We start from the raw sequence: 54,661 nt of genomic DNA, 5'->3' as shown, positions 1-54,661 counted from the left end.
CAGCGTCTCAGTGCCGGAGATGAAGGGGGCCTCCTCGGTGAAGCGGTTGCAGCCGATGGAGTGGCCGTGATGGCCCCGCTTGAAGCCGGGGATGTCCTTCTTGATGGTGGCCTGAACGGCATTGAACACGTCGCACAGCTTCACGCCCGGGCCCAGCATGTTCTGGGCCACCCGGTTGCCCTTCCAGAGGATCTCGTAGATCTCCTCCCGGCGCTTGTCGGTGGAGTTGCCCAGCACGAAGGTACGGGCCAGGTCGGAGCCGTAGCCGCAATAGATGGGGCCGCCGTCCAACCGGATCACGTCGCCCAGGCGCAGACGGTTGTGGCGGGGCACGATGGCGGGGGCGAAGTCGCCGGCCACGGTGTGGGCCTGAAGAATATCCATCACGTCGGAGGACTGGGCCTGGCAGTTCATCTTGAACAGGCGCATCACGTCAGCCTCAGTCATGCCCGGGGTGATCTCGTGGGCGGTCTTGTACATGGCCACCTCAGAGATCTCGGCGCCCCGGCGCAGCACGCTGATCTCCCAAGGGGTCTTGATCATACGGGACTCCACCAGAACGGCGGCGCAGTCAGACAGCTTGCCGGGGAACTGGGTCTGGAGGAACTCCCACTTGGTATGGGAGATCCGCTCCTCCTCCGCGCCCACCTTGGCGTTGGGGAACTTGTCCTTGATGACCTCAGCCGCCATACGGAAGGTCTGGTTCAGGTCGGGCTGGGCGGGCTTCTCCGCCGCATCGTCGGTGGCATAGTCCTCAATATAGATCCACATGGGGTAGGAGATAATATCAATGTCCTTGCAGCTGGAGACAGCGGTCTGCTTCTCAAACTCGTTGCAGATCAGGCTGATCTTGCCCGTCTTGGGCACAACGGCGGCAGTGAGGCCGATGTTGTTGGACTGGTACAAAAACTGGCTGGCAAAGCCGGTGGCATAGAAAATGACTTCCGGCGTGGTGAGGATCATAGCGTCCAAGCCGGCCTTCTCCATACAGCTTTGCAGGCGGTTCTGAATGGCAATTTGGTCACGCAGCTCTAACATAGTAAAACCTCCCAGAAATGATTTCTTTTCCGCAGGCTCTTATTCGGTGCGGATTTAGCCGACCAGATTGGGCAGGAACATGATAACGTCAGGGCAATAGGTAATAACGGCCAGGGCCGCCAGGTTCATACCCAGGAACGGCCACACGCCCGGCAGCATTTCCACCAGATCCTGTTTGGTAATGTCGCTGGTGACGAACAGGTTCATGCCGAAGGGCGGGGTATACATGCCGATGGCCAGGTTGGAGATCATGATGAGGCACAGGTGGACGGGATTGACGCCCATGGCAGTGGCCAGAGGGAACACCAGAGGCGCCACGATGAGGATGGAGGCAGAGCCGTCCATGAACATACCGAACACCAGCAGGATCAGGTTGATGATGAGCAGGAACAGGAACTTGTTGGTCACGTTGCCCAGCAGGGCGGTGGTCAGGGTGTTGGACAGCTGGCTCACCGTGAGCACCCAGCCCAGCACCGTGGCGGAGGTCATGAGTACCAGCACCTGGGATACGCCCACGGCGGAGTCCACCAGAACCTTCCACACGTCCTTGAGCTTCATCTCACGGTAGATGAACAGGCCCACGATCATAGCGTACACCGCGGACAGAGCTGCGGCGTCGGTGGGGGAGCACAGGCCGGAGTAGATGCCGCCCAGGATGATCACGGGCACCATCAACGCGGCGAAGGCGTCCTTGGTCGCTTTCCACAGCTCACCCTTGGTGGCCTTCTCGTCCTTGGGCAGGTTGTGCTTTTTGGAGTAGAAGTAGATATACACCAGGCTGCTCACGCCGAAGATGAGACCTGCGGTGATGCCCGCGATGAAGCACTTACCCACCGAGGCGCCAGTCACCGTGCAGTAGATGATGATGGTGACGCTGGGGGGGATAATGAGGGCCACGGAACCAGAGGAAGCCAGCAGGCCGCCGATGAAGCTCTTAGGGTACTTCTTCTCTATTAGGTCGGGGTACATCAGTTTGCCGATGGCGATGATGGTGGCGGGGCTGGAGCCGGACAGGGCGCCGAAGAACATGCTGGCCACCTCCGTGGCCATGGCAATACCGCCGCAGACATGGCCGACGAGGGCACGGCACCAATTAAGCAGACGCTTGGACAGGCCGCCGGTGGCCATCAGGTTGGCGGCCAGGATGAAGAAGGGCAGAGCCATCAGGGGAAAGGAGTCGATGCCTCCCACCATGCGCTGGATGACCACCATGGGTTCAATGTCAGAACCCAGCAGAAGGGACGCAAAGCCGGAAAGGCCCAGCGCCACTGTGATAGGCGCGCTGCTGACAAAAAGCACCAGCAGGCAAATGAGCAAAATAGGTACCATCAGTTTCTCTCCTCCTTATTCCTCGATGGTGTAAATGCCCAGAACCTCGCTGCAAAACACCTCGATCAGATGCAGGATCACGAGGACGCCGCCGATGGGAACCGAGATATACACGATCCAGATCGGCCAGCCCAGGGCGGCGGTCTTCTGCCCGGAGGACATGGCGAACATGGTGTACTTTCCGCCGAAAACCACCAGGAGCGCGGCAAAGACCATGGAAACCAGGATCACAAAGGAACCGATAAACTTCTGGAAACCGGGGTTGTTTACTCTGCGGATCACGTCTACGCCGTAGTGGGCGCCCCGGCGGAAGCACACGCCGCTGCCGATAAAGGTGATCCAGATGATCAGGTAGCGCACCACCTCCTCCGCCCAGGGCGGGGCGGAGCCGATACGCCGGCCAATGACGCTGATCATAATGACGATGACCGCCAGGCCCAGGCATGCACCGATAATGGTCTTCTCCAGGGCGACCAGCAGCTTCATAAGTTTAGACATGCTTTTTCCTCCCTTTTAGCAAGTGCCAGGAGGCGGCAAGCGCCTCCTGGCACTCCAAAAAAGTGCTTGGGTCAGTAATTTCTCAGCCCTTGGCGGCCACAGCGGCGTCAAAAGCGGCCTGCAGGCGGGGCACGAAGTCCTTGCGCCAGTCAGTGGTCATGAACTTGTCGTACACAGAGGCGGTAGCGGCCTTGAACTCGGCGATCTGCTCGTCGGTGAACTTGTGGTACTCGCAGCCGGAGGCCACCATGCCGTCGATGCACTCCTGGGTGTAGTCGGGCAGCTCAGCGTCCAGAACGGCGCGGCCGGCCTTCTCGGCCTCAATGACGATCTCCTGGGTGGCGGCGTCCAGGCCGTCGAACCAGGCCTTGTTGGCCATGAGCACGTGGACCTGGGCGTCGTGGTAGGTCTCAACGACGTACTTCTGCACCTCGTGGAAGTTCATGGTGTAGGTGGACTGAGCGGGGTTCTCCTGAGCGTCAACGGTGCCGTTGGACAGAGCGTTGTAGGTATCGGCGTAAGCCACCACGATGGGCTGAGCGCCCAGGGCGTTGTAGGTATCGGTGAGGATGTTGGACTCCATAATGCGCATCTTCAGACCCTTCATGTCGGCCACGCTGTTGATGTCGCGGTTGGAGGTCATCTGACGGAAGCCGGCGAACCACACGCCCAGGCCGTGGATGCCCACGTCGCCCAGGCGGCCCATGAACTCCTGGCCGATCTCGTCGTTCATGACCTCACTGATGATGCTGGTGTCCTGGGGCAGCAGGTAGGGCAGGTCGACCATGGCGGCGTCCTCGCAGTAGGAGGCGATGATGGCGCAGGGGCCCATGGCCAGCTGCGTCACGCCCATCTGCACGCTCTGGATGGACTCAGGGATGGAGCCGATCTGGCCGGCGGGATAGTACTCCACGGTGATGTTGCCGCCGGAGAGCTCCTCCAGCTTCGCCTTGACCTCAAGGCAGGCCAGATCCTCGGGGGTGCCGATGGGCTGGGGCTGGGTGAGCTTAATGGTCATCTTGGGGATCTCAGTGGTAGGCGTGCCGGGCTCGGCAGCCTTGGACTCCACGGGAGCAGGCGTGTTAGCGCTGCCGCCGCCGCAGGCGGCCAGAGACAGAGCCATCGTTGCAGCAAGGATCAGCGAAAATACTCTCTTTTTCATTTTTGATTTCTCCTTCACTTGATTGTTTTATATTTCCCGCCGAAGCGGCAAACACCAAAATGAAACGCCTTAACTATTTCATTGTATGAAATTTGGTTTTATTTTCTTTCTATTTTTATGATATTCGATTTCGACCTTTCTGTCAATAGGCAAGAACAGGAAGGCCATTTCAATATCATTTGAAATTATAAGCCGTTACAATGGGCGTCCGGCCCTGGGTCTGATCATTGTAGTACTCATAGAGGCACACGCCCAGGAAGGAGCCGCTGATGTTCTTCACGTTCCGGTATCCGTTGCCCCGCAGCTGGCACAGGGCGTAATAGCTTCTCTGGGAGGTGCGGCAGTGGAGATAGACCGGCACGTCCCTGGGCACCTCGGCCAGGCGCTCCCGGAATTGAGACAGGGGGATATTCACCGCGTTTTTCAGGTGTCCGGCGTCATACTCCGCCTTCTCCCGCACATCTACGATATAGGCCCCGCTCTCCACCAGAGCTCTGACCTGATCCAAGCGCACTTGCTCATACTCGCCGTTGAGCAGATTCAGGCCCACCAGAGCCGCCATATTCACCACGTCCTTGGCGGTGCCATAGACCGGGGAATAGCACAGCTCCAGCTCCTTGAGATCCTCCAGGGTGCCGTTCATGGTGATGAGGGTGGCGATCACGTCGATCCTGCGCACCGCGTCGCCTTTTCCAATGGCCTGGGCGCCCAGGATGCGGCCTGTGGGAACTTCAAAGATCAGTTTGAAGGCCATATAGTGGCTCTCTGGCATAATACCCACTTTATCCGCAGGCAAAACATAGGCCACCTCGCAGGGGATCCCGGCGGCCTTCGCCGCCTTTTCGTTCATGCCGGTGCAGGCGGCGTTCTGGGCGAAGACCCGCAGGCAGGAGGAGCCGATATAGCCCCTGTTGCCGCTGAACTTTCCACAGATATGATCCGCCGCCGCCCGGGCCTGCCGCTGGGCGGGCCCCGCCAGGGCCAGGGCGCCGGAGCGCCGGTTCATCCGGTCGAAGTACTCCACCGCGTCGCCCACGGCGTAGATGTCCGGGTCGGTGGTGCGGTAGTTGTGATCCACCTTGATCCCCCGGCTGCCCAGCTCCAGGCCGGCCTTGGAGGCAAGCTCTGTCTCCGGCGCCACGCCCACAGCCAGCACCACCGCCTGCGCCGGGAGGGTGAGCGTCTCCTCTCCCCGGCGCAGCTCTACGCTGTCGCCGTTGATGGCGGTGAGCATACTGCTCAAATAGAGGCCCACACCGTTGTCGATCAGCTCCTTGTGGAGGATCTGAACCATATCGTAGTCAAAGGGAGCCATGATCTGCTCCGCTCCCTCCACCAGGCTGACCTCCAACCCGGCGCTGCGGAGGTTCTCCGCCACCTCGATGCCCACGAAGCCGCCGCCGGCCACCACGACATTCCTGACCTTATGAAGCGTCACATGATCCTTCAGTCTGCGCACATCCCCCACGTTCCGCACTGTGAACACATGGGGGGCGTCCGCACCCCGGATGCTCCGGGGCACCACCGGCCTTGCGCCGGGGGCCAGCACCAGCTTATCGTAGCTCTCCTTATATTCTCTTCCCCCCGCCTCACGGACGAGAACGGCCTTTTCCTCCCGCAGGATCTCCACGGCCTCGCTGTTGACTCTGACCTCAATGTTATGCCGCTCCTGGAACGCCTTGGGGGTCATCATCACCAGCGCCTCGCTGGTGGGCACGGTTCCGCTCAAATAATAAGGTAAGCAGCAGTTGGAGAAGGACACGTGCTCTCCCCGCTCCAGCACGACGATCTGCGCCTGTTCATCCAGTCGGCGGAGCCGGGCGGCGGCAGACGCGCCGCCCGCAACGCCTCCAATCACAACGATTTTCCTCATAACTCAACCTTTCTACCGCGATGTTTTTCTGATATTACGCACCTCAAAATTGTTGGTATACCAAGCTACCAAAGCCTGATAATAGGATAAACGCTTCCGTCGAAAGTGTCAATATCATTTTGTTCAGAAACTCAAAAATATCATTTTTGACCAAAAATGCAGTCGAATTTTTGTACATATCAACATTTTTTCTCTTGTGGTATACCAGCCGTATTGACACGCCACTTCTTTTGTCCTATACTTGACGATATCCGTGATGTTTTTCGATCATTTTTGCAGAATTTTTAGGTATACCGCAAAAGTTTATTCCATCAGCCACCAATTTGAAGAAGGATGTGTCAATTATGGAAACACCTGCCACCAATCTGAGAGAGCTTTGCGGCAATCTGGCCGTGGAGAACTTCAAGGGCGGCCTCAACTGCTGTGAGAGCGTGTATAACGCCCTGCTCCGTTCCGGCGTTCTGTCCGGCGTGGATCCCAAGACCCAGGCCATGTGCATCGGCTTTGGCGGCGGCATCGGCCTGTCCGGCCACACCTGCGGCGCCCTGTCCGCCATTGTGATGGCCTGCGGCGCGGTCTATGGCCGCCCCGATCCCTGGGCGGTGAGCGAGGACAGCCGTATGTCCGAGATCGCCCAGAAGTATTACCGCCGCTATAACCGGCTGACCCACGACTTCGAGGAGCAGTTCGGCTCTACCGACTGCGCCGAGCTGTGCAGCCGTTTCGAGGACTTCCACTGTGTGGAGCGGCGCAAGTCCTGTCTGAAGATGATCGCCGCCAGCGCCAAGCTGGCCTATGATTACCTCCAGATGTCTCAGGAGGAGGCCTTCGCCCTCCCCTACGGAGAAAACCTCGGCGGCAACGCCTGAGAGATTTATATTAAAGAAAAGGAGCTGCAATGCGCCATGAATAAGATCATTACGACGCAGCAGGCGGCCGCGCTGGTCACAGACGGCGCCACCATCATGGTCGGTGATTTTCTTGGCTCCTCCACCCCTGAGTGCGTCATCGACGCGTTGGTGGCGAAGGGCGTCAAAGATCTGACCCTGATCTCCTGCACCACCGGCAACCCCCAGCACGGCTGCGGCAAGCTGGTGGTGAACCGTCAGGTCAGGAAGGTCATCACCTCCCACATCGGCACCAACAAGGAGACCGGCCGGCAGATGAATGCCGGGGAGCTTCAGGTGGAGTTCTCTCCCCAGGGCACTTTGGCCGAGCGCATCCGCTGCGGCGGCGCGGGCCTGGGCGGCGCCCTGACCCAGGCCGGCATGCACACCCCCGTGGAGGAGGGCAAGCGGAAGATCGAGATCGACGGCAAGGAGTACCTGCTGGAGCTGCCCCTGCGGGCCAATGTGGCCATTATCAAGGCCTATCAGGCGGACGAGAAGGGCAACCTGGTCTACCGGCTGACCTCTCACAACATGAACACCGTCATGGCCATGGCCGCGGATATCGTCATCGCCGAGGTGGAGCAGATCGTCCCCGTGGGCGAGATCGCCCCTGACCAGGTGGTCACCCCCGGCCCCCTGGTGGATTACATCGTCCTGGCAGAGGAAGGAGCGGATTACCAATGAGCGAAGGAAGAGAGCTGATCGCCCGCCGCATCGCCCGGTTCCTGAAAAACGGCGATCTGGTCAACCTGGGCATCGGCATGCCCACGCTGGTGGCCAACTACCTGCCCGAGGGCGCGGAGATCGATTTCCACGCCGAGAACGGCGTTATCGGCCTGGGCGGAGCCCCGGAGGAGGGGCAGGCGGACAAGGACGTCTACAACGCCGGCGCCCAGAAGGCCACCATCCTCCCCGGCGCGGCCTGCTTCGACAGCGCCATGTCCTTTGCCATGATCCGCGGCGGCCATGTGGACGTCACCGTCCTGGGCGCCCTGGAGGTGGATCAGCAGGGCAATCTGGCCAACTGGATCGTCCCCGGCAAGATGGTGCCCGGCATGGGCGGCGCCATGGATCTGGTGGCCGGCGCCAAGACCGTCATCGTGGCCATGGAACATTGCACCAAGGACGGCGCTTCCAAGGTGCTGAAAAAGTGTTCTCTGCCCTTGACAGCGTACAAAAAAGTGCGGTATATTGTTACCGAACTGTGCGTTTTGGAGGTAACACCCCAGGGCCTGACTCTGCTGGAGACCGCCCCGGGTGTCACCGTGGAGGACGTGGTGGCGAAGACCGACGCGGACTTGGTCATCCCCGCGGCGGTCGGCTGCATGGAATGACCGCCTGACGCAGCGGAAAACAAAACAATGGAGTTTTGATGAGACGTGTTTAGTCCAATCACAAAAGAGAATGCCCCCTATCCCAACAAATTTTATGAGAAGATCATTCTTTCCATCAGCGATCTGGTGGCCTCCGGCGAGCTGAAGCCGGGGGATGTGCTGCCCTCTGAGCGGGAGCTGGCGGAGCATTTCGGCACCAGCCGCGTTCCCGTGCGGGAGGCGCTGAAGATCCTGGAGTTCCTCGGCCTGGTGCGCTATGTACCCGGCCGGGGCATGGAGATCAGCTCCATCGAGATATCCCCCCTGCTCAGCAAGGTATTTTTCGGCATGAGCGTCTCGGAGGATACCGTTGACCAGCTGATGGATATTCGCTGTCTCATTGAGCCTTACGCCGCCGCGCAGGCCGCCGTTCTGGCCACCGAGGAGGATCTGGAGCTGATCCGGCGCTCCCTCCAGGAGGAGGAGACTCTGCCCGCCCGGGATCGCTCCGTGGAGTTCCACTTTACCATCGTCCACGCCTCCCACAACACGCTTTTGGAGGAGATCTACAAGTTCCTCTCCGCCGTTCTGCTGCAATTCCGGGCGGAGAATCTGGACGAGCGGTATGAAGAGGGCCCCCTGCTGTTCCATGGCAAGATCTACAACGCCATCGAAAGTCACGACGGCGTCATCGCCCAGCATCTCATGCGCGCCCATCTGGAGGAGGAGAAATCCCTCTCCCGCCACCGCCAAAAGCTGGCGGCTGACTCCGTGTAAAGCAGACCTCTGTTTCCCCTCAGGCCCCGGAACGCCCCTGTGCGCGCCGGGGCCTTTTTTCGCCCCGATGGATTTTGTGCGATTTTCTCAAATTTCTTGTTGTCATACCGCCCACTTTGCGTTATAATGGACAAGAACAGTGAAATTTTCAGCCAGCCACCCCACTGTAAACCCACAATAAGGAGAGGATCCACATGAGCTATTCCGCGCAAAACATCCGCAACATCTGTCTGTTGGGCCACGCCGGAAACGGCAAGACCAGCCTGGCGGAAAGCATGCTTTACCTCACCGGCGGCGCCCTGCGTCTGGGTTCCATCCCCGACGGAAACACCGTGTGTGACTACGATCCCGAGGAAGTCAAGCGCCAGATCTCCATCTCTTTGGCTGTGGCTCCGGTGGAATACAACGGCTGTAAGATCAACGTGCTGGACACCCCGGGCGGCTTTGACTTTGCCGGAGAGGCTCTGGAGGCCCTCCAGGCCTCCGACGCCGCCATCATCGTCTGCTCGGCCAAGTCGGGCATGAGCGTGGGCGCGGAGAAGGCGTGGAAATACTGCGAGCGGCGCAATCTGCCCCGGCTGCTCTACATCTCCAAGACCGACGAGGATAACTCCGACTATAACGCCGCCTTCGCCACCCTGCGGGAGCGGTTCGGCAAAAATATCGCCCCTCTGGTGGCCCCCATCTGGGACGCGGACAAGAAGGTCATCGGCATCATCGACGTGCTCCAGAAGCGGGCCTTTGAGGTCGGCAACAAGGGTGAGCGCGTGGAGATCGAGGTACCCGAGGACAAAAAGAGCGTGCTGGATGAGCTCTACGAGGCGCTGAAGGAGTCCGTGGCCGAGACCAGCGAGGAGTTCATGGACAAGTACTTCGGCGGCGAGGACTTCACCTACGCCGAGATGGTCAAGGGCCTGCGGCAGGGCGTGAAGGATCTCTCCCTCTTCCCCGTGGTCTGCGGCTCTGCCATCTCCGGTCTGGGCACCCGTATGCTGCTGGACACCATCGTGGAGCTGCTGCCCAGCCCCCTGGAGGGCCAGCCCCTTCTGGGCGAGAACGCCGAGGGCGAAGCCGACGAGTTCGTGGTGGCCCCCGGCGCCCTGCCCGCCGCCGTGGTCTTCAAGACGGTCTCTGACCAGTACGGCAAGTACAGCTATGTAAAAGTCCTCTCCGGCTCCATCAAGCCGGATATGGCCATGGTCAACGCCCGCACCGGCCTGACCGAGAAGCTGGGCCGGCTCTACATCATGCGGGGCAAGAAGGCCGAGGAGGTCAAGGAGCTCCAGTGCGGCGACATCGGCGCCATCGCCAAGATGGATAAGCTGAAGACCGGCGACACTCTGTGCGAGCCGCGCAAGGTGGTCAAGATCGAGCCCATCCCCTTCCTGGAGCCCTGCTACTCCGTGGCCATCCTCCCCAAGGCCCGGGGCCAGGAGGACAAAGTGGCCCAGGGCCTTGCCCGGATGAACGAGGAGGATCCCTCCTTCTATGTGGTCAACAATTCCGAGACCCATCAAATGGTCATCTACGCCGCCGGTGACATCCAGGTGGATGTGCTGGTGAGCAAACTCAAAAGCCGCTTTAACGTGGACACCGAGCTGGAGACCCCCCGGGTCCCCTACCGGGAGAAGATCCGCAAGCCGGTGGAGAAACAGGGCCGGCACAAGAAGCAGACCGGCGGCTCCGGCCAGTTCGGCGACGTGTGGATCCGCTTCGAGCCCAACCCCGGTGAGGACGAGCTGGTCTTTGCCGAGGAGGTCTTCGGCGGCAGCGTGCCCAAGAACTTCTTCCCCGCAGTGGAGAAGGGCCTGCGGGAGGCCGTGCTCCACGGCCCCCTGGCGGGCTATCCCGTGGTGAATTTGAAGGCCACCCTCTACGACGGAAGCTACCACCCGGTGGACTCCTCCGAGATCGCCTTCAAGACCGCCGCCCAGCTCAGCTATAAGGCGGCCATGCCCGAGGGCAGCCCTGTGCTGCTGGAGCCCATCGGCGAGCTGAAGGTCACCGTGCCCGACAGCTACATGGGCGACATCATGGGCGACCTCAACAAGCGCCGGGGCCGCATCATGGGTATGGATCCCACCGGGGACGGCGACCAGGTCATCTCCGCCGAGGTGCCCATGGCCGAGATGATGAGCTACGCCATCGACCTGCGCAGCATGACCCAGTCCCGGGGCTCCTTCACCTTCCACTTCGTCCGCTACGAGGACGCGCCCCCCGCCGTCCAGGATAAGGCGGTGGAGGCCGCCAAGGCCCTGGCCGCGGAGGAGTAAAGCTCCCAGCTGATAAACAAAAATACCGCCTCTGCCGGATCGGTCCGGCAGAGGCGGTATTTTTGTTTCGCGATTCAGCTGTTTCCAGGCTGGAAGATGATGTTCAGGTTCGTCAGCTCCATGCCATAGACCTTCATCCCCTCGCCGGGCTCCCCGAGGGCATAGAAGGCGCATATGACCTGGGCCATGGACTCGCCCGTCCCAAAGCCTTCCAGCCAGTTTTCCGGTACCGGGAGCGCCCCATTCCAGTAGGAGTCCTGACCGCTCGGCAGCGGTGTCACCCAGCCAGTGCCCATGTAGAAGGCCACCCTCACCTGCTCATAGACGCCGGTGGGAACGGGATCCGGATCCGTCTTATCCTGAAACGTCCCGGTGGAGCCGTTGATCACCAGCTGAAGGCTTTTGGGCGGGCCCTGCCAGGGTTCGTCGGCAGATCCGCTGCCGGTGGAGAAAACGTGGAAGACTCCCTTCCCGGTCATGTCCAGCTTCCTCTCCCCCACCTTATCGGCCACCTCAGCATTTTGCAGCGCAGGCCGTACTGTCACCGTGACCTCGCCCAGCTCGATATCATAACACAGTCCTGCCCTGAGCATAGTGAAAACATACTCGCTCACAAAGTCGACCAGGTCCAGTCCCACGCTCACCGCCCCGTTTTCCGGGATGGTATCGGAGTCGATGTACACAACGGTCACGCTGCCCCCGAGCTCTGTGCCGTCCTTCTTCTGTACCTTTGCATTGACCTCCACCGAATAGCTCACGTCCTTGTGGCACATCAGCTCTCCCAGTTCCACCGTCATCCGTCTTCCGCTCTCATCCACTGTCAGCTCGCTGCCCACGGTGGGAATCGGGATGGTATCGGCGTCCAATATGTCCCGGATCTCCACCGCCTTCACAGCAGAGGGACAGGTCTTCCCCCCGGCGGTAACGTCACAGCAGTAGTAGAGTATCCCCTCGGTCCGGGTGTCTTCGGCGGGGACAGTATATTCTCTGGCCGTCGCTCCGGTGATAGGGGTCTTCCCCCCGCCCTCAGCGTTATCACACCGATACCACTGGTAGGAAAAGGTCTCCGGATCCACCAGAAAGTTGTTCCAATAGGAAACCTCAAGCTTTGCCGTCGTCCCCGGGCTCACCGCCGCCGGGGCCACGACAGTCACTCCGCTCACCGGCTCCCGGTGCTCGGTTTTTTCATAGACCATGGTCACCACCCAGTCGTTCCCGCTCTTTTCCGACTTGGCGGGGACAAACTCGTTGCCGTTGCCGTCGGTGACGTTCACCTTCACACTGTCGGCAAAAACATAGTTGGTAACAGGGCTCAGCTTCACCACCGCCTGGTAGGCCTGGTCGGCGGTAAAGGTGTCCTTGGCGGTACTGTCCGCCTTCCAGCGGTAGCTGGGCTCGGAGCCGTCGGCGTTGAACCACTCCGTTTTGGCGGAATAGCCCACGCCCAGCGCGTCGGCCTCGTCGGGAATATTGCCGAAGGCGGGGGCCAGGAGCTGGAGCTTCACCTCCGAAACGGTCTTGGGCGCGGCGGTGCTCCCGCCGGAGGAGCTTCCCCCCGAACTGGAGCCGCCCGAGGAGCTGCCGCCGGAAGAGCTTCCTCCCACGCTGCCGCCGTTCTGCTTGTCCACCTTCACCCCGGCGTCGTTGGTCAGCTTGGAGACCCGGCCCTCCACCGTCACCTGGGCGTCCTTGGCGGTCTCGGCCAGCTCCAGGCTGGATACGATGGAGCCCTTGTTCACGGTGAGCTTGGCGTCCTTGGTCACCGACAGGGTCTTCACGCTCTTGGCGGCGATGGTCACAGGGGCGTCGCAGGCGATGACCACCTCGCCCAGCTCGTCGCCGTCCAAAGTCACCCCGGCCTTGCCGTCGTTGACGAAGATCATGGGGATGGTCTCGCCGGACTCATTGACCAGCCGGATCATGCCCCCGGTGGTCTTGGTGACGATGATGTTCTTCACATTGCACCCCGGAAGGATGTGGAAGGAGTTCTCCCCACAGCCCCGGAGGATGATATTTCCCTTCACCGTGACCCCCTCGATGTACACATCTCCCTCGCCCACGCCGTCGGCCACGATGAGGTCGCCGTCAACAGTCATATCCTTCAGGCGCACGTCCTGGGCATTGACCACAAGATTGCCCCCGCAGTCCTCGGTGTACTCGCCGTCGGCGTTAATAAAGCCGGAAACCATCCGATCCAAAATGGTGACCAGTTCGGCCCGGGTGATGGGGTCGTCGGGGCGGACATTCCCGTTTTTGTCCCCCTGGATGTACCCGGCCGCCTTCATGGCGGCCAGATCGCCCATGGCCCAGGAGGAGACAGCCCCATCGTCGGCAAAGCCGGGGGCCTCCCCACTCTCCTCCACAGCCATGGCCCGGGCCAGGGCGGCAAGGGCCTCCTGCCGGGTAATGGGGGCGTTGGGCATCATCTGGCCCGCCTTACGGCCCTGGAAGATGCCCTCAGCCACCAGATGGAGGACACTCTGGGCATACCAGGCCCGGTCGGGCACGTCGGAGAAGGTGTTCTCCGCTGTGGCCTGATAGCCCATGACCCGGTCCAGCACCACAGCCATCTCCGCCCGGGTGACGGGATCGTTGGGCTTAAAGCTGCCGTCGGGGTAGCCCTTGAGCACGTCATAGCCGCTCCAGGTCTCCACCGCCGCCTTGGCATAGTGGGCCTCCAGATCGGTATACCCGGCATTCTCTGCCGCGCTGGCAGGCACGGCAAGACCCAGGCACAGGGTAAGGGCCAGGAACAAGGACGAGATCCGTTTCATATCACGTCACTCCTTAAAAATAAGCAGATCTTTACATTTGCGGGGTAAATCCCCACATTTGGCAACATTATATCACCGAGATTTTTTCTTTGCAACAGCAAAAATTTTCATTTACGAAGGGAAATTTGCACCCTTGTGTCTATGGGAAACCGCCCGCACAAAATATGGAACTTTTTTGGAAAACCCTTGCTTTCTATGGCATGATATGGTATACTTGCCACAATAGTAAGGGTAGTAATGGTGAGAGTGAGGATTCTTCCTCACTCTTTTTCATGGAAAAGGGGTTGAGGACGCCTATGGCGAAGGTGACCGACATTGTAGAGGCTCTGGCCCGCCCCATTGCGGAGGAGAAGGGCTGTACCCTCTGGGACGTGGAATATGTAAAGGAGGCGGGGGTCTGGTATCTCCGGCTCTACATCGACAAGCCCGGCGGAGTATCCATTGACGACTGCGAGGCGGTCTCCCGCCCGGTGAGCGACGCACTGGATCAGGCCGACCCCATCGAGGGCAGCTACACCTTTGAGGTCTCCTCCGCCGGAGCCGACCGGACCCTGAAAAAGCCCGAGCACTTCGCCGCCTTTGTTGGCAGCGAGGTGGAGGTAAAACTCTACCGGGCCCAGGACGGACGCAAGGACTGGGTGGGCGTTTTGGAGGCCTACTCACAGGGTGACGTGACCATCGCCGCTCCCGCTGGGAGCGTGACGTTCGCAAAAAAAGACGTGGCGCAGGTCAGATTGTACGTGCGCGTTTGACGGATAAAGGAGAGTATCATTATGCCGAAGAAAAATCAGAATGTGCAAAATCCCCATGAGCTGGACGCGGCCGAGTTCTTCACCGCCATCGACCTGATCGAGAAGGAGAAGGGGATCCCCAAGGGATATATGCTGGAGAAGATCACTCTGGCCCTGGTCTCCGCCTATAAAAAGGATCACCCCGAGTCCGGGGACAACCTGGTGGTGGACGCCGACGAGGAAAAGGGCACCGTCCGGATGTATCTGAAAAAGGACGTGGTGGAGAAGGTGGACGACCCCGCCACCGAGATCAGCCTGGAGGAGGCCCAGCTCAAGCTGCCTCAGGTGCAGCTGGGTGACGTGATCTCCATGGAGGTCAAGACCCGGGACTTTGGCCGTATTGCCGCCCAGACCGCCCGTCAGGTCATCATCCAGGGCATGCGGGAGGCAGAGCGGGGCATGATCTTTGACGAGTTCTCCTCCAAGGAGAAGGAGATCCTCAGCGGTCTCATCACCCGCATCGATCCCCGCACCGGCGGGTGTTCCCTGCGCATCACCTCCGGCAGCGAGTTCACCGAGGCCTACCTGGCCCCCAACGAGCAGATCAAGGGGGAGCAGTATATCGAGGGCATGCGCCTGAAGGTCTATGTGGCCGAGGTGCGCCGCTCCACCCGGGGGCCCCAAGTCCTCATCTCCCGCACCCATCCCGGCCTTGTGAAGCGGCTGTTCGAGCTGGAGGTGCCCGAGATCTACGACGGCACCGTGGAGGTCAAGTCCATCGCCCGTGAGGCGGGCAGCCGCACCAAGCTGGCGGTCTGGTCCGCCGATCCCAACGTGGATCCCATCGGCGCCTGCGTGGGCCCCAAGGGCGCGCGGGTGAACAACATCGTCAGCGAGCTCAAGGGCGAAAAGGTGGACATCATCAAGTGGTCGGAGGATCCTACGCAGTTCATTGCCGCCGCCCTGGCCCCCGCCGACGTCCTCTCCGTCACCACTCTGGACAGCCCGGAGGATCCCCTCTCCGACAAGGAGAGCAAGGGCAGCTGCCGGGTGGTGGTGCCTGACGACCAGCTCAGCCTGGCCATCGGCAAGGAGGGGCAGAACGCCCGCCTGGCCGCCAAGCTCACCCGCTACAAGATCGACATCAAGCCCGCCTCCGCCCTGGACGGGGATGCCCCCCAGGAAGAGGACGGCCTCATCGCTGAGGAATAAAAAAGGGGGAACTCCCTTATGCCAAAAAAAATACCCGTGCGCCAATGCCTTGGCTGCCGGGAGCATAAGCCCAAGCCGGAGCTGATCCGGGTGGTTCGCTCCCCCGAGGGGGAGGTCTCCCTGGATTTCAAGGGCAAAAAGCCGGGCCGTGGGGCCTATGTGTGTCCCAGCACCGAGTGTTTGAAGAAGGTGCGCAAGTCCCGGGCTCTGGAGCGGGCCTTCTCCGCCCCCCTCCCCGACGAGGTATGGGAGGCTATGGAGGCGCAGATGAAAGCGGGTGAGGGCGATGGATAACGGCCTCACCGGCCTTTTGGGTCTCTGCCGCAGGGCAGGCAAGGCGGAGCTGGGGGAGGAACCCACCGCCGCCGCCGCGCTGGGCCACAAAGCCCGGGTCATCCTGTTGGCCTCCGACGCCGCCGACAATACCCGCCGGAAAGCGGAGTCCCTGGGACAGCAGGGCAACGCCCCTGTACTCACCCTCCCCCTGACCAAGGCGGAGCTGGGCGGGGCTCTGGGCAGAGCCAGCTGCGCCGTGGTGGCCCTCACCGATATGGGCCTGGCCGCCACAGCAGTCCAAAAGCTCTCTCAGGCCGACCCGGAGCGCTATGGCGCCGCCGCTGAGACCCTGGGTAAAAAGGCGGCCAAGCAGGATCGCCGCCGCAGGGAGCAGCGCGCCAAGGAAAAGGCCCGCCAGGCCAAGAGCCGCAAGCCCTGGGCCGCGCCTCCCGCAGAGGGCAGGAAGACATGAGCACCATCGTGAGAAACAACTGACCGGACTTGTACCAATGAGAGGGCGGGAGAGGCTCTCCCCCTTTCTCATTGGCACAAGTCCCACCAAAATGGAGGTGGCTTCATTTGCTGAATATCAAGTATCGCGTCCGTGATGTGGCCAAGGATCTGGATCGGAGCACCAAGGAGATCACCGAGATCCTCACCCAGTACGCCACGGCCCCCAAGAACCCTATGCAGGCGCTGGAGACCAGGGAGCTCTCCCTGATCTTTGAGTACCTGACCCAGCACAATCAGGTGGAGAGCATCGAGAGCATCTTCGCCGACGTCTACCACGAGCCAAAGCCCGCCCAGGAGGCTCCCAAGGCAGACGCACCCAAGCAGGCCGAGGCCGGCGCCGCGCCGGAGGCCCCCAAGGCGGAGAGCAAGCCCGCCGCCGCGCCCCAGCAGGCCCAGCCTGCCGCCAAGCCCCAGCAGCCCGCTGCCCAACGGCCCGCCAGCCGGGTGCCGGAGAAGCGGGTGGTGGACACCCGCAAGGGCGGGGCGGTGAACCTGGATAAGTACGACGAGAAGCTGGAGCGCATCGCCTCGTCCAAGACCAAGCAGATGGACGCGGGCCGGGAGAAGTTCCGCAACCGGGGCGCCAACCAGCGCCGGGCCAGCAGCTTCGGCGGCAACAAGCGCCGCCAGGAGGAGCTGGAGAAGATGCGCCGTCTCCAGCTGGAGATCGCCAAGAAGGCCCCTGTAAAGGTGCTCATCCCCGACGAGATCGCCGTGAGCGAGCTGGCCTCCCGAATGAAGAAGACGGGAGCCGAGGTGGTCAAGACCCTGATGAAAAACGGGGTCATGGCCTCCATGAGCGACGTCATCGACTTCGACACCGCCGCCATCATCGCGGAAGAGATGGGCTGCAAGGTGGAGAAGGAGGTCATCGTCACCATCGAGGAGAAGCTCATCGACACCGCCGAGGACAAGGAGGAGGATCTGGTCGCCCGGGCCCCCGTGGTGGTGGTCATGGGCCACGTGGACCACGGCAAGACCTCCCTTCTGGACTATATCCGCAACGCCCACGTCACCGAGGGCGAGGCCGGCGGCATCACCCAGCACATCGGCGCCTACCAGGTGGAGGTGGGCGGCAAGCCCATCACCTTCCTGGACACCCCCGGCCACGAGGCCTTCACCGCCATGCGGGCCCGGGGCGCCATGATCACCGACATCGCCATCCTGGTGGTGGCCGCCGACGACGGCATCATGCCCCAGACCGTGGAGTCCATCAACCACGCCAAGGCGGCCGAGATCCCCGTCATCGTGGCCATCAACAAGATGGATAAGCCCGAGGCCAACCCCGAGCGGATCAAGCAGCAGCTCACTGAGTACGAGCTGGTGCCCGAGGAGTGGGGCGGCGAGACCATCATCTGTCCCATCTCCGCCAAGACCGGAGCGGGCATCGACACCCTGCTGGAGATGGTCACTCTCACCGCCGAGATGCGGGAGCTGAAGGCCAACCCCGCCCGCTCCGCCCACGGCGCGGTGGTGGAGGCCCGGCTGGACAAGGGCCGCGGCCCCGTGGCCACTCTGCTGGTGCAAAACGGCACCCTCAACCAGGGCGACGTGATCATCGCCGGCACCGCCGTGGGCCGTGTCCGGGCCATGACCACCGCCTCCGGCGAGAAGGTGGAGCACGCCGGGCCCTCGGTGCCTGTGGAGATCATCGGCATGGCGGAGGTGCCCTCCGCCGGCGACGACTTCCACGCCGTGGCCGACGAGCGCATGGCCCGGGAGCTGGCCGACCAGCGCAAGCACGACCAGAAGATGGCCGCCGCCGGGCCCCAGGGCAAGGTGACCCTGGAGGATCTGTTCAGCCAGATCCAGCAGGGGGAGATGAAGACCCTGAACATCATCGTCAAGGCCGACGTCCAGGGCTCCGCCGAGGCGGTGAAGCAGTCCCTGGAGAAGATCTCCAATGAGGAGGTTCGGGTGAAGGTCATCCACTCGGCCGTGGGCGCCATCAATGAGTCCGACGTGATGCTGGCCGCCACCAGCGGCGCCATCATCGTGGGCTTCAATGTCCGGCCCAACGAGAACGCCAAGCAGAATGCCGCCCGGGATCACGTGGACATGCGGATGTACCGGGTCATCTACGACGCCATCGAGGAGATCGAGACCGCCATGAAGGGCATGCTCGCCCCCAAGTTCAAGGAGGTGGAGCTGGGCCACGCCGAGGTGCGCAGCGTGTTCCGTATCACCGGCGTGGGCATGGTGGCCGGCTGCTACGTCACCGACGGGCGCATCCAGCGGGGGGCCCAGATGCGGCTTCTCCGGGACAACATCGTCATCTACGACGGCGCCATCGCCTCCCTCCAGCGCTTCAAGGACAGCGTGAAGGAAGTGGCCCAGGGCTACGAGTGCGGCATCACCTTTGAAAAATGGCAGGACATCAAGGAGGGCGACGTGATCGAGGCCTTCCTCATGGAGCAGATCGAGGTATAATAACAGCGACGAGGGCGGGCGTTTCGCCCGCCCTTTCCTTAATCTGTCCATGCTCCCAGCCCCGCTGACATAAGGCACAGCCCCAGTTGGAGACCCTCCCGGAAGGTATACAGGCCATAGTCTTTGGCCTGCGGGAAGGTTTGAGGGTCATATTGCTTGCACCAGGCCAGGAAGAGCATTTCAAATAGACAGTTCATTTTCATCACCTCATTTAGCAATTTGCTAATTCTATTATATAGCAAATTGCTAACTTGTCAAGGGGGTACTTATGCTAAATAAAAAGGAATTTGGCCTCCGTCTGCGCGAGACACGCAAGGCAAACGGCGAACAACAGCAAGACCTTGCGGATTTTCTTGAAATTTCAACAGCGCAAATCAGCGATATGGAAAACGGAAAAAAGACGACCACCCTTGAAAAATTGGTGCTGATTTGCGAACACTATAACGTATCATCCGACTACCTTCTGGGACTTTCCGACATCAAATAACTGAAAGAAATACAAAACCAAGAGGTGAAACCATATGTCCGCCACCCGCATGGGCCGCATCAATGAAGAGATCCAGCGCGCCATGGCAGAGCTCATCCGCAGCGTAAAGGATCCCCGCGTCCGGGGACTCATCTCCGTCACCGCCGTGGAGACCACCCCCGACTTGAAATACGCCAAAATCTATATCAGCGCCCTGGACCAGTCCGACGTGGATCAGGTCATCAAGGGCCTGAAGTCCGCCTCCGGCTATCTCCGGCGGGAGCTGGGCCACACCCTCTCCCTGCGCTATACCCCCGAGCTGACCTTCCTTCGGGACGACTCCATGGCCAAGGGCGCCCACATTCTGGAGCTCATCGAGGGCCTGGACAAATAAGGAGGTTCCCCCATGGACGTCACCTATCGCGAGGCCGGCTGCTGGCTTTTGGAGCGGGACGGCTTTCTCATCCTCACCCACAAGCGCCCCGACGGGGATACTCTGGGCTGCGCCATCGCCCTGTGCAAGGCCCTGCGCGCCCAGGGCAAGACCGCCTGGCTCCTCCCCAACGAGGACGCCACCACCCTCTTCACCCCCTATCTGGACGGGGTGCTGGCTCCGGCGGACTTCCGCCCCGAACACATCGTGGCGGTGGATATCGCCAGCCAGGGCCTCTTTCCCGCCAGCGCCCAGGAATGGAAGGACAAAGTAGAGCTGTCCATCGACCACCACCCCTCCAACGAGCACTTCGCCCAATATAACTGCGTGGAGCCGGACAAGGCCGCCTGCGGGGAGATCATTTTCGCCCTGGTGCAGGAGTGGGGCTCCCTCACAGCCGAGGTGGCCCTTCCCCTCTATGTGGCGGTGAGCACCGACACAGGCTGCTTTATGTACTCCAACACCTCCCCCAACACCCACCGGGTGGCGGCGCAGCTGATGGAGACCGGTATCGACGCCGCCGGGGTCAATAAGCGCCACTTCCGCACCAAGAGCTATGTGCGCCTGCGGCTGGAGGGGCGCATTATGGAGACCATGGAGCTCCATGACGACGGCCAGATCGCCCTGGCCTCCATCACCCTGGCAGACATGGCCGCGCTCCATGCCCGGGAGGAGGATGCCGAGGACATCGCCGCCTTCACCGGCCAGCTGGAAGGGGTGCGCACCGCCGTCACCATCCGGGAGCTGGCGCCCGGCGAGTGCAAGCTGTCGGTGCGCACCGGGGCGGAGCTCAACGCCTCCAAGGTCTGCGCCCTGCTGGGGGGCGGCGGTCACGCCGCCGCCTCCGGCTGCACTGTTATGGGCAGTGTGGAAACCGCCAAGGCGGCCATTCTGGGGGCTATCCGGCAGGTGCAGAAAAATGGCTAACGGTCTCATCATCATCCACAAGCCCCAGGACTGGACCAGCATGGATGTGTGCGCCAAGCTCCGGGGGGCCTTCCATGAAAAACGGGTCGGCCACGCCGGCACTCTGGATCCCATGGCCACCGGCGTGCTGCCCGTCTTCGTGGGCCGGTGTACCCGGGCTGTCCAGTTTGCCGAGACCGAGGAGAAGGAGTATATCGCCGGCCTGCGCCTGGGCCTCACCACCAACACCCAGGACACCTCCGGCCAGATCCTGGAGGAGCATCCCGTTCAGGTCTCCCGGGAAGAATTGGAGGCCGTTCTGGGGCGCTTTCGGGGGGAGATCGGCCAGGTGCCCCCCATGTATTCGGCGGTGAAGATCGGCGGCAAAAAGCTCTACGAGCTGGCCCGGAAGGGCGTAGAGGTGGAGCGGAAGGAGCGCCGGGTGACCATCCACGCCCTGGAACTGGCGGAAGGTCTCACCCCCGCCTTCACCCCCCTTCCCATCGGCCCCGCCGAACTGTCCGGGCACTATTTTCTCCGTGTCCGCTGCTCCAAGGGCACCTACATCCGCACCCTCTGCCACGACATCGGCCAGGCCCTGGGCTGCGGCGGCTGTATGTCCGCCCTTCTGCGCAGCTCCGCCTGCGGCTTTTCCCTGACGGAGGCCCTGCCCCTCCACGCAGTCATCGAAAGCTCCGACCCGGAGGCCCTGCTCCGTCCGGTGGACGCTCTTTTCCAAGACCGGCCCGCCCTCACCGCAAATGCCGGACAGGCCCAGCGGCTGCGCCACGGCAATCCCATCCCCTGGCAGGGAACGGACGGGGAATACCGGGTCTACGGCCCCCAGGGGGAGTTTCTCCTGTTGGGCGAGCTGAAAAGGGGAAGGCTGACCACCATCAAAAGCTTTTTCGAGGTGTGACCATATCGCCCGCTGCGGCCGCCTCACGGGATAAACGACAAGGAGATATCAGATTTGGAAAACACAAAGCGCGTCATTGCCCTGGGATTTTTTGACGGCGTCCATGTCGGACACCAGGCTCTTTTGAACCTCTCCACCCAGCGGGCGGAGGAACTGGGGGCCATCCCCTCCGCCCTCACCTTCGACCTCCACCCCTCCTCCCTTATCCTCCACACCCCTGTGCCCCTGCTGTCCACTCCCGCCGACCGGGCGGGGCTCATGCACCGCCTCTTCGGCATCCGGGACGTGATCGTGTGCCACTATGACCAGCGGATGATGCACACCCCCTGGCGGGAGTTCGTCACCGACTACCTGGTGGGCATCCACCATGCCGTCCACCTGGTGGCGGGCCATGACTTTCACTTCGGCTACAAGGGGGAGGGCAATCCCCAGCGGCTCCAGCAGCTCTGCGCCGAGCTGGGCATCGGCTGTGACATCGTGGCCAAGGTGGAGCAGGAGGGGATCACCGTCTCCTCCACCGCCATCCGCAACCTCATCGCCCAGGGAGAGATGGCCCAGGCGGTGCGCCTGCTGGGCCATCCCCACACCTTCACCGCCACCGTTTCCCACGGCAAAAAGCTGGGCTCCACCCTGGGCTTTCCCACGGTGAACCTCCACCTGCCCGCCGGCGCCCTCTCACCCGCCTTCGGCGTCTATGCCACAAAGGTTTGGGTGCTCCCCGGCTATTCTGACCATCAGGCGTGCCTCCCCGGCTCGGGGCCCTATCCGGCGGTGACCAACGTGGGGATCCGCCCCACGGTGGATGACAGCGACGCGGTGACTGTGGAGGGTTTCCTGCTGGATTTTGACGGCGACCTCTACGGCCGACAGGTGCGCATGGAGTTTTACACCTACTTGCGCCCGGAGCGAAAATTTGATACACTGGATGAACTGAAAGAGGAAGTTATGCGCAACGCCCAGCAGACCCGGGATTTTTTCGCGAGTCACCCTACGTCTTAAGGGAGGGATGGGTATGCCCCAGAGCCGTCAGGAAGGAAAAATGCGCTATGAGCGGATATTCCCTGCCGCACTGATTTACTGCGCCCTTTTGATCGCCCTGGCCTTTCTGCTGGACAGCCCCGGCAACATCTGGAATGGCCTGGGCCGCATCGTTCTTGAGGGGGACACCCTCATCACCGACTACATCGCTCTGGCGGGGGCGGGGGCGGCTTTGGTCAACTCCGCCCTTGTGGTGCTCATCAGCCTGATGGTGCTCCACCTGGTGGGAGATCCCCTCAACGGCACCACCCTGATGGTGCTGGGCCTGATGAGCGGATTCTCCCTGTTCGGCAAAAATGTCTTCAACATCTGGCCCTTCCTCCTGGGCGCCTTTCTCTACGCCCGCTTTCGCCGGGAGCCCTTTGTGAAGTATTCCAACGTGGGGCTTTTGTCCACCTGCCTGGCTCCTGTGGTGAGCTTTATCTGTTTTGCCGTCCCATCTCCCTGGTCTCTGGCGGCCGGACTTTTACTGGGCGTGCTCGTCGGCTTCCTCCTCCCCGCCCTGTCGGCCTACACCTTCAAGATCCAGAACGGCATGAACCTTTACAACATGGGCTTCGCCTGCGGCCTGGTGGCTATGATCCTGGTGCCGGTACTCACCTCCCTTGGCCACACCCCCACCACCGCCCTCCACTGGGCCACCGGCTACAACGGCCTGTTTACCCTGGTCATGGGCGTATTCTGCGGCGCGCTCATCCTCGGCGGCCTCTTCTTCTGCGGCCGCCCCCCCTGGGCGGCCTGGGCGGGCTACCGTTACCTGCTCAAGGCCACCGGCCGCTCCCCCAGCGACTTTCTGCGTACTTACGGCGCCGCACCCGTGCTCATTAACATGGGGATCAACGGCCTCATCGCCACCGGCTACATCCTCCTCATCGGCGGGGACTTAAACGGCCCTACTCTGGGCGGCATCCTCACCATTATGGGCTTTTCCGCCTATGGCAAGCACGCCCGGAACATCATCCCCATTATGCTGGGGGTCGTGCTGGGCGGCGCGGTAATGGAGTGGAACCTCACCGATTACTCCTCCCAGCTGGCCGGCCTTTTCGGCACCACCCTGGCCCCCATTTCCGGCTACTTCGGCTGGCCCTGCGGCATTCTGGCGGGCTTCCTCCACTCCTGCCTGGTGCTCCACACCGGCGGCCCGGTGGCGGGCATCAACCTCTACAACAACGGCTTTTCCGGCGGCATCATCGCCACCGTGCTCTACCCCCTGCTCATGGCCTTTGTGCGCCACCGCCGGCCCGTGCTGCAGGACGAGGACTACTTTGAGTCCTTCGAGCACGACGAGCCCATCACCCCTATCTCCTCTCACCACCAAATAGAGGAGGACAATTCAAAACAGGCATAAAAACAGGCCGGATCCAAAATGGATCTGGCCTGTTTTTCTCTCGTTACAGCTCCACCTGCCGGTCGCACAGGGCGGCCAGCGCTTTATCATGGCCGGTGAGCAGGATGGGCCTATTCAGCGCCCGGAGGCGGGCGATGATCCGCCCTGCCCGGGCCTCGTCCACACCGGCGAAAGGCTCGTCCAGCAGATAGACCGCTCCTTCCACCGCCAGAGCGCGGGCCAGGGCACACCGCCGGGCCATCCCGCCGGAGAGGGCGCCCGGCAGCTTCCGCGCCTCCCCCTCCAGCTCTGTCAAGGCCAGATAGTCCATGGCCCGGCCCCTCTGGCCCTTGGGCAGCACCGCCTCCACCTGGCCCAGCACAGTACACCGGGGAAACAGGCGCGAGTCCTGAAACAGCAGCACCGGTGCGCCGGGAAGCTCCACCGTCCCCGACTCCGGGGGCAAAAGCCCCGCCATGACCCGCAAAAGGGTGGTCTTCCCCACTCCGGAGGGCCCGGTGAGAAAGGTGAGCCCCTGGTCGGGCAGGGACAGGCTGTAATGCTCCAGCACCGCCCGCTCTCCAAAGCGGACAGTGAGATCTCCTACCTTCATCCCCGTCCCTCCTCTCGCCAGGGGCGAAGGAGCCGCCGCGCCAGCGCCTCCATGGCCAGGCTCAGCGCCACCACCGCCGCCGTCCAGGCGAAGAGGGCAGAGGCGTCCAGATAGGTCTTGGCGCTCTGAAGGGCGCTGCCCACCGCCCACTTGGGCTGACAGAGCACCTCTGCCGCCACCCCCGCCTTCCAGGCAAGGCCCAGGGCGTTTTCCCATCCGGCGCACAAAGCGGGCATGGCCGCCGGCAGGTACACCAGCCGCAGCTTTCGCCACAGGTTCAGACGATAGTGCTCCGCCGCCTCCAGCAGCGCGGGCTCGGCGGCGGCAATGCCCTGCCGGGTAGAACGCCACACCACTGGCAGGGCCATAAGGGCGGCGGTGGCCACCGGAACCCGGCCGGAGGGCAGCCAGAAGTAGAGCAGGAGGATAAAGGACACCACCGGCACCGTCCGCACCGCCTTCATGGCGGGGGAGAGGAGCAGGTCGCACCACCCCCAGCCGGCGGTGGCCCCACCCAGCGCCAGTCCCAGGACGGCCCCCAGCAGGAACCCGGCGGTGATCCGCCCCAGCGTGGCGGCCACGGACTGCCAAAAGCTCCCCTCCCCCAGCAGGGCGAGCAGGGTGCGGCCCACCGAGGCCGGCGGCGGCAGGAGCAGCTCCTTGTCCACCCACCGGGCCCCTATGGCCCAGAGAAGGAGCCAAAAGGCCAGCGGAACGATAACTTTTAGGGCTTTTTTCTTCATATATTACTTTTTGTAGTCGAAATAGAAGGCTCCGTCGGGAATGGAGCCGCCGATGGAGGCGGGGTCGGCGGCGGCCAGGACTTGGTAATAACCCTGGATGTCCGCCATCATATCGTCCCCGGTGATGAAGCACAGGTTGGCGTCGGGCAGGGCCCGCTTGGCCACGGCGGCCTTGGGGACGATGCCGTAGGTCTCGGCCAGGGCGGCGGCAGGCTCCACATTGGCTGGGTCGGACATGTAGGCGATGGAGGCCTCATACTCCTCCAGGAATGCCTCGACTGCCTCCGGGTTCTGCTGGGCAAATTCCGTCCGAACGACCACACAGCCCATGGTGAGGGCGCCCTCAGCTCCAGCCTCCGTCCAGGCATCGTTGAGATCCACCGCGGCGCGCACGTCGCTGTTCTGCATGAGGACACTGGTGGCGGCGGGCACCGGGAGCATACAAAGTCCGGCCTCCCCAGCGGCCATCCGGGCGGAGACCTCGTCGCTGGAGAGCCACTCCACCTCCACATCCTCCCCTGCCGTAAGGCCGTTTTCCTCCAGCAGGTAGTTCAGCACGAATTCCGGATTGGCCCCCTGGCCGGTGGCCAGGAGCTTTTTCCCCGCCAGATCGGCCAGGCTGTTCACGCTCTCTCCGTTTTCCAGAATATAGAGCACGCCCAGGGTGTTCAGGGCCAGAAGCTGGATGTCGCCGTCCGTCTTATGGTAGAGGGTGGAGGCCATGTTGGTGGGCAGGGCGGCGATGTCCACCTTCTCTCCGGTGAGAAGGGCCACCACCTCGGTGGGCTCGGCGCAGACGGTGAATTCCACGGTGGCGCTGTCCTTTTTCTCCTCCATAAGCTTCGCCGCGCCCAGGCCGGTGGGGCCCTTGAGCATGGCTACCCGGACTTTTTCATCCTCCGCCAGGGAGGGTGCGGCGGTGGGCTCCGCCGTGGGCGCGGCCGAAGGCGTGGCCGTGGCCTCCGGTGTGGGCGCGGGCTTGGGGGCGCAGGCGGAGAGCAGAGAAAGCCCTAAGGCCAGGGCCAAAAGGCGTTTATATCGCATGGTGGATGTTCCTTTCCGTTTCAGATTTCCTATCCAGTCTACAATTTTAATTCACCGATGTCAAGAAAGAGTGACCTTTTGAGGGCTTTGGCATAGGATGGGGTACGTGAAAGGAGGTATCTTTCCATGGCAAGGCTCAAAAGCCGTACATATCAGACTGCGCAAGAGGCCCACGTCAAAGTGATGGCCGCCCGGCAGGCCCTTCTGGCGGAGGAGGAGCCCATGCACCGCTATTCCCATCCCATCTCCCAGCCTGCCCCCTGCGCCACCGCCCCTGTCCTCGAGGCCAGCGGCGAGGTCTGGACGCAAGTTCTGGAGCAGCTCTCCTGCCAGAGCCAGCTTCTGGTGGATCTTCTGGGGGCGGTGAACGCCCTCACTGCGGCCCTTCTGTGCCGGCAGCAGCAGAGCTCCTGAAAAAGTTACAAATTTCTTATTTTTTCGACCTTGGCTTGCTTCCGGGGTAGCTTTCCGCTATACTGGGCATACTGACTTCCAGAAATGGAAAGGAGAACCAAGGCGTGGCCAAGCGGAACCGTAAGAAAAAGCGGCCCTCCTCCCCGCTTCAGCGGCTGGGACGAGGACTTTACCGAACTTTAGTGATCCTCTCCGCCCTCATCGTGGGGGCTTGGATCGCCTTTAAGGCCGTCTCCCGGCGGCCCACCACCGCCGATGATACGCTCCGGCCAAACCAGACCGTGACCACCGACGATCCCAACACCCAGGACGTGGACGAAAGCCAGGGTCTCCAGCGCAAGGATGGGACATGGACTTTCCTTCTGGCGGCGGAGGATCAGGTCAGCGGCAGTACCGACACCATCATGGTGTGCACCTATGACACGGTGAACCAAAAGATCGGCCTGGTGTCCCTGCCCCGGGATACGCTGGTAGACCGCCGGGTGGGGCCCTACCACTACCACAAGCTCAACGCCGCTTTTCCCAACGGCAACATTGCCAATCCTCCCGACGGGGGCATCGCCGAGCTGATGGCCGCCGCCGGGGAGGTGCTGGGCATCCCCATCGACCACTACGCCCTGGTGGACACCCGCCTCTTTGTAGAGCTGGTAGACGCGGTGGACGGTGTGGATTTTAATGTGCCCGTCTATATGAACTACGACGCCCCTGACCAGGATCTCCACATCCACTTCAACCCCGGCATGCAGCACCTGACAGGCCAGCAGGCCCTGGAGGTGGTGCGCTGCCGGAAAAATTCCGACGGGCCGGGAGAGTATCCCAACAATATCTACGACGCCTACCCCGACGCCGACATCGGCCGGACACGGACACAGCAGGAGATGGTAAAGACCATCGCCAAGAAGATCCTCTCCAATCCCCAGAAGGCGGGCAGCTATGTGGAGATCCTGTCCCGGTGCATCAAGACCGACCTGTCGCTGCGGAATCTTCTCTGGTTTGTGGAGCCTGCCCTGGGCTTCGATTTCGACGACCTGACCACCGCCACCCTGCCCGGCGACGGCACCAAAAGCTACGACGGGGTCAGCTCGGTCTACGAGCTGGACGTGGAGGAGAGCCTGCGCATCATCAACGAATGCCTAAACCCCTACACCACCGATGTAACGCCGGAGATGACCAGAATGATCCGGGCGGACTGAGGGACATAAAAACCGGCTGGCGGAGCCTTCCGCCAGCCGGTTTTCTCTCTTATCCGCCCATCCTTTTTATACATAATAGGGATTCGGTTTGAAGAGCAGCGTAATAAGATCCACCAGCCATCCGATGAAAAAAAGGCCCATGGTAAAGAGGTAAAGGATCCCCATACCGGTCTTTCCCTCATAGAACTTATGGGCGCCGATCCCGCCCAAGAACAGGCACAGAAAAAAGGCCACCCATTTGTTCTTCATCCGGCCCATGGCGCCCATTATATTGGCATTGGTATTCATATTCGTATTCGTAATATTGATCTGCGGGGTCTCTGCGCTTTTGATCTCCTCCACCTGGCACCCACATTGGGGACACACCACAGCCGCGGCCGCAATGCGGTTTCCGCAGTGTTTGCAAAACTTGGTGTCCTGCGCGGTATGCGCCTCCTGCTCCACCGCGGCCTCAGTCTTCGTTTCCATCTCTGCCATTTTCTCTCTTCCTTTCCGCCGCACTGCATGCGGCTATGATCGTGTATTATATACTATTTTCAAAAAATACGCAAGTGCGTATACGCACTTGCGATAAAATGGCTACACTGTCCTTGAGGTGAAGGAAGCATGAGCGTCAAGGACACTGTTGCCCTGCGGTTCCAGCAGCTGTGTCAGGAACGGGGCATCCGTATCAACGAGCTGGCAAACCTCTCCGGCGTAACCCCCTCTACGGCATACAGTATGCTGGATCCCAGGCGGCGGGACATCTCCATTCTTACCATCAAAAAATTCTGCGATGGGCTGGGAATCACATTGGGCGAATTTTTCTCTTCTCCGGAGTTCGACGCGCTGGAGCAAGAGATAAAATAAAACGCTCCGAAGCGACTTTGCCGCTTCAGAGCGTTTCATTTTTAATGGAGCAGATCGGGCCCCGGCAGATCCATCTGCCGTTTGCGGTTTGCCGACCAGGTCAGCTTTTCCGCCAGCTTCTCCCCGTCCCCAGAGGCGATGACCTTCCGGTAGTCCTTCAGGTTGTCGATAAAGACATCCAGACAGGCGGTAAGGGCGGGGGCGTTGAGGGAAAAAAGCTGCGTCCAAAGCGGCACGTCCAGAGCCGCCACCCGGGTGCAGCCCCGGAAGGAGCTGCCCTCAAAGCCCTTACAGGTAAAGAGCATGGGATCGTCGCAGACGCTGACGGCAATAATGTGCATCATCTGGCTGGTGTAGGCCAGAATGGCGTCATGCTCCTGGGGCGTGGTCTTCACCACATCCTGACAGCCTATGTACGCCGCCATGCGCTCCATCAGCGCCACATGCGGCTCCCAGCTGTCCTCCCGCGGAGTCAGGATCAGGTGGGATCCCCGGAACATCTCGGCAAAGGCGTGCTCGATACCGGAAAACTCGGTGCCCGCCATGGGGTGGCAGCCGATGAAGTCCACCTCGGGGGGCAGCGCCTGGGCTGCCGCCATAATGGCGGACTTGATGCCGCACACATCGGTGACCAGGCTGCCCGGCTTGAAGTCGTTCCGGTGCTCGGCCAGGAAGGTCACGATGTCCACCGGATTGATACACAGAACGGTCACGTCGGCCTGCCGGACGGCGGCCGTCACATCCAGGGTGGCCTCATCGCCCACCCCGTGCTCCAGTGCGTAGTCCACGGTGGCCTGCCGCCGGGCCACGCCGATGACCTGAAAGTCCTCGAAGCCCTTCAGGGCCAGGGCCAGAGAGCCGCCGATCAGGCCCAGGCCCACAATGACGATCTTTTTCATCTCAAATCTCTCTCCCCACACATTCGGCCACTCGGGCCGCTTTCTCCATCAGGGTCTGGAACTGCTCCGGCGTAATGGACTGCTGGCCGTCGCACAGGGCGTGGATGGGATCGTTATGAACCTCAATGATCAGGCCGTCCGCCCCGGCAGTGATGGCCGCCAGAGCCATACGCTCCACCATCCAGGCCTGGCCGCTGGCGTGGGAGGGATCCACCATCACCGGCAGATGGCTCTGCCGCTTCACCGCCAGCACGGCGGAGAGATCCAAGGTGTTGCGGGTAAAGGTCTCAAAGGTGCGGATGCCCCGCTCGCAGAGGATCACGTTTGGGTTGCCCCCCGCCAGAATATACTCCGCCGACATGAGCCACTCCTCAATGGTGGAGGAGAGGCCCCGCTTGAGCAGGATGGGCTTGTTCAATTTCCCCAGCCGCTTGAGAAGGTCGAAGTTCTGCATGTTCCGGGCCCCCACCTGGATCACGTCCACATGCTGGGCAAAGTAGTCCACATCGTCGGTATTCATGATCTCGGTGACAATGGGAAGGCCGGTGGCCATCCTGGCCTTCTCCAGCAGCTCCAGGCCGGTGTAGCCCATGCCCTGAAAGGCGTAAGGGGAGGTGCGGGGCTTAAAGGCGCCGCCCCGGAGCGCCAGGGCGCCGCTTTTCTTCACAGCGCCTGCAATGCCGGTGATCTGCGCCTCGCTCTCCACCGAACAGGGGCCCGCCACCACCAGCAGACGGCCGCCCCCCACGGCGACTCCGGGGGCGATCTCCACCACCGTATCGTCAGGATGGTACTTCCGGTTGGCCTTCTTGTAGGGCTCGCTGACCCGCATGACCCGCTCCACGCCGGGCAGGGACTCCATCTTTTCAATGTCGATGTTCTGGGAGTTGCCCTCGGCACCCAGGATCGTGGTCTCCGCGCCCCGGGAGATCATCACATTCACGCCGCAGCGCTCCATCTCCCGAATGGCGTGATCCAGCTGCTCCTTACTGAAGCCGGGCCTCATAATAACAACCATATATAACACTCCTTTGGTCTACCGCGGTTTTCCGCAACAAAAAACGCGGCCGCCCGTATCGGGCCGCCGCGTCACCTGGCAGAGACGGCAGAACCGGTTCCGGGCATCACAAAAGGCCGCTATCGCAATAGCGGTAATAATAGGAATACCCGTGCCGGTCAAAGTGGTTCATCTTCGGTTCACCTGCTTTCCGCAGTCTACTTTAGCACTTTTTGTCGTTAAAGTCAAGGGGAATTTCCTTGAAATTTCAGACAGATGTGGTATGATATAAAAAAGCCGTTTCTCCGCCGGCTTGGAAGGAGGCCGCCCCATGAAAATTTCCACCAAGGGCCGCTATGCCCTGCGGCTGATGCTGGACATTGCCCTCAACGGGGAGGCTGGGCCCGTCTCTCTGCGGGATGCGGCCGAGCGGCAGGAGATCTCCGACAAATATCTGGAGCAGATCGTCACGAAGCTCAGCCGGGCGAAGCTTCTGCGCAGCGTCCGCGGTGCAGGGGGCGGCTACTTGCTGACCCGAAGGCCGGAGGAATACACCGTGGGGGAGATCCTCCGCTGTCTGGAGGGAAGCCTGGCTCCGGTGGGCTGCGCTGAGGACGCCGGCTTTTGTGACCGCGCCGGCAGGTGCGCTACCGCGGAGGTTTGGGACCGCATCGCCCAGGCGGTGAACCAAGTGGTGGACAACATCACCCTGGCCGACCTGATGAAGCGGCACGGCGAGAAGTGCAGCGGCTGCTGAACGTCAAAAAGGGCCCCTCCCAAGGGAAGGGCTCTTTTCTATGCACCAAATATCAGCCGCACCGCCCAGGCGGCGGCCAAAAAGGCGGCCACGTCGGCGCAGAGGGCCGCCGGAACGGCATAGCGGGTCTTACGGATGCCCGCCGCGCCGAAGTAGACGGCTATCGTATAGAAGGTGGTCTCGGTACTGCCCAGCATCACCGCCGCCGTGCGGCCCACGGTGGAATCCGGGCCGTAGGTGGCGATGAGCTCGGAGCCCACCCCCAGAGCGGCGTTGCCGCTCACCGGCCGCACCAGGAGAAGGCCCACCGTCTCCGGGGGCACCCCCAGCCGGGTCAGGAAGGGGGCAAGCAGCGCTCCCGCCGCCTCCATGGCCCCGGAGGCGCGGAGCATATATACCGCCGTCATCAAGCCCACCATGGCGGGGACGATCTTAATGAGCACCCCCAGGCCCTCGCCGGCCCCCTGCACCAGAGCGCCGTAGACGTCCACCCGCTTCGTCATCCCCCAAACCGCCGCCAGGGCAATGATGAGGGGCGCCACCATCTCGATCAGCAGCTGCGTCATTTTTTCACCCTCCACACTTTGGACATGACCCTGGCCGCCAGGATCCCCACCGACACCGACACCGCCGAGGCCAGCCACACCGCCGGCAGGATGTCGAAGGGCGTGGCGCACCCCGCCCCCTGGCGCACGGCGGCCACCGTGGTGGGCAGAAGCTGGATGGAGGCGGTGTTGCACACCACCAGCATGCACAGGCTGTCCGAGGCCACTCCGGGACTCTTCCTCGCCATCCGCCGGGCGGCCTGGATCCCCAGGGGGGTAGCGGCATTGCCCAGTCCCAGCAGGTTGGCGGAGACATTGGCGGAGATGGCGTCCATGGTTTCCCCGTCCCGCTTGAAATCCGGATAGAGCCGGCACAGAATGGGCCGCAGGAGCCTGGAGAGCTTCTCCGCCAGGCCGCAGCGCTTCATGACCTCCATAACGCCCATCCAAAGGCACATGACCCCCGCCATGGTGATGCACAGCTCCACCGCCGCCGCGGCCCCCTCTACCGCCGCCGCGGCCACAGCCGTGCCGTTGCCCGAGAGCAAGCCGTACACCACGGAGATGACCACCATCCCCGTCCAGATCACCGACATGGCCATTTTCTCCACCCCTTTCCCTCCCACTCTATGCCGGACAGGCTGTGGGTATGTCCTTTTTGTGCCCGGCCCCATGGGAAAAATTACCAATTTTTTCCTTTTATTTCTCCCGATTTTTTGAAATAAATAACTCATTCTACAAAATTTTCCAAATTTTGATTGACATGACATAAAAAATCAATATAATGGGCCTTAATCCCGTGAGCCTATGGGAATTTTAAATAAGGAAGGTCTCACCTATGAAATCTACCGGTATCGTGCGAAAAGTTGATGAACTGGGACGTATTGTCCTGCCCATCGAGCTGCGGCGAACTCTTGGTATCGAGGAAAAAGACGCTCTGGAGATCTATGTGGAGGGCGCCTCCGTTGTTCTGCGAAAATATGCCCCCGCCTGTATCTTCTGTGACGACGCCACCGACGTGATCAATTTCAAGGGAAGGAACATCTGCCCCAAGTGTCTGAAAGAGCTTCAGGGCCGCTGAGGATCACTATGTCCGAAAACAATGTGATCGTCGCCATCCGGGCCCTCCAGCGGCGGGATACGGGCACCGACTCCATGACCCAGCGGCTGGAGGGCCGCCTGACGCGGGAGGGGGACGGCTGGCTGCTCACCTATTCCGAGGAGTCCGGCGGCCTGGGCCCCACCTCCACCTCCCTGCGCCTGAACGGGGAAACCGCCACTCTGACCCGAAACGGGGCCCTCGCCTCCCAGATGGTCTTTCAGCAGGGACGCCCCCACACCTCCGCCTACAAGACCCCTTACGGCACGCTGCCCATGACCCTGCATACCCTTCGCCTGGAGTGGGAGCTGACGCAGGCGGGCGGCAAGGTATTTCTCGTCTATCAAATGCATCTGGGGGGAGCCGATATGGGAGAAAACCGGCTTCGGCTCACCATTACAAAGAAGGAGCCATCCCCCGGCTCCGAAGCAAAGGAGACTTTTCTATGACCGACAACCTGATCGTCGCCGCCAGAGAGCAGGTATCCGCCCTCACCCAGGCGGCTTATGAGCGGGCCGCCGCCGCGGGAGAACTTCCCGCCGGGGCGGTCATCGCCGGGAACGTGGACATTCCCAAGGACGTCACCCACGGGGACTACGCCTCCTCCTTCGCCCTGGCGGGGGCCAAGGCCCTGGGCAAGAATCCCCGGGCCATTGCCCAGGCGCTGGCCGACCACATGGAGCTCCAGGGCAGTTTTTTTGACAAGGTGGAGATCGCCGGCCCCGGCTTTCTCAACTTCACCCTGGGCAAGACCTGGTTCGGCCAGGTGCTCTCCGCCATTGAATCCGCCGGAAACGCGTATGGCTCCAGCGATGAGGGCAAGGGCAAGAAGGTGATGGTGGAATTCGTCTCCGCCAATCCCACCGGCCCCATGCACATCGGCAACGCCCGGGGCGGCGTGCTGGGCGACGCCATCGCCGCCATTCTGGAGCGGCTCGGCTACGACGTGTGGCGGGAGTTCTACGTCAACGATTTCGGCAATCAGATCGCCAAGTTCTCCCAGTCCATCTACGCCCGGTGTATGCAGCTGACCGTGGGAGAGGAGAACTACCCCTTCCCTGAGGAGGGCTATCACGGGGAGGACATCAAGGAGCTGGCCCAGGGCTTCCTCCAGCAGGCGCAGGACTTCCCCGGCCAGACCCCGGAGGAGGACTGGAAGGCCGCTATGGCCCAGTACGGCCTTTCCTCCAACATCCCCAAGATGAAGGACGACCTTTTGAAATACGGCATCCAGTACGACGAATGGTTCCTGGAGTCCACCCTCCACCAAAGCGGCTATGTGGAGGAGACCATCCGCCTGCTCACCGAGAAGGGCTGGACTTACGAAAAGGACGGAGCCCTGTGGCTGGATACCACCGGCCTTCTGAAGGAAAAATACCTGGCCGAGGGAAAGACCCAGGAGCAGGTGGACAAGCTGGAGCTGAAGGACGACGTGCTCCGCCGGGCCAACGGCTTCTACACCTACTTCGCCGCCGACATCGCCTACCACCGCAACAAGCTGGAAAAGCGGGGCTTCGACACCGCCATCAACATCTGGGGCGCCGACCACCACGGCCACGTCCACCGTCTCCAGGCCGCTCTGGACGGACTGGGCCTGGACGGCTCCCACCGGCTGGTCATCGTACTCATGCAGCTGGTGAACCTGCTCCAGGACGGCCAGCCGGTACGGATGAGCAAGCGCTCCGGCAAGGCCATCGCCCTGCGGGATCTGCTGGATGAGGTGAGCGTAGACGCCGCCCGGTTCATTTTCAGCTCCAGCAACTCCAACAGCTCCGTGGACTTCGACCTGGATCTGGCCGTCCGTCAGGATAGCGACAACCCGGTCTACTACGTCCAGTACGCCCACGCCCGGATCTGCTCCCTCATCGCCCGGCTCACCGCCGACGAGGGTCTCGCCGTCCCCACCGCGGCAGCGGTGGATGCGGGGCTCCTCAACAGCCCCGAGGAGCTCTCCCTCATCAAGGCCCTGGCCCGGTTCCCCGAGGAGGTCAAGATCGCCGGCAGGGATTATGACCCCTCCCAGATCAACCGCTACCTGATCACCCTGGCGGGGGACTTCCACCGCTTCTACAACGCCAACCGCATCAAGGGAGAGGCCCCCGGGGTGGCCCAGGCCCGGCTCAAGCTGGCGGACGCCACCCGGAGTGTGCTGGAAAACGGTCTCAACCTCATCGGCGTCACCGCCCCGGAGAAGATGTAACTGCATTCGCCGTCAGAGCGCCCCTGTTCCCCCTACGCAATAAAAAAGCGCCCTCAGCCTGATAAGTCAGGCTGGGGGCGCTTTTTTATTTTTCTCTCCGGCGTGATCACAGGACATTATGTACGTCCCTGGCGACCTCCCACAGAAGGGAGAGTACCTCTTCCTTTCCCGGGGATCTGGGTCTCCGCATTTTTGATCTACCTGCTTATTGCCGTCATCCTCTATTTTGTTTTCCAGGGGCATAAGCTCCAGCAGGTGGAGCTGAAAAAGCCCGAGCCTGCCACCCCGGTGCAAAAGAAGAGCCTGGTGGTGCTCCTCATCGGCTCCGCCACCACCGCCATGTCCCCGCTGTCCACCGCCGGCGGTCTGCTCCTGTCCGGCTGTCCCGACAACATCGAGGATGGCAACAAGATCTTCAACGGCATGTTTTCCATGGCCGTGACCTGCATGGTCGTCCTGGTTCTGGCCGCCTTCCTGGGTATGTTCGGCCTCTGGGGACTGTTCTGATCTCACGTTTTCACTCTCTTTTTCATTCCTTCCTGCCTGGCAGGAGGAAAAAAAGACAGCCTGGGATAAATCCCAGGCTGTCTTTTTTCCCCGCTTACGCCGCGGTATCCAGTTCGGACAGAGAGGTGTGGCGGATAGGCTTCCACTCCACCTTCTGGAACAGTGCCGCCACGGTGATAGGTATGTAAGTCATCATAAAGATGGGGAAGAGCGCCAGATACCCCAGCTTTTGCAGGGGCGTGGCCCGGATGGCCCGCCACTCGCTGAGCACGGTGATGAGCCCGTAGAGGAACATCCCCCGGTAAAAGGCCCAAAAGGCGCCCGCCAGGAAGTCCCAGGTGAGCAGCAGCACCTGCTTACTGACCCAATCGGGGGCGGAGATGCACACCAGGGCCACCACCACCTGAAGGGCGGCCCCCGCCACCGTGAGGAGTACGCCAGGGGTAACGGTGAGCAGGATGTCATAGCACCCCAGCCCCTGCCGGCCGCCCCGGAGCACGCCCTTGAGAAGGTCGGGGCCATATTGGGCGTCCACCTGGTAGAAGCCCTTCGACCAGCGCAGGCGCTGATCCCAGGACTGGCGGAAGGAGGTGGGCTGCTCGTCGTAGATCACCGCCTGTCCGCAGTAGCCGATGCGCAGGCCCTGAGCGGCGCACTCCGCGGAGAACTGGATGTCCTCGGTGAGCAGGTGGTAGGGCCACCCCCCCTTCTCCCGGATGAAGTCGGCGCTGACCAGAAAGCCGGTGCCGGACACGGCGCAGTTGACGCCCAGGGCCATGCGGGCGGCGTTGACGAAGCGGGCCTCCCGGAGGAACCAGATGGAGTAGCCGGCGGTGATCCAGTTCTGGCCAAAGTTCTTGGAGTTGCGGTAGCCTGTGATGGCGGTGAAGCCGCCCCGGTCGAAGACCCGGTTCATCTCCCGGACGAAGGCCGGATCCACAATGTTGTCGGCGTCAAAGATGAAGTATCCCTCGTACCGGCTGTCCAGGCCGTCCCGCTTTAGGCATTTGAGCAGGTAGTCCAGGGCGTAGCCCTTGCCCACCTCCACATGGTCGAACCGGCGGTAGACGGTAGCTCCGGCGGCCTTGGCCACAGGGGCGGTGCGGTCGGTGCAGTTATCCGCCACCACATAGATATCCAAAAGCTCTGCGGGGTAGTCCTGCGCTTTCAGGCTCCCGATCAGTTCTCCGATGACCCCCTCCTCGTTCCGGGCGGAGATGAGCACGGCGTACCGATGGAGCTTTTTGGGCTCCCGATGATCCTTCCACCGGCGGCGGATAAGGCCCACCACCAGATAGGCCACCTGGTATAAGTAAAGCAGGGTCGCAGTGAGACCCAAAACCAAATTAAAGCGTTCCACAAGACGGATCAGCTGCATGAAACACACATTCCCTTCTGCCCGTTTCTCTTTTGTCAGTTTTGATTTTAGCACGGTTTTTTCTTGAATCAAGGCCCCCGGGGCAGATTTAAGGAAATGTTAAGAAAAGTTTTTAAATTCGTTTACTATCCCATTATTTCCAGTGTTTTGAAGGATTTTTGATCCCTTTCAAAGTATAAAAAGAGCCGGCGGAGAGAACCGCCAGCCCTTCTCATTTTCTCAGTTGAATTTGTAGATCTTTCTGGCCATCCGGTAGAGCTGTACCGACAGTTTTCTGCCCTGATAACCCGGGAAGATGCCCACAGTGGACAGGGCCCGGTATTTGAGCTTGTGGTGAAGCCGCCGATCCACCGAACGCAGATACTCCCACAGCTCGGTCTTCATCCCCAATTTCTCCGGGGAGTTATCGATGTTGAGGAACACGGAGGAAATGGTCATCATCATGGCCAGATAGTTGGTCATGTACCGGCCCAGCTTGGGGCTCGTGGCGCGCACCTTCTGCAGATCATGGGCGCCGATCATCAGCTTGGTCACCCGCACCTGCTGCTCCACCCGGCCCACCATCACCTTCTCATTGACGCTCTGGTCGGCCCGGCCAATGAAATAGCGGTAGAGATCCACATCCATATAGTAGATGCTCTTGACAAAGGGCAGAGGCTGGTAGACAAAGATATTGTCCACATAGAAGGTGTGCTTGGGCAGCTCCAGGCCGCATTGGCGCAGCAGCTGTGTCCGGTAGATCACCGAGTGCATCAGCAGGTACTGGGAGGGGCGGAAGCGGCCCATCTCCTCCCAGGTGAAGAGCTTGTCCTGGGGGAAGACATTGCGGTAGCGCATGACCTTTTGGGTCTTGTCCTCCACATGCTCATAGACGTAGTTGGCGATGAGCAGGTCAAGGGGCGCGCTCCACCTGGCGCACTCCCGCAGCTTGGCCATCACCTTCTGCAGGGCCTCGGCGTCCAGCCAGTCATCGGAGTCCACCACCTTATAGTACATCCCCCTGGCATTGCGAATACCCTGGTTGACGCCCTCGCCGTGGCCCCCGTTTTCCTGGTGGATGGCGCGGATGACGTCGGGATATTTCGCCGCCCAGGCGTCGCACTTGGCCGGGGTATCATCCTTGGTGGAGCCGTCGTCCACCAGGATGATCTCAATGTCCTCCCCAGCGGTGAGCAGGGTCTCCACACAGTGATCCATATAGGCCGCCGAGTTGTAGCAGGGCACGGCGAAGGTCAGAATTTTCTCCATTTCGGCACTCACTCCTATTGTATCTCTGCCTCCGAGCGCTCAGAGCAGGCTGTCCGCCAGCTCCAAAGCCCGCAGGGCGATGGCGTCCATATTGTAATACTTATACTCCGCCAGTCTCCCCAGCAGATAAAGGTTCGGGTACGCCCCGGCCAGGGCGGCATATTTGCCGTAGAGGGCGTTGTTTTCCGGGTTAATGATGGCGTAGTATGGGATCTCCCCCTCCGCCCCGGTGTAGGCTCTGGAGAATTCCTTCATAATGGCGGTCTCCGACTTGACCTTCTGCCCGGTGAGGTGCTTGAACTCGGTGATACGGGTAAAGGCCTCATCCACCGTATAGTTCACCGTGCCGTGGGTCTGGAAAGCGTCCTGCTTCAGCGTCTCAAACTGGAAGTCCAGCGTCCGATAGGGCAAGGGGCCGAACCGGAAGGCGAACAGCTCGTCAGCCTGGCCGGAATAGATGACCGGGCCGTCAAAGACTTTTCCGTCCAGCTTGACCACGCCCGACCCCAGCTCCAGCCGCTTCAGGGCGTCACAGCCTGTTTCCACAGTGATATTGGGGTGATCCAGCATCCGCTCAAACAGCGGAGTGTATCCCTCCAGGGGCATGCCCTGGTAGGCATCCTGGAAGTAGCGGTCGTCCCGGGAGAGGAACACCGGCACCCGGGCGGTGGTGTTGGGGTCGATCTCCTCGGGAGTCTGACCCCACTGCTTCATGGTGTAGTGGACGAACACATGCTCGTAGACATAGTCGGCCAGGGCGGAGATCTCCGGATCCGGGTTCTGCCGCAGCTCCAGAATGGTGACCTTCCGCTCCGCGCCGTATTCGGCGATGAGCTTGTCCCCCAGCCGCTTGCCCTCCCCGGCGCCAAAGGCGGTCTCCAGGCTTGTCAGGTTGAAGGGCACGGGATACTGCAGCCGTCCGCCCTTGCCGTCAGGGATGTTGGCCACCACCCGGTGCTGGTAGTCCCGCCACTTGGTGAACCGGGACAGGTAGTCATAGACCCGCTTTTCATTGGTATGGAAGATGTGGGGGCCGTAAAAGTGGATGACGATGCCCCCCTCGCCGGGGCCGTCGTAGGCGTTGCCGCCCACATGCTCCCGCCGCTCCAGCACCAATATCTTTTTGCCTCCGTCCTCCGCCAGGCGGCGGGCGGTCACCGCCCCGGCAAAGCCGGCGCCGACGACCAAAACGTCATAGTGTTCCATCACTTTCTCCTTGCGCGCTTTGTGCTTAAGTCTATCACAGACTTGTCAGAAAAAAAGAAAGATTTCCTTAATTTTGCCGAAAATCAGCAAAAGCAGTCCTTATAGTGGGCAATGGCGGAGCGGATGACCTCCTTGGCCTCCTCGGCGCCCTTGGTGTCGCCGGCCACGGTGTCCTTCCCCTCCAGGTTCTTATACACGGTGAAGAAGTGGCTCATCTCCTCGAAGATATGGCTGGGCAGCTCGGTGATATCCTTATAATTATTGTAAGTAGGATCGGCGAAGGGGATGGCAATGATCTTCTCGTCGTTCTTGCCGTCGTCCAGCATGGAGATGTAGCCGATGGGATAGCACCGCACCAGGGTCAGGGGATCCAGCTCCTCGGAGCAGAGCACCAGCACGTCCAGGGGGTCGCCGTCGTCGCCGTAGGAGCGGGGGATAAAGCCGTAGTTGGCGGGATAGTGGGTGGAGGTATAGAGGATACGGTCAAGAATGATGAGGCCGGTGGATTTGTCCAGCTCGTACTTCTTCTTGCTTCCCTTGGGGATCTCCACCACCGCCAGGAAATCCTCGGGGGTGATGCGCTTGGGATCCACATCGTGCCAAATATTGGTCATGGGAAAACACTCCTTCTCATTTGCTTTATCGGTTGATATTTCATTATAAACGTTTCACCGGGGAAATACAAGGAAGAAAATGACGCGCTCCCCCCGGCGGGGCGTCTCAAGGGCAAATATCACAAAAGTTTTCTCATATTTCGGGATAATTCATCAAAAAATGCAGGCTTTGTAAATTACTTTATATTTTTCTGGCCCTTATTGTGTTACATTAATTTTTGTTCCAAATTGTGAAAAGGGAGGCAATCTCAAATGGAATTCGGTTTCCTTAGTGTAATTCCGTCCATCCTGGCCATTGTCCTGGCCCTGGCGACAAAGAATGTGTTTCTGGCTTTGTTCGCCTCTTTGCTGGTGGGCAACTTTATGCTCTCTGGCTACAGTCTCATCGGGATGCTGGAAGGCACCAAGAACATGATCGTCGGTGTGTTCAGTTCCTCCTCCAGCACCTCCATCATCATCCTACTCACCCTGGGCGGCATGTTTTACCTGATCGAGAAAGCGGACGGCCTGAAGGGCTTTACGGCGCTGATGATCAAAAAGCGCAGCGTGGTCAAGTCCCGGGTGGGCGCGGAGCTGTTCACCTGGCTCATCGGCGTTCTGGTGTTCATCGACGGCACCCTCAGCGTCATGATCACCGGCTCCATCTCCCGCCCCCTGACCAAGGCATTCGGCATCTCCCCGGAGAAAACGGCCTGGATCGTCCACTCCACCGCCACCCCCATGTCCATTCTGATCCCCATTGCCGCTTATGGCCCCTACATCGCCAGCTTCATTGAGGCCCAGGGCATCGAAAACCCCACCGCCCAGATGGTGCAGGGCATCGGCTTTAACTTCTACTGCATCCTGGCCGTCATTGGCGTGGCCGCGATCATCCTGCTCCGGAAGGACTTCGGCCCCATGAAGCAGGTCGAGGCGGCCTATCTCTCCTCCGCCACCGGCAGCGTCTCCAATGATGACGCCGACGAGGTGGACGGCGACCCCGCCAAGGCAAAATTCCTGCTCATCCCCATGATCCTGATGATCGTGGTCACCATTGCCTACATCTTCTACAGCGGCGGCGGCAGCCTCATGGGCGGCGACGCTGAGACCGGTCTGATCTTCGGCATCATGGCCGGCTCCATCTACACCATCATCGCCATGACTGTGGCCAAGATGGGTTCCCTCATGGATAACATCGGCATTTTTATCACCGGCTGCGGCAACATGATGGACATCGTCACCGTCATGGTCTTCGCCTACGCGCTGAGCGACCTGCTGGGCGGCCTGGGCACTGCCGGCTACCTCTCCGCTGCGCTGGTGAAGCTCATCAGCCCGGCCATCTTCACCGCTGTGGCCTTCCTGTTCACCTGCCTGATTTCCTTCTCTACCGGCTCCAGCGCGGGTACCATCGCCATCATGATGCCCATCCTGCTGCCCATGGCCATGGCACTGAATGTCCACATCCCCATGATCGTGGGCGCCATCGCCGGCGGCGCCGTGTTTGGCGACCACACCTCGCCCATCTCCGACACCACCATCATGTCCTGCTCCTCCACCGACTGTGACGTGGTCTCCCACGTTAAGACCCAGCTGCCCTACTCCCTGTGCTTTGCGGGTGCGGCGCTGGTGCTCTACCTGATTCTGGGCTTCGTACTGTAAACCGGCCCAGACAAAACCCACTCAAAACTCGCGCGAAGCCGTCCGGCCCGTCCGGGCGGCTTCGCTCCATACAAGGAGGGATCCGCCATGACATATGATTTTGACCGGGTCATTGACCGTCGGGGCCGCAACAGCGCAAAATGGGACCGCCGCTTTATCGGCGAGGGGGAAAACGCCCTGCTCCCCTTTTGGGTCGCCGATACCGACTTTGAGACCCTGCCCGAAGTCAAACAGGCCCTGTCCGACTGTGTGGAGCACGGCATCTTCGGCTACACTCTGCCCCCCGAGGGTTGTCCCGCCGCCGCCGCCCGCTGGCAGCAGGTACGCCACGGCTTCCACGTGGAGGAGGAGTGGATCAGCTTCCTGGCCGGCATCGACTGTGCCATCGCCACCGCTGTTCAGGCCCTCACCCAGCCGGGGGAGGCCGTACTCATCAACACGCCCATCTACACCCCCTTCTTCGAAATGGCAGAGCGCTGCGGCCGCCAGGTCATCGAAAGTCCCATGCGCCTGATAAACGGACGGTATGAGTTCGACTTCGACGACTTCGCCCAAAAGGCCAAGCAGGCCAAGCTCTTCCTCCTCTGCAACCCCCACAACCCCACCGCCCGGTGCCTGACCCGGGAAGAGCTGGAAAAGCTCGGCGCCATCTGTGAGGAGAACGACCTGCTCATCCTCTGTGACGAGATCCACGCCGATATTGTCTTCGACGGCCACCGGCATATTCCCCTGGCCTCTCTGTCCCCGGAGCTGGCCCGCCGCACCATCACCTGCACCTCCCCCAGCAAGACCTTCAGTGTGGCCGGGCTGGTGGCCTCGGTCATCATCATCCCCGATCCGGAGATTCGCCGACGGTTTATCGAGGTGAAGGAGCGCAACAGCATCAACACCGGTATCCTGGGCCTGGTGGCCATGGAGGCGGCCTACCTCCACGGGGACGCCTACGCCGACCAGGTCTGCCGCTATCTCCAGGCCAACCGGGACTTTGCCGTGGACTTCTTCCGGAAAAACATCCCCGGCATCACCCCCATCGTGCCGGAGGCCACCTTCCTTTTATGGCTGGACTGCTCCGGCCTGGGCCTCCCCCGTGAGAAGCTGGAGGGCTTTTTCACCTCCGCCGGGCTGCGGCTATCCGGGGGAAGCGCCTACCGGGAGCCCACCGGCCAGTTCGCCCGGCTGAATTTCGGCTGTGCCCGGGCCACCCTGGAGCAGGGGCTGACCCGCATTGAAGCCGCCGCTAAGGCCCGTCTGGGCTGAGGAACCCATAAAAAACAGAAAAAGAGAGCGGGGCCGTCACCCAAGGGTGGCGGCCCCGCTCTCTTTTTAGGGGAAAACTTACTTCATGCCGTTCTCGTAGGCCTCGATCATCTTCTTGACCATCTGGCCGCCGACAGAACCGGCCTGCTTGCTGGTCAGGTCGCCGTTATAGCCCTGCTTCAGGTTGACGCCCACCTCAGTGGCAGCCTCCATCTTGAACTTGTTGAGGGCCTCGCGGGCGCTGGGGACAACAGACTTATTGTTGCTCATTGTTCGCATCTCCTTTTTCTTTTTTGTTCTCTCTTCGAGATTCGTTCGGATCGAGAATCCGAGCATAGTTTGACCCCGGCGCAAAGAGATATGCGCCGGGGTCACTGTCAATTCATGGAGTTTTTTATTTTATTTAGAGATGCGTCAGCCCGTTCCTTACAGGTTCACCACATTGATGAGCTTGCCCTCCAGATACGCCTTGGCGTTGGCCACCGCGCAGTCCATGATGCGCTGGCGGGGCTCCTTGGCGGCCCAGGAGATGTGGGGGGTGATGATGCAGTTCTTAGCCGACAGCAGGGGATTGTCGGCCTTAATGGGCTCGGTGGAGACCACGTCCAAGCCGGCGGCGGCGACCTTGCCGGAGTTCAGGGCGTCGGCCAGATCCTGCTCCACCACCAGAGGGCCGCGGGAATTGTTCAGGATGATGACCCCGTCCTTCATCTTGGCGATGGTGTCCTTGTTGACGATGCCCTGGGTGTCGGGGAACAGGGGGCAGTGAAGGGCGATCACGTCGGAGGAGGCCAGCAGGGTATCCAGATCCACGTACTCAGCCAAGGCCTTTCCGCTTTCATTGGGGTGGTTGTCATAGGCCAGCACTTTCATGCCCAGGGCCTTGGCGATCCTGCCCGTGGCCTGGCCAATGCGGCCGAAGCCGATGATGCCCATGGTCTTGCCGTCCAGCTCAATGAGGGGATAATCCCAGTAGCACCAGTCGATGTTATTCGTCCAGTTGCCGGCGTGCACGCTCTCGCTGTGGTGGCCGATGTGATGGCAGATCTCCAGCAGCAGACCGATGGCGAACTGACCCACGCTGGCGGTACCATAGGTGGGCACATTGGTCACAGGGATCTTCTTCTCAGCGGCGTAGGCGTAGTCCACCACGTTGTAGCCGGTGGCCAGCAGGGAGATAAATTTCATGTTGGGGCAGGCGTCGATCACCTTGCGGGTGATGGGGGTCTTATTGGTATAGACCAGCTCCGCGTCACCGATGCGGCGGATGATCTCCTCCTCGTCGTTCACCGGGGTGCGGTCGTACACCGTCAGCTCTCCCAGAGCCTCCAGCTCTCCCCAGCTCAAATCGCCGGGATTTTCCGTATATCCATCCAGTACTACGATCTTCATGTTTTTCCTTCTTTCCTTAGTCTTCCAGCAGGGCCCAAGCCCGGTTCAGACACCGCTTGGTATTGGCCAGAACGGTCATTTCGTCCTCATCGGCGGTGGGCTGGACTTCCATGGACAGCACCATGGGGGCGTCGGCGTTGAAGAAGCCCTCCTCCTTCAGCACCCGCAGGTAGTCCAGCAGCTCAGGGGTGTCGTTGGCACTGTTGGGGTAGCCGAAGCGCTGGTGCAGGTCGCCATAGCCGGGAGCGTCAGGGTCGGCCACCGCGTTGCCGAAGTGCAGGTGGGTGATATAGGGACGGCAGGTACGGATCACATCCTTGGCGCACTCGTGGCAGATGGGGAAATGGGACAGATCTACCAGCAGGCCGAAATTGGGGCAGACGGTGCGCACATCGGCGGCGAACCGGGCTGCCAGAGGGGCCGGGCCGATGAGAGATGCCTTATCCACATCGTAGTCAAAGACCTCCAGCTCCACATTCATCCCCTTGGAAGCGGCATAACTACACACATTGATCGTGGTTTTCAGCAGCTGGGCATAAGCTTCCTGCTTTGTCTCCTCCTGCCACTTGCCGGACAGGAAGGCGATGCCCTTGGCGCCGAAGAACTCCGCCTTGTCCAGGGAGTCCTTGAGGGCGTCCTCAGCCTTCTGACGGCCCGCCTCATCCAGGTCGTTGGGGTTCAGCTTGGGCCCCAGAAGGGCGGGCTGGGCGCCGTAGCACACCTTCAGGTGGGACTGCTCCAGCAGGGCCTTGGCCTCGTCCATGATGCTCCCAACCTTGTTGACGTTGATCTCAATGGCATCGAAAAAGTCGTCACGGCAGATGGTCTTCAGAGACTCCAGCCCATCCATGCGGGGAAAGCTCATCCACTGGATAGTGCCCACCTGAAAATACTTATGAATAGAATCTTTCATTTTTATCACTCCTCCGGAGCCCAATTTTTGATGTTGGCAATGGAACCACCCATATCGCACAGCTGGGTCTTGATGCAGATGGCGTCAATGAGATAGCAGCGGCCAGAGGCCTGGGTGGAGGCTTTGGCCCGCACCAGAGCCGCCTTCAGCTCCTCGGGGCTGAACACCCGCTCGGCCACACAGCCATAGGCCTCGCCCAGCTTGACGTAGTCGATGGTGCCGTCCTGGTTGTAGGGCATATCCACCGCGTACTCGAAGCCGTAGCCCTTCTGGTTCTGGCGGATCAGGCCCAGGTAGGCATTGTTGAGCACCACCACAATGATGGGCTTGTGGAAGGCGGAGGCGACAGCGATCTCCTCCCCCATAAAGGTCAGGCCGAAGTCGCCCACCACAGTGACGCTGTGATGATCGGGCTGGGCCACCTTCACGCCGAAGGCGGCGGGGATCTCGTAGCCCAGGGTGCCGGCGCCGCCGGAGGGCAGGTACTTGCCGGCCTTGTTGATCTTCTGGAGCTGGCCGCTCCAGATCTGGGTAATGCCGCAGCCGGAGGTGAAGTAGGTCTCGTCGCAGAAGGCCTCGTTCACCTCCTGGAACACCCGGTGGGGCATCATGGGGCTGCAGGGGTAGTCGGTCTTCCGGGCCAGCTCCTTGCGCAGGGAGGCGATGGTGGCGGCCCGCTGGGGGTTAATGGGCTTCACGCCCTGGGCCTTCACCTCGGCCAGCAGAGCCTCCACGGCCAGCTTGGCGTCAGAGACGATGCCCAGGTCAGGCTCAAAGACCATGCCGATCTGAGTGGGCTCGATGTTGATGTGGATGAACTTCCGGCCCTCCCGGTAGGTCTTCAGGTCGCCGGTATGACGGTCGGAGAAACGGTTGCCGATGGCCAGCACCATGTCGGAGTCCAGCAGCACCCGGTTGCCCACAGGCTGACCCACCTGGATGCCGGCGTGGCCGGCATTGAGGGGATGCTCCTCCGGAATACCGCCCTTGGCCTGGTAAGTGGTGATGACGGGGATCTGCAGCGTCTCAGCCAGCTCCACCACCTTGTCGGCACAGTGGCTGATAAAGCAGCCGCCGCCCATGATGATGACAGGGGCCTTGCTGCCCTTGAGCATCTCCACCGCTTCCTTGATCTTGGCAAGGTCGGGCTTCACCGCGGGAACGGGCTTGGGCTCGTAAGCGTCGATGTCGAACTCCAGCTCAGACAGCTGCACGTTCAGGGGCATCTCGATGAGCACGGGGCCGGGACGGCCGGCGCGCATCAGGTAGAAGGCCTCCTTCATGATCTCAGGCAGCTCGGCGGCGTCCTTGACGCACCAGGCCTTCTTGGTCACGGTCTTGACGATGTCGGGCATGTCCACACACTGGAAGGGCTCCTGCTTGAGCTGGGCCACGTTGGCCTGGCCCACCACGCACAAAACCGGCATAGAGTCGATAAAGGCGGTGTAGAGACCGGTGACAAAGTTGGTGGCGCCGGGGCCGGCGGAGCAGATCGCCAGGGCGATCTCGCCCCCCTTGGCCCGCTGATAGCCGTCGGCGGCATGTACACAGGCTTCCTCATGCCGCATGGTAAAATGCTGAATATCCGCAGTTTCCAGATACTTGTATACGGGATTGATGGCCGCGCCGGGAATACCGAAGGCGGTTTTGATCCCCTCCTTTTCCATGATCTGCACCATGGCTTGCGCTGCTGTCATTTTCATAACACTACTCCTTTTCGCATCATTTTGATATTTTATTCTATGAAATTTGATTTCATTTTTATGATACCATATTTCCTTCTGGGTGTCAATGCGTTTTTGGGGGACAAACCCCTCATTTTTATGGATCTCCATGCACAAAATGCCCAGGACGCCGCACAAGCGGTATCCTGAGCACTTCCCTATTCTCCGGCCCCTTGCCCGCGGGTCATTCCTTCCCCGCGGCTTTGGCATCGTAGGCCAGCAGCTTGGAGATATCCTCTGCCGTCTCCACCACCAGAGGGGCCACCTTCTCGATATCCGTCATCGGCAGCCGGGAGAGGGGGCCGGAGACGCTGATGCCGGCCACAATGCGCCCGGTGTAATCCCGGATGGGCGCGGCCACACAGCGGGCGCCCAGCTCGCACTCCTCATTGTCCATGGCATAGCCCTGCTTCCGGATCCTCTCCAGCTCCTCCAGCAGGGCCTTCTTGGTGGTCAGGGTGTTGGGGGACAGGACGGGCAGGCCCTTCTCCTTGATATACCGGTCGATGGCCTTGTTGTCATAGTTGAGCAGCAGCAGCTTGCCGATGCCTGTAGCGTGCATGGGGGCCCGTTTGCCGATGCGCTGCATGATCTTGAGCATATTGTCCGGCCCATCCTGCACGTCGGTGTAGACCACCTCCATATTCTCCTCCACCGCCAGGCAGGAGGACTCGCTGCAGCTGCGGGAGAGCTTCACCAAAAAGGGATGGGCGATGTCCCGGAGACTGACGGTCTCACAGACCACGCTGCCGATCTGGGCAAACTTCAGCGAGAGGGAATACTGCAGGCTGACGGGATCCTGGTTTATGTAGCCGTACACCAGCAGGGTGTTCAGCATACGAAGTACCGTGCTCGCCGGCATCCCACAGGCGGCGGCAATGTCCTGGAGGCGCATGGGGCTGCGCTCCTTTGCCAGAATTTCAATGATTTGGAGGGATTTCTCCACAGATTGGTTCAGTTTTGAGAGCTTAGCCGGCATAATTTGGATCTCCTTTTCTTTCCCATTCCTTATTGTGACCCCGCCTCATCCTCCAGCCACCGGGTGGCACAGTGGGCCAGGCAGGCGGGGGCAAAGTTCTCCGCCGTCGGTCACGCGCTCCCGGTGTCCACCAGGATGTTGTCCGTGCCGTGCTGCTCGAACTCAGCGATATATGCCTCAATACGGGAGGCCAGTTCCTGGTAGTTGCTCTCGTCGATGGGCACATCGTCCATATCCCTTCTCGCCAGATCCTCGGCCAGGATATCAAAAAAGACGTTATTTTCATATTCGATGATGGCCTCGTGGATGCCGCCCTCGGCAAATGCCTGAGAGGGCACGGCAGCGCCCTGCCAATACTCCGTGAGGGTATCCATCCCCAGCTCCTTGGCCCTTTGGAACAGGAGACTCTCCACCTCGTCATAATCGGCGAAGCGATCCTCCCCCCGGGTGGAGTTCAAGATCCAGTTGCCGATATAGGCCATATCCAGCAAGCGGCGAAATTGCTTGCGCGTCAACTCTAAACGCATGATGGGCGCACCTCCCTGCCCGAATAAACGAAGTTCTTTCACGCTCCAGTTTACCCTATATTATAATCCCACATTGAAAAATGTCAAACAGACCACGCCGCCGCTTTTTGGAAAGGGCCGAAAAAATCCACTTGCCTTTCCCGTCAAAAGGACATATCATAAGAAAGTGACCCGTTCATAAAATATTTCCAGATCACAGACGAAGGAGTGAGAGGTATGGATCCACGGCCCATCGGGGTCTTCGACTCCGGCCTGGGCGGCCTCACCGCCCTGCGGGAGCTGCGGCGGCTGCTGCCGGGAGAGGAGCTCATCTATTTCGGCGACACCGGCCGGGTGCCCTACGGCGGCCGCAGCCGGGAGATCATTCTGCGCTATGCCCGGCAGGATGTGGCCTTTTTGCGCTCCTTTGATCCCAAGGCCATCATTATCGCCTGCGGCACCGTCTCCGCCAACGCGCTGACCGAGCTGTCGGCGGAGAACGACCTGCCCATCTTCGGAGTAGTGGGCCCCGCGGCCCAGGCGGCCGCGGCGACCACCCGCAACGGGAAGGTGGGCCTTATCGGTACGGCGGCCTCCATCCGCTCCGGGGCCTATGAGCGGGAGATCGCCCAGCTGGCCCCCCGGCTGGAGGTCTTTTCCCGGCCCTGTCCCCTCTTCGTCCCCCTGGTGGAAAACGGCCGCTTCCGCCCCGGCGACCAGGTGGTGGAGCTGGTGGCGGAGGAATACCTGCAGCCCCTGCGCAGCGCCGGAGTGGACACTCTGGTGCTGGGCTGTACCCACTATCCCCTCCTGCGGGACGTGGTGGGCCAGGTCATGGGCCCCCAGGTGACGCTGATCGACACCGGGGCGGTCTGCGCCGTCCACGCCGCCCGGGCTTTGGAGGCCCAGGGCCTTCTGGCCCGGCGGGAGACGGGACAGCGCCGCTATTTCGTCAGCGACTCCACCCAGGACTTCGCCCGGCTGGCGGGCATTTTCCTGGGCGAGGACGTGGAGGGCAGCGTAGAGCGGATCGAGATCGAAAAATACTGATCCTATTTCACCGCCGCCGCGTAGAGCTCGTTTCGGGAAAGACCCAGGGCCTTGGCGGTCTGCTTTACCGCATCCTTGCGGGACAGCCCCTGGGCGCAGAGCGCCTCCACCTGTTCCAGGGCCTCCTCTATGGAGGCCCTCTCCTCTTCTCTGGGCGCCGCCCCTTCCACCACCAGCACGAACTCTCCCCGGGGGCTCTGGCCCTCGTAATGCTCCGCCGCCTGGCCCAGGGTCGTGCGCAAGACCTCCTCGTGGAGCTTGGTCAGCTCCCGGCACAGGGCGACGCGCCGCTGTGGCCCAAAGGTCTCCCTCAGATCGGCCAGGGTGGCCATAAGCTTGTGGGGGGCCTCGTAAAAGATCATGGTGCGCTCTTCTGACCCCAGGCTCTCCAGCTGAGCCCGGCGGTTTTTTCTGTTCATGGGCAGAAAGCCCTCAAAGGTAAACCGGGCCGTGGGCAGGCCGGACACGCTGAGGGCAGTGGTAAGGGCACAGGGCCCCGGCAGGGCCGTCACCACCACCCCATGCCGGGCGCACAGAGCCACCAAAGCCTCCCCGGGGTCGGAGACGGCGGGAGTGCCCGCGTCGGTGACCAGGGCCACATTCTCCCCGGCCAGGAGCCGTTCCAAAAGCTGCTCCCCCGCCAGGTCGGTGTTGTGGCGGTAATAGCTCACCAGGGGCTTTTTCAGCCCCAGATGGTTGAGCAGCTTCAAGGTCACCCGGGTATCCTCGGCGGCGATGAGATCCACCGCCCCCAGCACCTCCGCCGCCCGGCGGGAGACGTCCCCCAGGTTGCCGATGGGGGTGGGCACCAGATAGAGCGTTCCGGCCATGGCTTGGCCTCCTTTACAGATGATCGGGCAGCACGGCCAGTCCGGGCCGGCCGCCCTTTACCGCCTCCAAAAGCACGGCGTAGGGCTCCTTTTCCGGGCTGTGGCGGCAAAATTGGAGCCGCTTGGGCTCCAGGCCCTCCCGGCACAGGGCGCTCATCAGCTCCGCAAGACGCTTCGGGTCGTGTACCAGGGTGAAGCGGCCCCTGTGGGACAGGGCCCGTCCGGCGGTGGCGCACAGCTCCGGCAGGGCGCACAGCTCCATCCGTCCGGGGCCGCCCTCTTTCCCCGCGCCCTTGGCGTACCAGGGCGGATTGGACACCACCAGGTCGGCCCGCGGCAGGGCGCACGTCCGCAAATCGGCGGTCAGGATCTCCCCTTCCAGGCCGTTTTCCGCCAGGTTCTCCCTGGCCAGTTCGGCGGCCCGGGGTTCGATCTCCACGCCAAGGAGGGAAACCGAGCGCTCCCTCTCTTTGCACAAAAGCAGCAGCAGCCCCGCCCCGCAGCCCAGATCCAGCACGGCGTCCCCACTCTTCAGGGTGCAGAACCGCCCCAGGGCCAGGGAGTCCGCACCCAGGGGAAAGCAGGTCTCCCCCCAGCGGTAGGTATAGCGGCCCAGCCGCTCCATGCCGCCCTTCACAGCGCCTCCACCAGGCCCTTCACCATCCGGGCGGTGAGGCCCCAAATGGGACGGCCCCGCCACATCCACACTGGTACGGAGCACTCTCCCCGCAGCCACTGGTAGCCCTGGGGGAACCCCAGCCTGGCGTGGGGAAAATCCTCCGGGGGCAGGGTGACCACCTGGCAGGTATATTCCTCCGGCGGCGTATCCCGAAAAAAGTCCAGGGGAACGGTAAACACCTCCGCCACCTCGTCCCGGTTGAGCTTCAGCGCCTCCCGCCAGCCGGGCAGGAGCCGTCCCACCACCGGCCGGGTGCAGAATCCGGACTGGTGGCGCACAAGGGGCAGCCGGGGCCCCAGCTCGAGGCTCTCCCTGTCCAGGCCCAGCTCCTCCCGGGTCTCCCGCGCGGCGGTCTCCTCCGGGCTCTCCCCCGGCTCCACAGCCCCGCCGGGAAAGCACACCTCCCCCGGCTGGCGGCGCAGGCCGGCGGCGCGCACCTCAAAGAGGAGGGAGAGCCCGTCTTCCTCCTCCACAATAGGCGCCAGCACGGCGTATCCCAAATTTTCTCTCTCCGTCCGTCCGCTCAGGCGGGCAGTCAATTCCCCATAGGTCATGGCGTTCCTCTCTTATCCCAGCAGCCTCCGGCCCCGCGCCAAAAGCTTGGTGTAGATGGGATCCATCTGCCACTCGTTGGTCCTCTCCAGAAGTCCCTCCGCCGGAAGCCAATCCACGGCGGTGTTCTCCCCCTCCCGGGCACACAGCGGCCCGTCCCGGTCGGCGGTGAGCAGATAGGATACGTTCAGATGCAGGTGGCTGGGGACGTACTCTCCCCGCTTCACATGGCCCCAGACGGGCAGGATCTCCAGGGAGGCGATCTGCCTGGAGATGGGGCGGAGCCCACTGGCCCCGGTCTCCTCCTCCGCCTCTTTCAGGGCCACCTTCAAAAGGTCGCCCTCCCCGTCGGCGTGGCCCCCCGTCCAGGCCCACACCCGGTAGATGTTGTGGTGGGCCATCAGCACCCACTCCCCGTCGGCGCTGAGAATGAATCCGGAGGCGGTCATGTGGGCCGCCCTGTTCTCCCGAAGAAGAATGGTGTCCGGATCGCGGCGGATATAGTCCAGGATGATCTCCTTCTCCGCCGCCTCGGCCTCGTCCTGGGGGATATAGGCCTCAATGTCGTCAATGTACATAATGTTCTCCTCTTCAGGCAAGAGATATGCCGCCGGCCGCTCTCATCTCCGCCGATAGGTCACATACCGGAAGCGCAGGCCCTTTTCCTCTAAAACAGGGCCTTCTTCCACCGCCTCCCACTCCGGCGCGGCGTCCAGATCGGGAAACCAGACGTCGGCGGGGAAGGCGGACAAGACCTTGGTGACGTACACCAGGTCGCAAAAAACTAATAACTCTCTGTATATACTACCGCCGCCGATCACAATACTGTCATCGGTTTTGGCCGCCAAAAGGGCGGGAATATCGGAAAAAACCTCTCCGCCCTCCACCTGGAAGCTGGGGTCGCGGGACAGGATCAGGTTCCGCCGCCCCGGCAGGGGACGCCCCCCGGGGAAGGTGGTCAGGGTCTTCCGCCCCAGGATCACCGGGTGGCCCAGAGTCAGCGCTTTGAACCGCTTCAGATCCGCGGAGATGCGGCACAGCAGCTCGCCCTCATGGCCGATGGCCCAGTTTTCATCCACCGCCACGATGGCCTTCATACCGCCACCTCGATCTTCTCGTCCAGCTCGTGGGCCTGGTAGCCCTCCAGCCGGAAGGAATTTTTGGTGAAGGCGTAAAAGTCGGTGACCTCGGGATCCATCCACAGCTTCGGGGCGGCGAAGGGCTCCCGCTTCAAAAGTTCCTCCACAATGGGCACGTGCCGGTCATAGATATGGCAGTCGGCGATGACGTGGACAAGCTCCCCCGCCTCCAGGCCGGAGACCCGGGCGAACATCATCAGCAAAACGGCGTACTGCATCACGTTCCAGCCGTTGGCGGTGAGCATGTCCTGGCTGCGCTGGTTCAGGATGCCGTTGAGCGTGTTGCCGGAGACGTTGAAGGTCATAGACCAGGCGCAGGGCTGAAGGCCCATCTCCTTCAGGTCGTGATGGTTGAAGATGCTGGTGACCATTCGACGGGAGGCGGGGTCGCGCTTCAGGGCGCGTAGCACCCAGTCCACCTGATCCATCCGCCCCTCGGGAAAGTCGTACTCCACCCCCAGCTGGTAGCCGTAGGCCTTGCCGATGGAGCCGCTCTCGTCGGCCCAGGCGTCCCAGACATGGCTTCCCAGGTCGTGGATGTCGCTGGACTTCTTCTGCCAGATCCACAAAAGCTCGTCCACGGCGCTTTTCAGATACTGCCGCCGCACCGTCAGGATGGGGAACTCCTCCCGCAGGTCGTACCGGTCTATCACGCCAAAGAGCTTCACCGTGTGGGCAGGGGTGCCGTCGGCCCACCGGGGGCGGACGGCCTGGCCGGTGTCCCAAACACCCTTTTCCAGGATATCCCGGCAATTTTTCAAAAACAGCTGGTCGGCACGGCTCATGGAAGAAGTCCCCTTTTTGCTCTGTTTATGATTGTTATTATAGCGGAATAGGACACAGAACGCAAGGAGAAAGGCCGACTCTTGACATCCCACGAGCAGAATACTATAATGTAGCCGCCCAATAAAAACATACAGAAGGAGTGTTTATCATGCTGGATAAAAAGGTCATCAAGCTGCTCAATGACCAGGTGAACAAGGAGATGTACTCCGCCTATCTGTACCTGGATTTCTCCAACTACTTTAAGCACGTGGGCCTGGACGGGTTCGCCAACTGGTACGAGGTGCAGGCCAAGGAGGAGATGGATCACGCCATGCTCTTTGTGAAGTATCTCCAGAACAATAACGTGGCTGTGGAGCTTGCCGCCATCGCCAAGCCCGACGTGAAGCTCACCGACACCATGACCGTGCTCAAGGCCGGCCTGAAACACGAGGAATATGTCACCGATCTCATCCACACCATTTACGACGCCGCCGCCAAGGTGAAGGATTTCCGCACCACTCAGTTCCTGGACTGGTTCGTCAAGGAGCAGGGCGAGGAGGAGGTCAACGCCAACGACATGATCTCCAAGATGGAGCTCTTCGGCGGCGACGCCCGGGCCCTGTACCTGCTGGACAACGAGCTGAAGAGCCGGGTCTACTCCGCGCCCTCCCTGACACTGTAAGCAGTTCCGGCTCTATTATGGGGAAAAAGAAGCGGGGGGGGGGGGGGGGGGGGGGGGGGGGGGGGGGGGGG

General features: G+C 61.5%; 59 protein-coding genes (1 of these 59 cut by a window edge). 28 read left to right on the top strand and 31 right to left on the bottom strand.

Going from position 1 to position 54,661, the window contains the following annotated elements:
• From NFR87_RS06580 to NFR87_RS06560, 5 genes are all read right to left on the bottom strand, one after another.
• Positions 1-1,038 carry the 5' portion of a M24 family metallopeptidase gene (locus tag NFR87_RS06580; protein WP_251448059.1) on the bottom strand. The gene continues 144 nt to the left of window position 1, outside the view, so the window shows 1,038 of its 1,182 coding nt (coding positions 1-1,038); its start codon is at positions 1,036-1,038; its stop codon lies off the left edge, out of view.
• Between the two features lie 54 nt (positions 1,039-1,092).
• Positions 1,093-2,367, bottom strand: a complete 1,275-nt coding sequence (locus tag NFR87_RS06575; RefSeq protein WP_251448056.1) for a TRAP transporter large permease — start codon at positions 2,365-2,367, stop codon at positions 1,093-1,095.
• Positions 2,368-2,382: 15 nt separating this feature from the next.
• The gene (locus tag NFR87_RS06570) at positions 2,383-2,865 is read right to left on the bottom strand and encodes a TRAP transporter small permease (RefSeq protein ID WP_251448053.1); all 483 of its coding nucleotides are present in this window, start codon (positions 2,863-2,865) and stop codon (positions 2,383-2,385) included.
• A gap of 82 nt (positions 2,866-2,947) precedes the next feature.
• A complete protein-coding gene (locus tag NFR87_RS06565; RefSeq protein ID WP_251448050.1) occupies positions 2,948-4,027 on the bottom strand; it encodes a TRAP transporter substrate-binding protein in 1,080 nt (359 codons plus the stop codon).
• Positions 4,028-4,202: 175 nt separating this feature from the next.
• Entirely contained in the window at positions 4,203-5,900 is a 1,698-nt protein-coding gene (locus tag NFR87_RS06560; protein WP_251448046.1) for an FAD-dependent oxidoreductase, read from the bottom strand.
• Between the two features lie 344 nt (positions 5,901-6,244).
• Between NFR87_RS06560 and NFR87_RS06555 the strand changes: the two genes are divergently transcribed.
• The 5 genes from NFR87_RS06555 (at position 6,245) to NFR87_RS06535 (ending at position 11,153) form a co-directional block, all read left to right on the top strand.
• Positions 6,245-6,769 (top strand): C-GCAxxG-C-C family protein, encoded by a 525-nt coding sequence (locus NFR87_RS06555; protein ID WP_251448043.1) that lies wholly within the window; start codon positions 6,245-6,247, stop codon positions 6,767-6,769.
• 36 nt (positions 6,770-6,805) lie between these two features.
• Entirely contained in the window at positions 6,806-7,474 is a 669-nt protein-coding gene (locus NFR87_RS06550; RefSeq protein WP_251448040.1) for a CoA transferase subunit A, read from the top strand.
• Positions 7,471-8,124 carry a 3-oxoacid CoA-transferase subunit B gene (locus NFR87_RS06545; protein ID WP_251448037.1) on the top strand — a complete coding sequence of 218 codons (654 nt, stop codon included), beginning with the start codon at positions 7,471-7,473 and terminating at the stop codon, positions 8,122-8,124. Before NFR87_RS06550 ends, NFR87_RS06545 begins: the two co-directional genes overlap by 4 nt.
• Positions 8,125-8,169: 45 nt before the next feature.
• Positions 8,170-8,880: a FadR/GntR family transcriptional regulator gene (locus NFR87_RS06540; protein WP_251448034.1), complete on the top strand. Its 711-nt coding sequence runs from the start codon at positions 8,170-8,172 to the stop codon at positions 8,878-8,880.
• A 194-nt stretch (positions 8,881-9,074) separates the two neighbouring features.
• Positions 9,075-11,153, top strand: coding sequence for an elongation factor G (locus tag NFR87_RS06535; RefSeq protein ID WP_251448031.1), 2,079 nt, complete (start codon positions 9,075-9,077; stop codon positions 11,151-11,153).
• A gap of 74 nt (positions 11,154-11,227) precedes the next feature.
• On the opposite strand, the gene NFR87_RS06530 is transcribed toward NFR87_RS06535, so the two are convergent.
• Entirely contained in the window at positions 11,228-13,927 is a 2,700-nt protein-coding gene (locus NFR87_RS06530) for an S-layer homology domain-containing protein (protein ID WP_251448027.1), read from the bottom strand.
• Positions 13,928-14,223: 296 nt separating this feature from the next.
• Here NFR87_RS06530 and NFR87_RS06525 point away from each other — a divergent pair, with 296 nt between their 5' ends.
• The 5 genes from NFR87_RS06525 (at position 14,224) to infB (ending at position 19,089) form a co-directional block, all read left to right on the top strand.
• Positions 14,224-14,679 (top strand): ribosome maturation factor RimP, encoded by a 456-nt coding sequence (locus NFR87_RS06525; protein ID WP_251448024.1) that lies wholly within the window; start codon positions 14,224-14,226, stop codon positions 14,677-14,679.
• A 21-nt stretch (positions 14,680-14,700) separates the two neighbouring features.
• Entirely contained in the window at positions 14,701-15,870 is a 1,170-nt protein-coding gene (nusA, locus tag NFR87_RS06520) for a transcription termination factor NusA (RefSeq protein ID WP_251448021.1), read from the top strand.
• 18 nt (positions 15,871-15,888) lie between these two features.
• Positions 15,889-16,164: an RNase P modulator RnpM gene (rnpM, locus tag NFR87_RS06515; protein WP_251448018.1), complete on the top strand. Its 276-nt coding sequence runs from the start codon at positions 15,889-15,891 to the stop codon at positions 16,162-16,164.
• Positions 16,157-16,618, top strand: coding sequence for a L7Ae/L30e/S12e/Gadd45 family ribosomal protein (locus tag NFR87_RS06510; RefSeq protein ID WP_251448015.1), 462 nt, complete (start codon positions 16,157-16,159; stop codon positions 16,616-16,618). Before rnpM ends, NFR87_RS06510 begins: the two co-directional genes overlap by 8 nt.
• Before the next feature lie 110 nt (positions 16,619-16,728).
• Positions 16,729-19,089, top strand: coding sequence for a translation initiation factor IF-2 (infB, locus tag NFR87_RS06505; protein WP_251448089.1), 2,361 nt, complete (start codon positions 16,729-16,731; stop codon positions 19,087-19,089).
• A 38-nt stretch (positions 19,090-19,127) separates the two neighbouring features.
• Here the strand turns inward: infB and NFR87_RS06500 are convergent, their stop codons facing one another.
• Positions 19,128-19,286 carry a hypothetical protein gene (locus NFR87_RS06500; protein ID WP_251448013.1) on the bottom strand — a complete coding sequence of 53 codons (159 nt, stop codon included), beginning with the start codon at positions 19,284-19,286 and terminating at the stop codon, positions 19,128-19,130.
• A gap of 71 nt (positions 19,287-19,357) precedes the next feature.
• Between NFR87_RS06500 and NFR87_RS06495 the strand changes: the two genes are divergently transcribed.
• From NFR87_RS06495 to NFR87_RS06470, 6 genes are read left to right on the top strand one after another with little or no spacing between them, the layout of a single operon-like run.
• Positions 19,358-19,576, top strand: a complete 219-nt coding sequence (locus NFR87_RS06495; RefSeq protein ID WP_251448010.1) for a helix-turn-helix domain-containing protein — start codon at positions 19,358-19,360, stop codon at positions 19,574-19,576.
• Between the two features lie 34 nt (positions 19,577-19,610).
• Complete coding sequence (gene rbfA, locus NFR87_RS06490) at positions 19,611-19,949, top strand: 30S ribosome-binding factor RbfA (RefSeq protein ID WP_251448007.1); 339 nt, start codon at positions 19,611-19,613, stop codon at positions 19,947-19,949.
• A 12-nt stretch (positions 19,950-19,961) separates the two neighbouring features.
• On the top strand, positions 19,962-20,915 hold the full coding sequence (locus tag NFR87_RS06485; RefSeq protein WP_251448004.1) for a DHH family phosphoesterase: 954 nt from the start codon (positions 19,962-19,964) through the stop codon (positions 20,913-20,915).
• A complete protein-coding gene (gene truB, locus NFR87_RS06480) occupies positions 20,908-21,813 on the top strand; it encodes a tRNA pseudouridine(55) synthase TruB (RefSeq protein ID WP_251448000.1) in 906 nt (301 codons plus the stop codon). Before NFR87_RS06485 ends, truB begins: the two co-directional genes overlap by 8 nt.
• Positions 21,814-21,867: 54 nt before the next feature.
• Entirely contained in the window at positions 21,868-22,812 is a 945-nt protein-coding gene (gene ribF / locus NFR87_RS06475; RefSeq protein ID WP_251447996.1) for a riboflavin biosynthesis protein RibF, read from the top strand.
• Between the two features lie 13 nt (positions 22,813-22,825).
• On the top strand, positions 22,826-24,199 hold the full coding sequence (locus NFR87_RS06470; RefSeq protein ID WP_251447993.1) for a DUF1576 domain-containing protein: 1,374 nt from the start codon (positions 22,826-22,828) through the stop codon (positions 24,197-24,199).
• Positions 24,200-24,242: 43 nt separating this feature from the next.
• On the opposite strand, the gene NFR87_RS06465 is transcribed toward NFR87_RS06470, so the two are convergent.
• From NFR87_RS06465 to NFR87_RS06455, 3 genes are read right to left on the bottom strand one after another with little or no spacing between them, the layout of a single operon-like run.
• Positions 24,243-24,791, bottom strand: a complete 549-nt coding sequence (locus NFR87_RS06465) for an ATP-binding cassette domain-containing protein (protein ID WP_251447990.1) — start codon at positions 24,789-24,791, stop codon at positions 24,243-24,245.
• Positions 24,788-25,534 (bottom strand): ABC transporter permease, encoded by a 747-nt coding sequence (locus NFR87_RS06460; RefSeq protein ID WP_251447987.1) that lies wholly within the window; start codon positions 25,532-25,534, stop codon positions 24,788-24,790. The genes NFR87_RS06465 and NFR87_RS06460 overlap by 4 nt, the downstream gene beginning before the upstream one ends.
• A gap of 3 nt (positions 25,535-25,537) precedes the next feature.
• Positions 25,538-26,578, bottom strand: coding sequence for an ABC transporter substrate-binding protein (locus tag NFR87_RS06455; RefSeq protein WP_251447984.1), 1,041 nt, complete (start codon positions 26,576-26,578; stop codon positions 25,538-25,540).
• A gap of 126 nt (positions 26,579-26,704) precedes the next feature.
• On the opposite strand from NFR87_RS06455, the gene NFR87_RS06450 reads away from it, so the two are divergent.
• Together NFR87_RS06450 and NFR87_RS06445 are read left to right on the top strand one after the other, a co-directional pair.
• On the top strand, positions 26,705-26,992 hold the full coding sequence (locus NFR87_RS06450; protein ID WP_251447979.1) for a hypothetical protein: 288 nt from the start codon (positions 26,705-26,707) through the stop codon (positions 26,990-26,992).
• Positions 26,993-27,096: 104 nt separating this feature from the next.
• Positions 27,097-28,185, top strand: a complete 1,089-nt coding sequence (locus tag NFR87_RS06445) for an LCP family protein (RefSeq protein WP_251447976.1) — start codon at positions 27,097-27,099, stop codon at positions 28,183-28,185.
• 66 nt (positions 28,186-28,251) lie between these two features.
• Here the strand turns inward: NFR87_RS06445 and NFR87_RS06440 are convergent, their stop codons facing one another.
• A complete protein-coding gene (locus NFR87_RS06440) occupies positions 28,252-28,662 on the bottom strand; it encodes a TM2 domain-containing protein (protein ID WP_251447974.1) in 411 nt (136 codons plus the stop codon).
• Between the two features lie 129 nt (positions 28,663-28,791).
• On the opposite strand from NFR87_RS06440, the gene NFR87_RS06435 reads away from it, so the two are divergent.
• The gene (locus tag NFR87_RS06435; RefSeq protein WP_251447971.1) at positions 28,792-29,034 is read left to right on the top strand and encodes a helix-turn-helix domain-containing protein; all 243 of its coding nucleotides are present in this window, start codon (positions 28,792-28,794) and stop codon (positions 29,032-29,034) included.
• 41 nt (positions 29,035-29,075) lie between these two features.
• Here the strand turns inward: NFR87_RS06435 and NFR87_RS06430 are convergent, their stop codons facing one another.
• Positions 29,076-29,933 (bottom strand): prephenate dehydrogenase, encoded by an 858-nt coding sequence (locus NFR87_RS06430; protein WP_251447968.1) that lies wholly within the window; start codon positions 29,931-29,933, stop codon positions 29,076-29,078.
• Between the two features lies 1 nt (position 29,934).
• Positions 29,935-30,951, bottom strand: coding sequence for a 3-deoxy-7-phosphoheptulonate synthase (gene aroF, locus NFR87_RS06425; RefSeq protein WP_251447964.1), 1,017 nt, complete (start codon positions 30,949-30,951; stop codon positions 29,935-29,937).
• A gap of 310 nt (positions 30,952-31,261) precedes the next feature.
• Between aroF and NFR87_RS06420 the strand changes: the two genes are divergently transcribed.
• Positions 31,262-31,687 carry an RrF2 family transcriptional regulator gene (locus tag NFR87_RS06420; protein WP_251447962.1) on the top strand — a complete coding sequence of 142 codons (426 nt, stop codon included), beginning with the start codon at positions 31,262-31,264 and terminating at the stop codon, positions 31,685-31,687.
• A gap of 38 nt (positions 31,688-31,725) precedes the next feature.
• Here the strand turns inward: NFR87_RS06420 and NFR87_RS06415 are convergent, their stop codons facing one another.
• A complete protein-coding gene (locus tag NFR87_RS06415) occupies positions 31,726-32,253 on the bottom strand; it encodes a spore maturation protein (RefSeq protein ID WP_251447959.1) in 528 nt (175 codons plus the stop codon).
• The gene (locus tag NFR87_RS06410; RefSeq protein ID WP_251448086.1) at positions 32,250-32,834 is read right to left on the bottom strand and encodes a nucleoside recognition domain-containing protein; all 585 of its coding nucleotides are present in this window, start codon (positions 32,832-32,834) and stop codon (positions 32,250-32,252) included. Before NFR87_RS06410 ends, NFR87_RS06415 begins: the two co-directional genes overlap by 4 nt.
• Before the next feature lie 236 nt (positions 32,835-33,070).
• Here NFR87_RS06410 and NFR87_RS06405 point away from each other — a divergent pair, with 236 nt between their 5' ends.
• The 4 genes from NFR87_RS06405 to NFR87_RS06390 all read left to right on the top strand — a co-directional run bounded on the left by NFR87_RS06405 (position 33,071) and on the right by NFR87_RS06390 (position 36,038).
• Positions 33,071-33,313: an AbrB/MazE/SpoVT family DNA-binding domain-containing protein gene (locus NFR87_RS06405; RefSeq protein WP_251447957.1), complete on the top strand. Its 243-nt coding sequence runs from the start codon at positions 33,071-33,073 to the stop codon at positions 33,311-33,313.
• 8 nt (positions 33,314-33,321) lie between these two features.
• A complete protein-coding gene (locus NFR87_RS06400; RefSeq protein WP_251447955.1) occupies positions 33,322-33,780 on the top strand; it encodes a YwiB family protein in 459 nt (152 codons plus the stop codon).
• Positions 33,777-35,531, top strand: a complete 1,755-nt coding sequence (gene argS / locus NFR87_RS06395) for an arginine--tRNA ligase (RefSeq protein WP_251447953.1) — start codon at positions 33,777-33,779, stop codon at positions 35,529-35,531. The genes NFR87_RS06400 and argS overlap by 4 nt, the downstream gene beginning before the upstream one ends.
• Positions 35,532-35,723: 192 nt before the next feature.
• Positions 35,724-36,038: a hypothetical protein gene (locus tag NFR87_RS06390; RefSeq protein ID WP_251447950.1), complete on the top strand. Its 315-nt coding sequence runs from the start codon at positions 35,724-35,726 to the stop codon at positions 36,036-36,038.
• A gap of 94 nt (positions 36,039-36,132) precedes the next feature.
• On the opposite strand, the gene NFR87_RS06385 is transcribed toward NFR87_RS06390, so the two are convergent.
• The 4 genes from NFR87_RS06385 to NFR87_RS06370 form a co-directional block, all read right to left on the bottom strand.
• On the bottom strand, positions 36,133-37,416 hold the full coding sequence (locus tag NFR87_RS06385; RefSeq protein WP_251447948.1) for a glycosyltransferase family 2 protein: 1,284 nt from the start codon (positions 37,414-37,416) through the stop codon (positions 36,133-36,135).
• A gap of 219 nt (positions 37,417-37,635) precedes the next feature.
• Complete coding sequence (locus NFR87_RS06380; RefSeq protein ID WP_251447945.1) at positions 37,636-38,664, bottom strand: glycosyltransferase family 2 protein; 1,029 nt, start codon at positions 38,662-38,664, stop codon at positions 37,636-37,638.
• A gap of 39 nt (positions 38,665-38,703) precedes the next feature.
• A complete protein-coding gene (glf, locus tag NFR87_RS06375; RefSeq protein ID WP_251447943.1) occupies positions 38,704-39,870 on the bottom strand; it encodes a UDP-galactopyranose mutase in 1,167 nt (388 codons plus the stop codon).
• An 83-nt stretch (positions 39,871-39,953) separates the two neighbouring features.
• Positions 39,954-40,484 (bottom strand): inorganic diphosphatase, encoded by a 531-nt coding sequence (locus tag NFR87_RS06370; protein WP_251447941.1) that lies wholly within the window; start codon positions 40,482-40,484, stop codon positions 39,954-39,956.
• A gap of 252 nt (positions 40,485-40,736) precedes the next feature.
• On the opposite strand from NFR87_RS06370, the gene NFR87_RS06365 reads away from it, so the two are divergent.
• Both NFR87_RS06365 and NFR87_RS06360 read left to right on the top strand, forming a co-directional pair.
• The gene (locus tag NFR87_RS06365) at positions 40,737-42,122 is read left to right on the top strand and encodes a Na+/H+ antiporter NhaC family protein (protein WP_251447939.1); all 1,386 of its coding nucleotides are present in this window, start codon (positions 40,737-40,739) and stop codon (positions 42,120-42,122) included.
• Between the two features lie 87 nt (positions 42,123-42,209).
• A complete protein-coding gene (locus NFR87_RS06360; RefSeq protein WP_251447937.1) occupies positions 42,210-43,379 on the top strand; it encodes a MalY/PatB family protein in 1,170 nt (389 codons plus the stop codon).
• Positions 43,380-43,457: 78 nt separating this feature from the next.
• On the opposite strand, the gene NFR87_RS06355 is transcribed toward NFR87_RS06360, so the two are convergent.
• From NFR87_RS06355 to NFR87_RS06330, 6 genes are all read right to left on the bottom strand, one after another.
• The gene (locus tag NFR87_RS06355) at positions 43,458-43,658 is read right to left on the bottom strand and encodes an alpha/beta-type small acid-soluble spore protein (RefSeq protein WP_251447935.1); all 201 of its coding nucleotides are present in this window, start codon (positions 43,656-43,658) and stop codon (positions 43,458-43,460) included.
• A gap of 147 nt (positions 43,659-43,805) precedes the next feature.
• Positions 43,806-44,771 carry a D-2-hydroxyacid dehydrogenase gene (locus NFR87_RS06350; protein ID WP_251447933.1) on the bottom strand — a complete coding sequence of 322 codons (966 nt, stop codon included), beginning with the start codon at positions 44,769-44,771 and terminating at the stop codon, positions 43,806-43,808.
• A 16-nt stretch (positions 44,772-44,787) separates the two neighbouring features.
• Complete coding sequence (locus tag NFR87_RS06345; RefSeq protein ID WP_251447931.1) at positions 44,788-45,684, bottom strand: sugar phosphate isomerase/epimerase family protein; 897 nt, start codon at positions 45,682-45,684, stop codon at positions 44,788-44,790.
• A gap of 5 nt (positions 45,685-45,689) precedes the next feature.
• Positions 45,690-47,387, bottom strand: coding sequence for a thiamine pyrophosphate-dependent enzyme (locus NFR87_RS06340; RefSeq protein WP_251447928.1), 1,698 nt, complete (start codon positions 47,385-47,387; stop codon positions 45,690-45,692).
• Positions 47,388-47,592: 205 nt separating this feature from the next.
• Positions 47,593-48,387, bottom strand: a complete 795-nt coding sequence (locus tag NFR87_RS06335; protein WP_251447926.1) for an IclR family transcriptional regulator — start codon at positions 48,385-48,387, stop codon at positions 47,593-47,595.
• Positions 48,388-48,497: 110 nt separating this feature from the next.
• The gene (locus NFR87_RS06330) at positions 48,498-48,914 is read right to left on the bottom strand and encodes a hypothetical protein (protein WP_251447924.1); all 417 of its coding nucleotides are present in this window, start codon (positions 48,912-48,914) and stop codon (positions 48,498-48,500) included.
• Between the two features lie 216 nt (positions 48,915-49,130).
• Here NFR87_RS06330 and murI point away from each other — a divergent pair, with 216 nt between their 5' ends.
• Entirely contained in the window at positions 49,131-49,943 is an 813-nt protein-coding gene (murI, locus tag NFR87_RS06325) for a glutamate racemase (RefSeq protein WP_251447921.1), read from the top strand.
• A 2-nt stretch (positions 49,944-49,945) separates the two neighbouring features.
• Here murI and rsmI read toward each other — a convergent pair whose 3' ends face one another.
• Genes rsmI through thyA form a run of 6 tightly spaced genes read right to left on the bottom strand, consistent with a single transcriptional unit; the run spans position 49,946 to position 53,928 of the window.
• Positions 49,946-50,773, bottom strand: coding sequence for a 16S rRNA (cytidine(1402)-2'-O)-methyltransferase (rsmI, locus tag NFR87_RS06320; protein WP_251447918.1), 828 nt, complete (start codon positions 50,771-50,773; stop codon positions 49,946-49,948).
• Positions 50,774-50,786: 13 nt separating this feature from the next.
• Positions 50,787-51,410: a tRNA1(Val) (adenine(37)-N6)-methyltransferase gene (locus tag NFR87_RS06315; protein WP_251447915.1), complete on the bottom strand. Its 624-nt coding sequence runs from the start codon at positions 51,408-51,410 to the stop codon at positions 50,787-50,789.
• Positions 51,407-52,006: an NUDIX hydrolase gene (locus NFR87_RS06310; RefSeq protein WP_251447911.1), complete on the bottom strand. Its 600-nt coding sequence runs from the start codon at positions 52,004-52,006 to the stop codon at positions 51,407-51,409. The genes NFR87_RS06315 and NFR87_RS06310 overlap by 4 nt, the downstream gene beginning before the upstream one ends.
• A gap of 12 nt (positions 52,007-52,018) precedes the next feature.
• Positions 52,019-52,582 (bottom strand): NUDIX hydrolase, encoded by a 564-nt coding sequence (locus NFR87_RS06305; protein WP_251447908.1) that lies wholly within the window; start codon positions 52,580-52,582, stop codon positions 52,019-52,021.
• Positions 52,583-52,624: 42 nt separating this feature from the next.
• The gene (locus tag NFR87_RS06300; protein WP_251447906.1) at positions 52,625-53,101 is read right to left on the bottom strand and encodes a dihydrofolate reductase; all 477 of its coding nucleotides are present in this window, start codon (positions 53,099-53,101) and stop codon (positions 52,625-52,627) included.
• Positions 53,098-53,928, bottom strand: coding sequence for a thymidylate synthase (gene thyA / locus NFR87_RS06295; RefSeq protein ID WP_251447903.1), 831 nt, complete (start codon positions 53,926-53,928; stop codon positions 53,098-53,100). The genes NFR87_RS06300 and thyA overlap by 4 nt, the downstream gene beginning before the upstream one ends.
• Positions 53,929-54,077: 149 nt before the next feature.
• Between thyA and NFR87_RS06290 the strand changes: the two genes are divergently transcribed.
• On the top strand, positions 54,078-54,590 hold the full coding sequence (locus tag NFR87_RS06290; RefSeq protein WP_251447900.1) for a ferritin: 513 nt from the start codon (positions 54,078-54,080) through the stop codon (positions 54,588-54,590).
• The last annotated feature ends 71 nt before the right edge of the window (positions 54,591-54,661 follow it).

The sequence above is a fragment of the Vermiculatibacterium agrestimuris genome, assembly GCF_943193085.1.
GTDB lineage: Bacteria > Bacillota > Clostridia > Oscillospirales > Oscillospiraceae > Vermiculatibacterium > Vermiculatibacterium agrestimuris.
Note: the sequence above shows the minus strand (reverse complement) of the source record. Positions and strands in the feature narration are given on the sequence as shown.

Coding starts and splice junctions, on each gene's coding strand:
- NFR87_RS06560 (WP_251448046.1), bottom strand. CDS start 5,900: ATGAGGAAAATCGTTGTGATTGGAGGCGTTGCGGGCGGCGCGTCTGCC.
- NFR87_RS06485 (WP_251448004.1), top strand. CDS start 19,962: ATGGACGTCACCTATCGCGAGGCCGGCTGCTGGCTTTTGGAGCGGGAC.
- NFR87_RS06455 (WP_251447984.1), bottom strand. CDS start 26,578: ATGCGATATAAACGCCTTTTGGCCCTGGCCTTAGGGCTTTCTCTGCTC.
- murI (WP_251447921.1), top strand. CDS start 49,131: ATGGATCCACGGCCCATCGGGGTCTTCGACTCCGGCCTGGGCGGCCTC.
- NFR87_RS06530 (WP_251448027.1), bottom strand. CDS start 13,927: ATGAAACGGATCTCGTCCTTGTTCCTGGCCCTTACCCTGTGCCTGGGT.
- NFR87_RS06340 (WP_251447928.1), bottom strand. CDS start 47,387: ATGAAAATGACAGCAGCGCAAGCCATGGTGCAGATCATGGAAAAGGAG.
- NFR87_RS06385 (WP_251447948.1), bottom strand. CDS start 37,416: ATGCAGCTGATCCGTCTTGTGGAACGCTTTAATTTGGTTTTGGGTCTC.
- NFR87_RS06345 (WP_251447931.1), bottom strand. CDS start 45,684: ATGAAAGATTCTATTCATAAGTATTTTCAGGTGGGCACTATCCAGTGG.
- NFR87_RS06545 (WP_251448037.1), top strand. CDS start 7,471: ATGAGCGAAGGAAGAGAGCTGATCGCCCGCCGCATCGCCCGGTTCCTG.
- NFR87_RS06570 (WP_251448053.1), bottom strand. CDS start 2,865: ATGTCTAAACTTATGAAGCTGCTGGTCGCCCTGGAGAAGACCATTATC.
- NFR87_RS06575 (WP_251448056.1), bottom strand. CDS start 2,367: ATGGTACCTATTTTGCTCATTTGCCTGCTGGTGCTTTTTGTCAGCAGC.
- nusA (WP_251448021.1), top strand. CDS start 14,701: ATGCCGAAGAAAAATCAGAATGTGCAAAATCCCCATGAGCTGGACGCG.
- NFR87_RS06290 (WP_251447900.1), top strand. CDS start 54,078: ATGCTGGATAAAAAGGTCATCAAGCTGCTCAATGACCAGGTGAACAAG.
- NFR87_RS06470 (WP_251447993.1), top strand. CDS start 22,826: ATGCCCCAGAGCCGTCAGGAAGGAAAAATGCGCTATGAGCGGATATTC.
- thyA (WP_251447903.1), bottom strand. CDS start 53,928: ATGAGCCGTGCCGACCAGCTGTTTTTGAAAAATTGCCGGGATATCCTG.
- NFR87_RS06335 (WP_251447926.1), bottom strand. CDS start 48,387: ATGCCGGCTAAGCTCTCAAAACTGAACCAATCTGTGGAGAAATCCCTC.
- NFR87_RS06420 (WP_251447962.1), top strand. CDS start 31,262: ATGAAAATTTCCACCAAGGGCCGCTATGCCCTGCGGCTGATGCTGGAC.
- NFR87_RS06330 (WP_251447924.1), bottom strand. CDS start 48,914: ATGCGTTTAGAGTTGACGCGCAAGCAATTTCGCCGCTTGCTGGATATG.
- rsmI (WP_251447918.1), bottom strand. CDS start 50,773: ATGGCCGGAACGCTCTATCTGGTGCCCACCCCCATCGGCAACCTGGGG.
- NFR87_RS06555 (WP_251448043.1), top strand. CDS start 6,245: ATGGAAACACCTGCCACCAATCTGAGAGAGCTTTGCGGCAATCTGGCC.
- NFR87_RS06415 (WP_251447959.1), bottom strand. CDS start 32,253: ATGACGCAGCTGCTGATCGAGATGGTGGCGCCCCTCATCATTGCCCTG.
- rbfA (WP_251448007.1), top strand. CDS start 19,611: ATGTCCGCCACCCGCATGGGCCGCATCAATGAAGAGATCCAGCGCGCC.
- NFR87_RS06300 (WP_251447906.1), bottom strand. CDS start 53,101: ATGAAGGCCATCGTGGCGGTGGATGAAAACTGGGCCATCGGCCATGAG.
- NFR87_RS06405 (WP_251447957.1), top strand. CDS start 33,071: ATGAAATCTACCGGTATCGTGCGAAAAGTTGATGAACTGGGACGTATT.
- NFR87_RS06350 (WP_251447933.1), bottom strand. CDS start 44,771: ATGAAGATCGTAGTACTGGATGGATATACGGAAAATCCCGGCGATTTG.
- NFR87_RS06500 (WP_251448013.1), bottom strand. CDS start 19,286: ATGAACTGTCTATTTGAAATGCTCTTCCTGGCCTGGTGCAAGCAATAT.
- NFR87_RS06380 (WP_251447945.1), bottom strand. CDS start 38,664: ATGGAGAAAATTCTGACCTTCGCCGTGCCCTGCTACAACTCGGCGGCC.
- NFR87_RS06465 (WP_251447990.1), bottom strand. CDS start 24,791: ATGAAGGTAGGAGATCTCACTGTCCGCTTTGGAGAGCGGGCGGTGCTG.
- glf (WP_251447943.1), bottom strand. CDS start 39,870: ATGGAACACTATGACGTTTTGGTCGTCGGCGCCGGCTTTGCCGGGGCG.
- argS (WP_251447953.1), top strand. CDS start 33,777: ATGACCGACAACCTGATCGTCGCCGCCAGAGAGCAGGTATCCGCCCTC.
- aroF (WP_251447964.1), bottom strand. CDS start 30,951: ATGGTTGTTATTATGAGGCCCGGCTTCAGTAAGGAGCAGCTGGATCAC.
- NFR87_RS06525 (WP_251448024.1), top strand. CDS start 14,224: ATGGCGAAGGTGACCGACATTGTAGAGGCTCTGGCCCGCCCCATTGCG.
- NFR87_RS06435 (WP_251447971.1), top strand. CDS start 28,792: ATGAGCGTCAAGGACACTGTTGCCCTGCGGTTCCAGCAGCTGTGTCAG.
- NFR87_RS06360 (WP_251447937.1), top strand. CDS start 42,210: ATGACATATGATTTTGACCGGGTCATTGACCGTCGGGGCCGCAACAGC.
- NFR87_RS06305 (WP_251447908.1), bottom strand. CDS start 52,582: ATGTACATTGACGACATTGAGGCCTATATCCCCCAGGACGAGGCCGAG.
- NFR87_RS06400 (WP_251447955.1), top strand. CDS start 33,322: ATGTCCGAAAACAATGTGATCGTCGCCATCCGGGCCCTCCAGCGGCGG.
- NFR87_RS06410 (WP_251448086.1), bottom strand. CDS start 32,834: ATGGCCATGTCGGTGATCTGGACGGGGATGGTGGTCATCTCCGTGGTG.
- NFR87_RS06535 (WP_251448031.1), top strand. CDS start 9,075: ATGAGCTATTCCGCGCAAAACATCCGCAACATCTGTCTGTTGGGCCAC.
- NFR87_RS06370 (WP_251447941.1), bottom strand. CDS start 40,484: ATGACCAATATTTGGCACGATGTGGATCCCAAGCGCATCACCCCCGAG.
- NFR87_RS06355 (WP_251447935.1), bottom strand. CDS start 43,658: ATGCGAACAATGAGCAACAATAAGTCTGTTGTCCCCAGCGCCCGCGAG.
- NFR87_RS06565 (WP_251448050.1), bottom strand. CDS start 4,027: ATGAAAAAGAGAGTATTTTCGCTGATCCTTGCTGCAACGATGGCTCTG.
- NFR87_RS06440 (WP_251447974.1), bottom strand. CDS start 28,662: ATGGCAGAGATGGAAACGAAGACTGAGGCCGCGGTGGAGCAGGAGGCG.
- NFR87_RS06365 (WP_251447939.1), top strand. CDS start 40,737: ATGGAATTCGGTTTCCTTAGTGTAATTCCGTCCATCCTGGCCATTGTC.
- NFR87_RS06310 (WP_251447911.1), bottom strand. CDS start 52,006: ATGACCTATGGGGAATTGACTGCCCGCCTGAGCGGACGGACGGAGAGA.
- NFR87_RS06495 (WP_251448010.1), top strand. CDS start 19,358: ATGCTAAATAAAAAGGAATTTGGCCTCCGTCTGCGCGAGACACGCAAG.
- NFR87_RS06550 (WP_251448040.1), top strand. CDS start 6,806: ATGAATAAGATCATTACGACGCAGCAGGCGGCCGCGCTGGTCACAGAC.
- NFR87_RS06460 (WP_251447987.1), bottom strand. CDS start 25,534: ATGAAGAAAAAAGCCCTAAAAGTTATCGTTCCGCTGGCCTTTTGGCTC.
- NFR87_RS06450 (WP_251447979.1), top strand. CDS start 26,705: ATGGCAAGGCTCAAAAGCCGTACATATCAGACTGCGCAAGAGGCCCAC.
- NFR87_RS06510 (WP_251448015.1), top strand. CDS start 16,157: ATGGATAACGGCCTCACCGGCCTTTTGGGTCTCTGCCGCAGGGCAGGC.
- rnpM (WP_251448018.1), top strand. CDS start 15,889: ATGCCAAAAAAAATACCCGTGCGCCAATGCCTTGGCTGCCGGGAGCAT.
- NFR87_RS06430 (WP_251447968.1), bottom strand. CDS start 29,933: ATGAAAAAGATCGTCATTGTGGGCCTGGGCCTGATCGGCGGCTCTCTG.
- truB (WP_251448000.1), top strand. CDS start 20,908: ATGGCTAACGGTCTCATCATCATCCACAAGCCCCAGGACTGGACCAGC.